Origin of the sequence: Bacteroides sp. 2_2_4 (assembly GCF_000157055.1) — a bacterium.
In the GTDB taxonomy this organism is placed as follows: Bacteria; Bacteroidota; Bacteroidia; order Bacteroidales; family Bacteroidaceae; genus Bacteroides; species Bacteroides ovatus.
On sequence record NZ_EQ973355.1, the window covers coordinates 620,070 to 677,740 of the forward strand.

35 protein-coding genes (1 of these 35 only partly in view) are annotated in these 57,671 nt (G+C 42.9%); 10 read left to right on the forward strand and 25 right to left on the reverse strand.

Annotated elements, in window-relative coordinates:
• The 6 genes from BSCG_RS24650 to BSCG_RS24625 form a co-directional block, all read right to left on the reverse strand.
• On the reverse strand, positions 1–826 hold an 826-nt coding region (locus BSCG_RS24650; RefSeq protein WP_008774795.1), incomplete at its 3' end, for a FecR family protein.
• A 10-nt stretch (positions 827–836) separates the two neighbouring features.
• Positions 837–1,427, reverse strand: coding sequence for an RNA polymerase sigma factor (locus BSCG_RS24645; RefSeq protein ID WP_008025991.1), 591 nt, complete (start codon positions 1,425–1,427; stop codon positions 837–839).
• Between the two features lie 77 nt (positions 1,428–1,504).
• Positions 1,505–3,079 (reverse strand): peptide chain release factor 3, encoded by a 1,575-nt coding sequence (locus BSCG_RS24640; protein ID WP_008025990.1) that lies wholly within the window; start codon positions 3,077–3,079, stop codon positions 1,505–1,507.
• 76 nt (positions 3,080–3,155) lie between these two features.
• Entirely contained in the window at positions 3,156–4,016 is an 861-nt protein-coding gene (gene rfbD, locus BSCG_RS24635) for a dTDP-4-dehydrorhamnose reductase (RefSeq protein ID WP_004300950.1), read from the reverse strand.
• A complete protein-coding gene (locus BSCG_RS24630) occupies positions 4,017–4,562 on the reverse strand; it encodes a DUF4924 family protein (RefSeq protein WP_008774797.1) in 546 nt (181 codons plus the stop codon). It abuts the gene before it with no gap.
• 10 nt (positions 4,563–4,572) lie between these two features.
• Positions 4,573–5,226, reverse strand: coding sequence for a LysE family translocator (locus BSCG_RS24625; protein WP_008774798.1), 654 nt, complete (start codon positions 5,224–5,226; stop codon positions 4,573–4,575).
• A gap of 258 nt (positions 5,227–5,484) precedes the next feature.
• Between BSCG_RS24625 and purL the strand changes: the two genes are divergently transcribed.
• The 4 genes from purL to BSCG_RS24605 all read left to right on the forward strand — a co-directional run bounded on the left by purL (position 5,485) and on the right by BSCG_RS24605 (position 14,684).
• Positions 5,485–9,189 carry a phosphoribosylformylglycinamidine synthase gene (gene purL / locus BSCG_RS24620; RefSeq protein ID WP_008774799.1) on the forward strand — a complete coding sequence of 1,235 codons (3,705 nt, stop codon included), beginning with the start codon at positions 5,485–5,487 and terminating at the stop codon, positions 9,187–9,189.
• 268 nt (positions 9,190–9,457) lie between these two features.
• The gene (locus BSCG_RS24615; protein WP_008774800.1) at positions 9,458–13,471 is read left to right on the forward strand and encodes a response regulator; all 4,014 of its coding nucleotides are present in this window, start codon (positions 9,458–9,460) and stop codon (positions 13,469–13,471) included.
• Positions 13,468–14,010, forward strand: coding sequence for a chromate transporter (locus BSCG_RS24610; protein WP_004300957.1), 543 nt, complete (start codon positions 13,468–13,470; stop codon positions 14,008–14,010). The genes BSCG_RS24615 and BSCG_RS24610 overlap by 4 nt, the downstream gene beginning before the upstream one ends.
• Positions 14,011–14,135: 125 nt before the next feature.
• The gene (locus tag BSCG_RS24605; RefSeq protein ID WP_004300958.1) at positions 14,136–14,684 is read left to right on the forward strand and encodes a chromate transporter; all 549 of its coding nucleotides are present in this window, start codon (positions 14,136–14,138) and stop codon (positions 14,682–14,684) included.
• 110 nt (positions 14,685–14,794) lie between these two features.
• Here BSCG_RS24605 and BSCG_RS24600 read toward each other — a convergent pair whose 3' ends face one another.
• A complete protein-coding gene (locus BSCG_RS24600) occupies positions 14,795–16,381 on the reverse strand; it encodes a glycoside hydrolase family 10 protein (RefSeq protein WP_004314180.1) in 1,587 nt (528 codons plus the stop codon).
• 16 nt (positions 16,382–16,397) lie between these two features.
• Here BSCG_RS24600 and uvrA point away from each other — a divergent pair, with 16 nt between their 5' ends.
• On the forward strand, positions 16,398–19,169 hold the full coding sequence (uvrA, locus tag BSCG_RS24595) for an excinuclease ABC subunit UvrA (protein ID WP_008774801.1): 2,772 nt from the start codon (positions 16,398–16,400) through the stop codon (positions 19,167–19,169).
• Positions 19,170–19,356: 187 nt separating this feature from the next.
• On the opposite strand, the gene BSCG_RS24590 is transcribed toward uvrA, so the two are convergent.
• From BSCG_RS24590 to BSCG_RS24580, 3 genes are read right to left on the reverse strand one after another with little or no spacing between them, the layout of a single operon-like run.
• The gene (locus BSCG_RS24590; RefSeq protein WP_004327036.1) at positions 19,357–19,842 is read right to left on the reverse strand and encodes an outer membrane beta-barrel protein; all 486 of its coding nucleotides are present in this window, start codon (positions 19,840–19,842) and stop codon (positions 19,357–19,359) included.
• Positions 19,843–19,846: 4 nt separating this feature from the next.
• Positions 19,847–20,077, reverse strand: coding sequence for a hypothetical protein (locus BSCG_RS24585; protein WP_004327038.1), 231 nt, complete (start codon positions 20,075–20,077; stop codon positions 19,847–19,849).
• Positions 20,074–21,504, reverse strand: a complete 1,431-nt coding sequence (locus tag BSCG_RS24580; RefSeq protein ID WP_008774802.1) for a carbon starvation protein A — start codon at positions 21,502–21,504, stop codon at positions 20,074–20,076. The genes BSCG_RS24585 and BSCG_RS24580 overlap by 4 nt, the downstream gene beginning before the upstream one ends.
• A gap of 108 nt (positions 21,505–21,612) precedes the next feature.
• Here BSCG_RS24580 and BSCG_RS24575 point away from each other — a divergent pair, with 108 nt between their 5' ends.
• Positions 21,613–23,064 (forward strand): glycoside hydrolase family 10 protein, encoded by a 1,452-nt coding sequence (locus BSCG_RS24575; protein ID WP_008774803.1) that lies wholly within the window; start codon positions 21,613–21,615, stop codon positions 23,062–23,064.
• A gap of 232 nt (positions 23,065–23,296) precedes the next feature.
• Here BSCG_RS24575 and BSCG_RS24570 read toward each other — a convergent pair whose 3' ends face one another.
• The gene (locus BSCG_RS24570; RefSeq protein WP_008774804.1) at positions 23,297–24,496 is read right to left on the reverse strand and encodes a hypothetical protein; all 1,200 of its coding nucleotides are present in this window, start codon (positions 24,494–24,496) and stop codon (positions 23,297–23,299) included.
• 162 nt (positions 24,497–24,658) lie between these two features.
• On the opposite strand from BSCG_RS24570, the gene BSCG_RS24565 reads away from it, so the two are divergent.
• A complete protein-coding gene (locus tag BSCG_RS24565) occupies positions 24,659–25,837 on the forward strand; it encodes an ATP-binding protein (RefSeq protein WP_004307073.1) in 1,179 nt (392 codons plus the stop codon).
• Positions 25,838–25,869: 32 nt separating this feature from the next.
• A complete protein-coding gene (gene nifJ / locus BSCG_RS24560; RefSeq protein WP_004311728.1) occupies positions 25,870–29,418 on the forward strand; it encodes a pyruvate:ferredoxin (flavodoxin) oxidoreductase in 3,549 nt (1,182 codons plus the stop codon).
• A gap of 153 nt (positions 29,419–29,571) precedes the next feature.
• Here nifJ and BSCG_RS24555 read toward each other — a convergent pair whose 3' ends face one another.
• The 4 genes from BSCG_RS24555 to BSCG_RS24540 all read right to left on the reverse strand — a co-directional run bounded on the left by BSCG_RS24555 (position 29,572) and on the right by BSCG_RS24540 (position 33,144).
• Positions 29,572–30,438, reverse strand: a complete 867-nt coding sequence (locus tag BSCG_RS24555; RefSeq protein WP_004311729.1) for a glycine betaine ABC transporter substrate-binding protein — start codon at positions 30,436–30,438, stop codon at positions 29,572–29,574.
• Positions 30,439–30,458: 20 nt separating this feature from the next.
• Entirely contained in the window at positions 30,459–31,283 is an 825-nt protein-coding gene (locus BSCG_RS24550; protein WP_004311730.1) for an ABC transporter permease, read from the reverse strand.
• Complete coding sequence (locus tag BSCG_RS24545) at positions 31,280–32,506, reverse strand: glycine betaine/L-proline ABC transporter ATP-binding protein (RefSeq protein ID WP_004311731.1); 1,227 nt, start codon at positions 32,504–32,506, stop codon at positions 31,280–31,282. The genes BSCG_RS24550 and BSCG_RS24545 overlap by 4 nt, the downstream gene beginning before the upstream one ends.
• 299 nt (positions 32,507–32,805) lie before the next feature.
• Complete coding sequence (locus BSCG_RS24540) at positions 32,806–33,144, reverse strand: MGMT family protein (RefSeq protein ID WP_008774805.1); 339 nt, start codon at positions 33,142–33,144, stop codon at positions 32,806–32,808.
• An 83-nt stretch (positions 33,145–33,227) separates the two neighbouring features.
• On the opposite strand from BSCG_RS24540, the gene BSCG_RS24535 reads away from it, so the two are divergent.
• The gene (locus BSCG_RS24535; RefSeq protein WP_004311733.1) at positions 33,228–34,523 is read left to right on the forward strand and encodes an LruC domain-containing protein; all 1,296 of its coding nucleotides are present in this window, start codon (positions 33,228–33,230) and stop codon (positions 34,521–34,523) included.
• 141 nt (positions 34,524–34,664) lie between these two features.
• Here the strand turns inward: BSCG_RS24535 and BSCG_RS24530 are convergent, their stop codons facing one another.
• The 9 genes from BSCG_RS24530 to BSCG_RS24490 all read right to left on the reverse strand — a co-directional run bounded on the left by BSCG_RS24530 (position 34,665) and on the right by BSCG_RS24490 (position 55,944).
• Positions 34,665–37,535, reverse strand: a complete 2,871-nt coding sequence (locus BSCG_RS24530) for a substrate-binding domain-containing protein (protein ID WP_316121720.1) — start codon at positions 37,533–37,535, stop codon at positions 34,665–34,667.
• A gap of 4 nt (positions 37,536–37,539) precedes the next feature.
• Positions 37,540–43,125 carry a carboxypeptidase-like regulatory domain-containing protein gene (locus tag BSCG_RS24525; protein ID WP_008774807.1) on the reverse strand — a complete coding sequence of 1,862 codons (5,586 nt, stop codon included), beginning with the start codon at positions 43,123–43,125 and terminating at the stop codon, positions 37,540–37,542.
• 385 nt (positions 43,126–43,510) lie between these two features.
• Positions 43,511–44,398 (reverse strand): carbohydrate kinase family protein, encoded by an 888-nt coding sequence (locus BSCG_RS24520; protein WP_004307082.1) that lies wholly within the window; start codon positions 44,396–44,398, stop codon positions 43,511–43,513.
• Positions 44,399–44,433: 35 nt separating this feature from the next.
• A complete protein-coding gene (locus tag BSCG_RS24515; RefSeq protein WP_008774808.1) occupies positions 44,434–45,603 on the reverse strand; it encodes an MFS transporter in 1,170 nt (389 codons plus the stop codon).
• Between the two features lie 383 nt (positions 45,604–45,986).
• Positions 45,987–47,813 (reverse strand): DUF4980 domain-containing protein, encoded by a 1,827-nt coding sequence (locus BSCG_RS24510; protein WP_008774809.1) that lies wholly within the window; start codon positions 47,811–47,813, stop codon positions 45,987–45,989.
• 125 nt (positions 47,814–47,938) lie between these two features.
• Positions 47,939–49,888, reverse strand: coding sequence for a DUF4960 domain-containing protein (locus tag BSCG_RS24505; protein WP_008774810.1), 1,950 nt, complete (start codon positions 49,886–49,888; stop codon positions 47,939–47,941).
• Positions 49,889–49,925: 37 nt separating this feature from the next.
• A complete protein-coding gene (locus BSCG_RS24500; RefSeq protein WP_032849301.1) occupies positions 49,926–51,056 on the reverse strand; it encodes a glycosyl hydrolase family 28-related protein in 1,131 nt (376 codons plus the stop codon).
• Positions 51,057–51,078: 22 nt separating this feature from the next.
• Complete coding sequence (locus BSCG_RS24495; protein WP_008774812.1) at positions 51,079–52,836, reverse strand: RagB/SusD family nutrient uptake outer membrane protein; 1,758 nt, start codon at positions 52,834–52,836, stop codon at positions 51,079–51,081.
• A gap of 24 nt (positions 52,837–52,860) precedes the next feature.
• A complete protein-coding gene (locus tag BSCG_RS24490) occupies positions 52,861–55,944 on the reverse strand; it encodes a SusC/RagA family TonB-linked outer membrane protein (RefSeq protein WP_008774813.1) in 3,084 nt (1,027 codons plus the stop codon).
• A 306-nt stretch (positions 55,945–56,250) separates the two neighbouring features.
• Here BSCG_RS24490 and BSCG_RS24485 point away from each other — a divergent pair, with 306 nt between their 5' ends.
• The gene (locus BSCG_RS24485; RefSeq protein ID WP_008774814.1) at positions 56,251–57,123 is read left to right on the forward strand and encodes an aldose 1-epimerase family protein; all 873 of its coding nucleotides are present in this window, start codon (positions 56,251–56,253) and stop codon (positions 57,121–57,123) included.
• 189 nt (positions 57,124–57,312) lie between these two features.
• Here BSCG_RS24485 and BSCG_RS24480 read toward each other — a convergent pair whose 3' ends face one another.
• On the reverse strand, positions 57,313–57,671 hold the 3' end of the coding sequence (locus BSCG_RS24480) for a DUF4980 domain-containing protein (RefSeq protein ID WP_008774815.1). It continues 1,522 nt past the right edge of the window; 359 of the gene's 1,881 nt are visible here — the last part of the coding sequence; the start codon falls outside the window, past its right edge; its stop codon occupies positions 57,313–57,315.

A 57,671-nucleotide genomic window follows, 5' to 3' on the forward strand; every position in this document is an offset into this window, starting at 1 on the left:
TTTCTTTCCCTCGAATTTGATAACTGATCCCACACGATCCAAAGACTTTTTCCAGTGTGGCGTTCAGGTCTTTCGTTAAGACCGTCCCGTTGTAGGTCAGCCCCTCGCATTTCTCATGTCCGACGACTGTTACTTCAAATATATGCTCAATATCTGCCACTACATTTATTAGCGGATCGTCTTCATACCCCAACACCTCGGGGAACTCCGATTCTTCTGCCTTTTTCTCTACCGGCACAATCTTGTTCTCATCGCAATGAACGCTTTCCCCGGCAAGCAATGTACGCTTACCTACAGCAGTCTCGACTTGCACACTTCCTTCCTCACAGTTGACGGTCATCTTCTTTCCTTGCTGATCGATGAGGAATTTCGTTCCCAGTACGGTTACGTCGCCGGCTTCTGTACGGACCGTGAATGTCTTGCCTTTGGTTACGTTAAAAGAGGCTTTACCCAATAGTTGCAATTTGCGCTCCCAAAGCCATGTGATATGATTGTAAGTCAGGCGGGAATTTTCCATCACCTGCACAGTACTGCCATCCGGCAATTCATAGTTCATAGCAGTGTTATCAGTCACCACCTTTTCTTCTGCCAGGAAGTAACCGCCTATCCCCAAAAGAAGGACAACTGCCGCTGCCACTCCCCATGAGAAAGAGAAACTTCTCCCCGCACCTTGCTTTCTTCTCCGGCTTAAGGCGATCTTATGGCTCTCCTCACGTTGCAACTTCAGCTTATCACCTATTTCTTTTTTACGAGAAAAGATTTCGCCAACCAGAGGAAGTTTTCCTTCTTCTAAGTATTTATCTAAAGATTCTGTCCACTTTTCCATATCTCACACCTCAATTAAAAATCCACAAATTAGCTGCTACCAACAACAAGAAAGATTTGCTCATACGCTCCCGCAAACTGGAGATAGCCATATGAGTAGTATTGTAAACCGTACGTGAAGTGAGTCCCATCACCTGGGCTATTTCTTCCGGACTCATCTTCTTATAATACTTAAGATACAATACCTCCCGCTGTTGCTTTGTCAAATTGTTCAGCTCTTTCTGCAAAACTTCTAGCTGTTCTTTTTCTAACTCTGAACGGATAATAGCAGTTTCAATATCAATCTCCAGATCAAACTGATATTCATTTGTGCCTACTTCATCCAGTGATTTTAATGAGCCACTATTCTCCTTTTTCAGTTCGTTCACTATCATGTGTCTCAACGAAACACATAAGTAAGCGGGTATGGATTGAGGAGCCGTGCAAGTTTCTCTTTTCTCAAAGATGTAAACAAACAACGACTGTATCGCCTCGGTTACCAGAGTCTCATCACCGGCTATCTTCATGCCATATCCATACAGTAAATCTGCATATTGCTCATAAAGCTGCCGGAATGCCTCTTCATCCCCTTGCTGAATTTTATCCCAGGATAGTGTCTTCATTTCTATTCACTCATTTATATGAGATATGTTTTTCCTTTTTTTACCTGATTTTTTAGTTAAAATCAACGGAATATGTTTTAAAACTCACTTGTAAAGTGGAATTTGATGTGTTTAAAGTCCATCTGCGCCATCTGAAGTACATAACCGGAGTCTGCCAGGAACACATCGCGCCCTTCTCTATCCTTCGCCATATACTGGTATTTACGTTTCTTGAAAGCTTCCAGTTCTGCGGGATCATCGCTTTCTACCCAACAAGCCTTATAAAGGCTTACTGGTTCCCAACGACAGGACGCATTGTATTCATTCAACAAACGATACTGAATGACCTCAAATTGCAACTGCCCCACCGTACCGATAATCTTACGACCATTGAACTGATTGACAAACAGCTGTGCCACACCTTCATCCATCAACTGGTCAATGCCTTTTGCCAACTGTTTCTGTTTCATCGGGTCGGCATTCTCAATATACTTGAACATCTCCGGTGAGAAACTCGGCAATCCACGGAAATGGAGCATTTCACCTTCTGTCAGCGTATCGCCAATCTTAAAAGTACCATTATCCGGTAAACCAATAATATCTCCTGCATAAGCTTCATCAATCGTTGTTTTACGCTGTGCCATAAACTGGGTAGGCGACGAAAAACGCATGGTCTTTCCATGACGAACGTGCACATAGGGAGCATTGCGGACAAACTTGCCGGAGCAAATCTTACAGAATGCCACACAAGAACGGTGATTGGGATCAATATTGGCTGTGATCTTAAAGATGAATCCGGTGAATTTCGGTTCGTCGGGATTCACTTCACGCTCTTCTGCCTGTACGGGACGAGGACTGGGAGCTATCTCCACGAAACAGTTCAGCAGCTCTTGCACACCGAAGTTGTTCAACGCTGATCCGAAGAATACAGGTGCACAGTCTCCTGCGAGATAGGATTCCGAATCAAATTCGGGATAAACACCTTCGATCAGTTCCAGATCACCACGCAGCTTGTCTGCCAATGGCTTGCCAATCTGCTGATCCAGTTCTTCCGTATGAATATCGACTGCCACTTTTTCCGTTACCATCTGTTTGGATGGCTGGTACAAGTCCAGTTTCTGTTCGTAGATGTTGTATACTCCTTTGAAACGTGCTCCCTGCTCTATCGGCCAGGACAAGGGACGAACCTGAATCATCAGTTCTTCTTCGAGTTCATCGAGCAAGTCGAACGGATCTTTTCCTTCACGGTCCATTTTGTTGACGAAGATTATTACCGGAGTCTTTCTCATGCGGCATACCTCCATCAGTTTACGCGTCTGCGTTTCCACCCCCTTCGCACCGTCTACAACGATGATAACACTGTCTACAGCAGTCAGTGTGCGGTATGTATCTTCAGCAAAGTCCTGGTGACCCGGAGTATCGAGAATGTTGATTTTATAATCCCGATAGTCGAACTCCATCACGGAAGTCGTTACCGAAATACCACGTTGTTTCTCGATTTCCATCCAGTCGGACGTAGCCGTCTTTTTTATCTTATTACTCTTTACAGCACCTGCTACCTGTATCTGACCTCCGAAAAGCAATAACTTTTCCGTCAAAGATGTCTTACCAGCATCCGGATGTGCAATAATGGCGAACGTCCGCCGTCTCAAAATTTCTGTATTATCTGCCATAGTTATTAAATTGAGAATTGAAAATTGGAAATTAAAAAATGATACTCAAAGTGGTTTCTTTTTTATTTCTCAACTCTCAATTTTTAATTTCCAATTTCTCCAGGCATCGTTGGAGACTTTCCTCCCAATGGGGGATTTCGATGCCAAATGTTGTTTTTATTTTTGTTTTATCAAGTACAGAGTATGCCGGACGGTTGGCCTTTGCAGGATATTCGGCTGTATGCAGAGGTTTCACTTTGCAGGAGGTTATTCCTGCCAAGCGATGAATAGCCACTGTGAAATCATACCAGGAACAAACGCCTTCATTGCTGAAATGGTAGATGCCGCGGACTATACCTTTATTTATAATGGTATAGATGGCACGTGCCAGGTCATTAGCATAAGTCGGGGTTCCGATCTGGTCGAAAACAACTCCCAGACTGTCACGCTCTTTTCCAAGACGGATCATTGTCTTCACAAAATTATTGCCGAAAGTGGAATAAAGCCATGCAGTACGGATTACGACTGCTTTCTCGCAATAATTCATCACGTCATATTCTCCTTCCAGTTTGGTGGTGCCGTATACGGAGTCCGGACAAGGGTCGCAATCCTCCGTATACGGAGTGTGTGCAGTACCGTCAAAGACATAATCGGTAGATACCTGTATCATGGCGGCTCCGTTGAATTGTGCCGCACTTGCCAATTGTTTCGGTGCTTCGCAATTCAATTGATAGGCTAGTTCCGAATTATCTTCCGCTTTATCTACGGCCGTATATGCGGCACAGTTCACGACAAGCTCAATCCGCTTCTCTGCGATATAAGCCCAAACGGCTTGCTTGTCACAGATGTTAAGCTCCTCTACATCCGTGAAATAATACGTATGTTGCGGGTTCTCTTTTGCAAGCACCTGCATCTCATTGCCAAGCTGACCGTTGGCACCCGTTACCAAAATTCTCATTTATTCATCCAGTTTTAATTCACCTTTACGGTCTTTATCATAATAGTTTGCCAACATAGAAAGGAAACTAGTGATAGCTTCCACTGCCTTAGCAGTACCTTCACTGATAGGCTTTTTTTGAAGACGAAGCAGGAGCACTCCATACAACGCCTCAAAACAGGTCTCCAATTCGGGCTCGTCTTTCTTGCCGTTTTTATTCCGTAATTCTACTATAAACGGCAATGCCTTGAAATAGGCGGCACTGTAAAAAGGAAATTTAGGAGAAGAAGCCAATGCGTTATGCAATTCTGTCAGATTGATAATCACATTCTTATTAATCTGCAAATGACCTTTTTCCCGTACTCCTTCCTCACTCATCATCGTAATCAGGTTGGTATACCATTCTCTCATGGCAGGCTGCTGATCTGCCGGATAACGGGCAATTATATTTACCTCCATCTCTTCCGGTTCACAATGATTGGCGCGGATCAAGTCTTCCTCTTGCCACATATATATAAGGTACTCGGCAATATTCTTCTCTTTCAGTTGTTGTGCTATCTGATTCATAAGTTATCTCTTAATAAAGTGATTCTCCCAACAAAGTAAAAATCAGTCCGGCAAGGGATACCAGCATTACAATACTTCCTACAACACGATTCAGTATCCAGATACCACGCAAGTTGAATTTAGTGCGCACTTTGTTCACAAAGTAAGTAATCCCCAACCACCAGGTCAATGCCCCTATAGCAATAGCAACATATCCTGTAATCTCTTCGAACACCAGAACCCCCGGCTGCACAAAGGCAAAACGGGCGAAAAGTCCGATAAACAGAAAGATTATCAAGGGATTGGAGAGAGTGACGAAAAATGCGGTAATAAAGTTATGGAAATAAGAACCTTTGCTGGAGGAAGCCGGACGAATGGACTGCACCGGGTTGCTACGAAAGGTATATATACCAAAAAGGAGTAGCATGATGCTCCCCAATAATTGCAGATAGAAAATATTCTTATTAATATAATCGAACACAAAGCTCATCCCGTAGCCGGTGAGCAAAGCGTATGCTATATCGCTCAAAGAGGCTCCCAGACCTGTTACAAATCCATACCAACGCCCCTTATTCAAAGTCCTCTGGATGCATAATACGCCCACCGGACCGAGGGGTGCGGACACAACAACGCCAATAATAAAGCCTTTCACTAATATATCGAATATTGTCTCTATCTGAATCATGTCGCAAATATCGCACTTTTTTGTGATATGGGGATAGTATATTAACGTTTTTTCCACACAAGAATCACTATATATAGCGATAATAAGTAAAACGTACATCGAAAATAAACATATTAAATAAGGTATAGGAATTTATTCTCTATTTTTTTCCTACCACCAACGAAATTGATTATCTTTGCGCCACAGAAAAAGAGAAGAGTTTCTCCTGCAGGAACTTCAATCGTAAAATCGTAAATCGTAAAATCGTAAATATACAACATGATTCTTTTTTTCAGAACCCCTTCCAAGAGCGTGATTGCCGTAGAGAGCAACCATCAGCTCACCCCTGACGAAAGTAATAAACTCTGCTGGCTTTTTGGCGAAGCCGTGATGGAAAGTGAAGAAAACCTGAAAGGCTGTTTCGTTGGCCCACGCCGCGAAATGATCACTCCCTGGAGTACAAACGCAGTAGAAATCACCCAAAACATGGGGCTCGAAGGCATAAGCCGCATCGAGGAGTACTTCCCTGTTAAGGACGAAAATGCCGATTACGACCCGATGCTCCAACGCATGTACAAAGGACTCGACCAAAACGTATTCACGACAAACCGTCAGCCGGAACCAATCATCTACATTGAAGATCTCGAAGTGTACAACGAAAAAGAAGGTTTGGCTCTTTCCAAAGAAGAAATGGACTACCTGAAGAAAGTAGAAAAGGACCTCGGACGGAAGCTGACCGACTCTGAAGTATTCGGTTTCGCACAAATCAACTCCGAACACTGCCGCCACAAAATTTTCGGCGGAACGTTTATCATCGACGGTGTAGAGCAGGAATCTTCTCTGTTCCAAATGATTAAAAAGACGACACAGGAAAATCCGAATAAAATAATCTCTGCTTATAAAGATAACGTAGCCTTCGCTGAAGGTCCGGTTGTGGAACAGTTTGCTCCGGCAGATCATTCAAAACCTGATTTCTTCCAGGTAAAGGACATCAAGAGTGTTATCTCACTGAAAGCGGAAACTCATAACTTCCCTACTACTGTTGAGCCATTCAATGGTGCTTCTACCGGTACCGGCGGTGAAATCCGCGACCGTATGGGTGGTGGTAAAGGTTCATGGCCGATTGCAGGTACTGCAGTCTACATGACTTCTTATCCACGCACAGAAGAAGGACGCGAATGGGAAGAGATTCTTCCGGTACGCAAATGGCTATACCAGACTCCGGAACAGATTCTAATCAAAGCATCCAATGGTGCTTCCGACTTCGGTAACAAGTTCGGCCAACCGCTGATCTGCGGTTCGGTACTGACTTTCGAACATACAGAAAACAAAGAAGTTTATGGTTACGACAAAGTAATCATGCTTGCCGGTGGTGTTGGTTACGGTACACAACGCGACTGCCTGAAAGGCACACCGGAAGCTGGAAACAAAGTAGTGGTTATCGGTGGTGACAACTACCGTATCGGACTGGGTGGCGGTTCCGTATCTTCTGTTGATACCGGTCGTTACAGCAGTGGCATCGAGTTGAATGCCGTGCAACGTGCCAACGCAGAAATGCAAAAACGTGCCAATAACGTAGTACGCGCTCTTTGTGAAGAAGAGGTGAATCCGGTGGTTTCTATCCATGACCACGGATCTGCCGGACACGTAAACTGTCTGTCCGAACTCGTGGAAGAATGTGGTGGTTTGATCAATATGAGCAAGTTGCCTATCGGTGACAAGACTTTGTCTGCCAAAGAAATCATCGCTAACGAAAGTCAGGAACGTATGGGTCTGCTGATTAAAGAAGAGGCTATTGAACATGTACGTAAGATTGCCGAACGCGAACGCGCTCCAATGTACGTAGTCGGTGAAACAACCGGTGATCATCGTTTCGCTTTCCAACAGGCTGACGGTGTACGTCCGTTCGACCTTGCCGTAGAACAGATGTTCGGTTCTTCTCCCAAAACCTATATGGTAGACAAGACCGTAGAACGTCATTATGAAATGCCGAAATACGAATTGTCTAAACTACATGAATATCTGACGAATGTATTGCAGCTTGAAGCTGTAGCCTGCAAAGACTGGTTGACAAACAAGGTAGACCGTTCGGTAACAGGCAAAGTGGCTCGTCAGCAATGTCAGGGTGAACTTCAGTTGCCGTTGAGCGACTGCGGTGTCGTAGCACTCGACTACCGTGGCGAGAAAGGTATCGCTACCTCTATCGGACATGCTCCGCAAGCAGCATTGGCTGATCCGGCTGCCGGCTCTATTCTTTCTGTATCCGAAGCGCTGACCAATCTTGTTTGGGCTCCAATGGCGGAAGGTATGGATAGCATTTCACTGTCTGCCAACTGGATGTGGCCTTGCCGCTCTCAAGAAGGTGAAGATGCCCGTCTTTACACAGCTGTAAAAGCTTTAAGCGATTTCTGTTGCGCGCTGCAGATCAATGTTCCTACCGGAAAAGACTCTCTATCTATGACACAGAAGTATCCGAACGGCGAGAAAGTGATTTCTCCGGGAACTGTGATTGTTTCTGCCGGTGGTGAAGTTTCCGACGTGAAGAAAGTGGTATCTCCGGTATTGGTTAACAATGAAAAGACTACGCTTTATCATATTGACTTCAGCTTCGATGAACTGAAACTGGGTGGTTCGGCTTTTGCACAATCTCTGGGTAAAGTTGGTGACGAAGTACCTTGCGTACAAGATGCCGAATATTTCCGTGATGCTTTCCTTGCCGTACAGGAACTTGTCAACAAAGGATTGATTCTTGCAGGACACGATATCTCTGCCGGTGGTTTGATCACTACATTGCTCGAAATGTGCTTCTCTAATGTAGAAGGCGGTATGGAAATCAGCCTCGACAAGATGAAAGAACAGGATATCGTTAAGATTCTGTTTGCTGAAAATCCGGGTATCGTTATCCAGATCAGCGACAAGCATAAGGATGAAGTGAAGAAGATTCTGGAAGATGCAGGCGTAGGCTATATAAAGCTGGGTAAACCGACTGACGAACGCCACATTTTGGTATCTAAAGACGGTGCTACTTACCAGTTTGGTATCGATTATATGCGTGACGTATGGTATTCTTCTTCTTACCTGCTCGACCGCAAACAATCTATGAACGGTTGCGCAAAAGCACGTTTTGAAAACTATAAGATGCAACCTGTTGAATTCGCTTTCATGCCGGAATTCAAAGGTAAGCTTTCTCAATACGGTATCACTCCGGATCGTCGTACCCCAAGCGGTATCCGTGCGGCTATCATCCGTGAGAAGGGTACAAACGGTGAGCGCGAAATGGCTTACTCACTCTATTTGGCAGGTTTCGACGTAAAAGACGTTACAATGACCGACCTCATCAGCGGACGCGAAACACTGGAAGACGTAAACATGATCGTTTACTGCGGTGGTTTCTCTAACTCCGATGTACTGGGTTCTGCTAAAGGATGGGCAGGCGCATTCCTGTTCAACCCGAAAGCTAAAGAAGCATTGGATAAATTTTATGCACGCGAAGATACATTGTCATTGGGTGTCTGCAACGGTTGCCAGCTGATGATGGAACTCAATCTTATCAACCCGGAACTGAAGAAGAAAGGAAAAATGCTACATAACAATTCACACAAATTCGAATCACGCTTCCTTGGTCTTACTATCCCGACTAACCGCAGTGTGATGTTCGGCTCTTTAAGTGGAAGCAAACTGGGTATCTGGGTAGCTCACGGAGAAGGAAAATTCTCTTTGCCATATGACGAAGATAAATATAATGTAGTAGCGAAGTATAGCTATGATGAATATCCGGGCAATCCGAACGGTTCCGATTATTCTATCGCAGCACTGGCCAGCGCAGACGGACGCCACTTGGCTATCATGCCTCACTTGGAACGTTCCATCTTCCCATGGCAGAACGGTTGCTATCCGGCCGACCGCAAGAACAGCGATCAGGTTACTCCATGGATAGAAGCGTTTGTCAATGCCCGCAAGTGGGTGGAAGCGAAAATGAAATAAATCATTTCCATATTTTACAGAGGCTGGTACTTTAAATAGTGCCAGCCTCTTATTTTACGGAACTTTCCATTCTACCGGAAGACTTCTGATAGATACCAAAATACCGAAAACAAACAGTATATACAAATAGTTATAAAATAGTCTATTTTCTTCATTTTTGGAGCGCTGTTATCTTTCATCAAAATTTTGTAATATCAAAAAATCTTCTTAATTTTGTCAAACTTTCCCCCTCATAAAAGATTCAATAACCCTTAAAAGTCCTATTTGTATGAAAAAATGGCTTTTTCTAATCTTATTGTTTCCTCTAATTTGTGTCGCGCAGACGTATCGATATCTCGGAGTGGAGGATGGGTTAAGTAACCGGCGGGTTTACTGCATTCAAAAAGATAAAACCGGATACATGTGGTTCCTCACGCACGAAGGTATTGATCGATACAATGGAAAAGAGTTTAAACGATATAAGTTAATGGATGGTGACGCAGAAGTGAACTCTCTGTTAAATCTAAACTGGCTTTATATTGATCAGGAAGGAGTCTTATGGGAAATCGGGAAAAAAGGAAAAGTATTCCGGTATGACCAGATTCACGACTGCTTCAGTCTTGTATATAAATTACCGATGGAAAGTTTCAGCGAACAGCCGGACCCGGTCACTTATGCCTGGCTCGACCAGAACAAACACATCTGGCTATGCAATAAAGATACTATCTTTCTCTATAATACGGACACCAAACAAGTCACCCATATAAAGAATGATATAAGTGAAGAAATCACTGATATTGAACAAATAGACGAATCGCATTTCTTCATCGGTACGGAAATGGGGATTCATTATGCCCAATTAGAAAACAACGCATTGAAACTTATCAATTGCGATAAGTTGGAGAGCGTGAAAGCCCAAGTAAGCGATTTACACTTCGACAAAAAGATTCGGAAACTATTCATCGGCACTTTCTTGCGGGGAATTATGGTTTATGATATGAATACCAAATCCGTCATACGACCGGATTATAACCTGAAAGATATCAGTATCACACGGTTCAAGCCGCTAAATGACAAAGAGTTATTAATAGCTACCGATGGCGGAGGAGTACACAAAATAAATATGGATACTTATCAAATAGTACCCGAAATTGTGGCTGATTATAACAGTAATTGTGGCATGAACGGTAACAGTATCAATGACATTTTTGTGGATGATGAAGAACGGATATGGCTGGCTAATTATCCCATCGGAATCACGATACAAAACAACCGTTATACGAGCTACAAATGGATTAAGCACTCCATCGGTAACAAACAGTCTTTAATCAACGATCAAGTAAATGCCATTATTGAAGACAGAGAGGGAGATTTATGGTTTGCAACGAACAATGGCATCAGTTTTTTTAATTCAAAGACCGGACAATGGCGATCGGTGCTTAGTGCTTTTGAAGAGTCGCAAGGTAATAAAAGCCATATCTTTCTTACTATATGCGAAGTGGCTCCCGGAATTATCTGGGCAGGCGGGTACTCTTCCGGTGCTTACCAGATAGATAAGAAAACGTTCAGTGTCAGCTATTTCATGCCGCCTTTGTACACTCATACAAACAAGCGACCGGATAAATATATACGTGATATTCGTACAGATATGCAGGGTTATATCTGGTCGGGAGGATTCTACAACCTCAAGCGTATTAATCTGAAGACGCAGGAAGTACGGTTTTATGATGGATTAAATTCCATTACCGCCATCGTTGAGAAAGATGAAAAAAGTATGTGGATCGGTAGTGCCACCGGCCTATGTCTTTTAGATAAAGAATCCGGAAAATTCGAGCGCATAAAACTTCCGGTAGAGTCGAGCTATATCTATTCCCTGTACCAAGCAAAAAACGGTTCATTGTATATAGGTACCAGCGGGTCGGGACTATTGATTTACGATATTAATAAAAAACTGTTCACTCATTACCACACGGAAAACTGTGCTTTGATATCCAATAATATCTATACCATATTATCGGATGCGGACAAAGATATAATCATGAGTACAGAAAGCGGATTGACAAGTTTTTATCCCAATGAGAAAAAATTCTATAACTGGACCAAAGATATGGGATTGATGACCACCCATTTCAATGCGCTATCAGGTACGTTACGGAAAAACAATAAATTCATTTTAGGCAGTTCTGACGGAGCAGTGGAATTTGACAAGGATATGAAATTGCCCAGAAGTTATTCTTCTAAAATGATTTTCAGCGATTTCAAGCTTTTTTATCAAACAATCTATCCGGGTGATGAGGATTCTCCGTTGAAAGCAAGCATCAATGATACAAAGGTACTAAAGTTAAAATACAATCAAAACAGATTCTCTTTGCAGGTTTCTTCCATCAACTATGACTATCCTTCCAATATTCTTTACTCTTGGAGGCTAGAAGGTTTCTATGATAAATGGAGCAAACCCGGAACCGAGAATACAATTCGTTACACCAATCTTGCGCCGGGCAAATATACACTAAGAGTACGTGCTATCTCCAATGAAGACAAACGTGTCATGCTTGAAGAAAGAAGCATGGATATTGTTATCGCCCAACCTTTCTGGCTGACAATTTGGGCTGTGTTGCTTTATGCAGCTTTCCTCTGTCTCATTGCCATCATTCTATTACGTATCCTGATTTTAAGAAAGCAGCGTAAAGTCTCCGATGAGAAAATACACTTCTTTATTAATACGGCACATGATATCCGTACCCCATTGACGCTTATCAAAGCACCTTTGGAAGAACTACGCGAGAAAGAGGAGTTGAGTAAAGAAGGTATTTCGAACATGAATACGGCATTGCGAAACGTAAATGCCCTATTACGTCTTACCACCAATCTTATCAACTTTGAAAGAGCGGACGTATACTCTTCCGAATTATATATTTCAGAGCATGAGCTAAACACGTTTATGAATGAAATATTCAATGCGTTCCAGCAGTACGCCAACATCAAACATATCAACTTCACTTATGAAAGTAATTTCAGATATATGAATGTATGGTTTGATAAAGAAAAGATGGAATCTATCTTTAAGAACATCATTTCGAACGCACTGAAATATACTCCGGAAAATGGGAATGTACAGGTTTTCGTTTCAGAAACATCTGACTCATGGAGCGTGGAAGTCAGAGACACAGGAATCGGCATCCCGGCCAACGAACAAAAGAAATTGTTCAAACTTCATTTCCGTGGCAGCAATGCTATTAATTCCAAAGTAACAGGAAGTGGTATCGGACTGATGCTTGTATGGAAGCTAGTCCGCCTGCATAAAGGAAAGATTAATCTGTCAAGCATCGAAAACCAGGGATCGGTTATCAAAATAACATTCCCTAAAGACAGCAAGCGCTTCCGGAAAGCGCATTTGGCAACTCCCAGCAAGCAGCGTCAGGAAATAAAGGTTGTCGACAACGTTCCACCCCCATCACCTGAAATTTACGAGAACGCACAGAAGAAAGAGAATATAAATCATCGCCGAATCTTGATTGTAGAGGATAATGATGAGTTGCGCAACTATCTGTCGCAGACGTTATCTGAAGAATATGTCGTACAGGTCTGCTCCAATGGAAAAGAAGCACTGACGATTATTCCCGAATACAAACCAGAACTGGTCATTTCAGACATTATGATGCCGGAAATGCGAGGGGATGAATTATGCCAGGCTATCAAGAATAATATCGAGACTTCTCACATTCCTGTCATCCTGCTGACAGCTTTGAATAATGAAAAGGATATTCTTTCGGGACTCCAGATTGGTGCGGATGAATACGTTGTGAAACCGTTCAACATTGGCATATTGAAAGCAAACGTTGCCAATCTGCTGGCCAATCGTGCACTCCTGCGCAGTAAATACGCCAATCTGGATCTGGATGATGAAGAGCATGATGAAGACTGCATCAACTGTTCACAAGACATTGACTGGAAATTCATAGCAAACGTCAAAAAGAACGTGGAAGATAACATTGACAATCCTGCTCTCACGGTAGATGTATTATGCAGCCTGATGGGAATGAGTCGCACAAGTTTTTACAATAAATTAAGGGCATTAACCGATCAGGCACCGGGAGATTATATCCGGCTGATTCGTCTGAAACGTGCCGTACAATTACTAAAAGAAGACACACATAGCATAACAGAAATTGCAGAAATGACGGGATTCAGTGACGCCAAGTACTTCCGCGAAGTATTTAAGAAGCATTATAATGTAAGTCCCAGTCAATATGGCAAAGAGAAAAAAGCAGTTAGTAAGGAAGGAGGAGAAAAGAAAGAATGAACATTTATCTCGAAGCATTTGGAATCTTTTTTAAAATAGGCGCCTTTACTATTGGAGGAGGATATGCAATGGTGCCACTGATTGAAAATGAAATTGTCACCAAACGGAAATGGATTGCGCAGGAAGATTTTATCGATCTGCTGGCTATCTCCCAATCCGCACCGGGAATTTTGGCAGTCAATATTTCTATCTTTATAGGATATAAGCTGCGTGGAATCCGGGGAAGTATTATCACAGCATTGGGAACAATTTTGCCGTCTTTCATTATTATATTGGCTATCGCCCTGTTCTTTCATAGTTTCAAAGACAATCCGATAGTGGAACGTATTTTTAAAGGAATTCGCCCGGCAGTGGTGGCACTCATCGCGGCGCCGACCTTTACCATGGGACGATCCGCAAAAATCAACCGCTACAATCTGTGGATTCCTGTTGTCTCGGCAATATTAATCTGGCTGTTGGGCTTCTCCCCTATCTGGATTATTATTGCGGCCGGTGTAGGAGGTTTCCTGTGGGGGAAATTTAGAAAAGTTGAGAGTTGAGAATGGAGAATGGAGAGTTGAGAAGGCGCGGATTAACGCTGTTGTTTTACAGATTCATAATTCTAAAAGCCGGGAAATCCGTGTAATCCATGCCTAAAATTATTATATAATAAATTATTAATCACATGATTTACCTACAGTTATTCTATACATTTTTCAAGATCGGGCTTTTTGGCTTCGGTGGCGGTTATGCCATGCTTTCCATGATTCAAGGCGAAGTGGTAACCCGCTATGGATGGGTGAGTTCGCAGGAGTTCACGGATATTGTCGCAATCAGCCAAATGACTCCAGGACCTATTGGTATCAACGCAGCTACTTATGTAGGGTTTACTTCTACGGGTAGCGTATGGGGTTCCATCATTGCTACCTTTGCCGTAGTCCTTCCCTCTTTCATCTTGATGTTGACCATCAGTAAATTCTTCCTAAAATACCAGAAACATCCGATAGTAGAATCTATTTTTAATGGATTACGCCCGGCAGTAGTCGGATTACTCGCCTCCGCTGCGTTGGTATTAATGAACGCAGAAAACTTCGGTTCGCCTACGGAAGATACTTATTCATTCGTTATCAGTATCATTATCTTTCTGATTGCATTCATCGGAACAAGAAAATATAAAGCCAATCCGATATTAATGATTATCGCCTGTGGTATTGCAGGTTTGCTGCTCTATTAATAACGAGCGGCTGAACAGTAAACAAAAAAACAGTAAACAAAAAACGGTGAATAAACTGCGTTATCATTCAGCAGAGTGTTCACCGTTTTATCGTTGTTTATTCTATACCTTTACAGTTTTAACTTCTTACTTACGGATTTCGATTCATTATGTAAACGATCTAAAGCAGTCACTACATAACGGTATTTTGTCTTTCCTGTTTCATAAGGAAGTTTGTAGAACGGATTGCGGGTGATAGCTACAATATGTGAAGGATCGTCCAAATTCACCTTCTCTTTGCTGCCAAAGCGATAGACTACATATCTAACAGCCTTATCCATCTCCGTATCGGCTTTCGGAGCAGTCCAGAAAAGAATATAGCCGTCTTCCGTCCATACCTTTTTCATTTTACGCACCTTGTCCGGAGCTTTATCATCCATAAAATCAAAGACTGGGACCAAAGCCGGATACTTATGATATTCACTGATTAAAGCATCGCGATATCTACCCTGATTCTCAACAACAGCTGCCGCATACCATTGACAACTGCCTCCAATTGTTTGGTAAGCACGTTGCAAAGCCATCTTACGGGGAAGCTGATTGATAGAAGGATTCTGCGGATCGGCAAACTGAACAGTCTTTGGCACCGACTGGCCAATGAACAACGGCCGGTTTTCCGAATGAGTAGCCCACCATTTCACCAATGTCTCATAGTCAGCCGCTTTATGGCCGATTTCCCAGTAAATCTGCGGAATATTATAATCAATCCATCCTTCACGTGCCCAAAGCAGTACATCGGCATAAAGATCATCATAGTTTTGCAAGCCATTGGTATTACTTCCCAACGGGTCACTCTTCTGGTTACGATAGATACCAAACGGACTGACACCAAACTTCACCCAAGGCTTGATGCCACGAATCGTTTCGTGAAGCTTCTTTATCAACACATTCACATTACTACGACGCCAATCTGCCTTATTGGTGAAACCTCCACCATAACGGGCGAAACTTGCATCATCCGGAAAATCCAATCCATTAACCGGATAAGGATAGAAATAATCATCCATGTGAATAGCATCTACATCATAACGAGACACAATATCGGTCACAATTTTACAGATATGCTCCCGGCTTTCGGGAAGTGCCGGATCGAAATATAGCTGATCGCCATAAGTAACAAACCATTCCGGATGCTGGTGATAAATATGCTCCGGCGCCAACTTATTTTTTAATGAGGTCTTCACACGGTAAGGATTGATCCAGGCATGAAACTCCATATTCCGTTTCTGACATTCTTCAATCATAAACTGCATCGGATCCCACATAGGAGAAGGCATCTGACCTTGCGTTCCTGTCAGAAAACGACTCCACGGTTCATGCTGGGAAGCATATAATGCATCCGCTTCAGGGCGTACCTGAAAGATGATTGCGTTAATACCAGCTTCCTGAAGAGAGTTCAACTGACTAATCAATATTTGTTTCAGCCTCTCTGTGGGAATGCCACGAAACTGACCGTTAACAGCTTGTATCCACGCTCCACGGAATTCACGTTTAGGATATTTATTGCCTGATGGCACCTGTGCCCTCACTCCTACCACCAGAAGAAGAGCTAAAAGTAAAAGATAGTTTTTCAGCTTCATAATATTCTTAAATCGTAATAATGTGACGCAAAGATAATACAAACTCCCGATAAATTCGCTAACTTTGCCGACTACCATAAAAAAGGAGTATTTTATGTCAGAAAACAACTATATTTCGATCAAAGGCGCACGCGTCAACAACCTAAAAAACATCGATGTAGATATTCCCCGCAACAAGCTTGTTGTCATCACCGGATTATCGGGTTCGGGAAAATCATCTCTTGCTTTTGATACGCTCTACGCAGAAGGACAACGCCGCTACGTGGAAAGTTTAAGCAGCTATGCGCGCCAGTTCCTGGGGCGAATGAGCAAACCGGAATGTGACTTTATCAAAGGGATTCCTCCCGCCATTGCTATCGAACAAAAAGTGAACAGCCGCAATCCCCGTTCTACTGTGGGCACCTCGACTGAAATTTACGAATATCTACGCCTGTTATATTCACGGGTAGGGAAAACGTATAGCCCCATCAGCGGACAAGAAGTAAAGAAGCACTCTACAGAAGACATTGTCAACTGCATGCTCTCATACCCGGAAGGTACAAGATATACGGTACTGACACCCATCCGCCTGCGTGAAGACCGCACCTTGCAACAGCAACTGGAGATAGACCTGAAACAAGGGTTCAACCGTATCGAAGTGAACGGTGAGATGAAGCGTATTGATGAATATACGCCTGTGGCAGGTGATGAAGTATATCTACTGGTGGACCGTATGGCTGTTGCCAACAGCAAAGACGCCATCAGCCGACTGACTGATTCTGCCGAAACAGCCATGTATGAAGGCGACGGAACCTGTATGCTGCGTTTTTTTCTATCGGATGGAACTACGAAACTTCATACTTTCAGCACTAAATTCGAAGCGGACGGCATCATCTTTGAAGAACCGAACGACCAGATGTTTTCATTCAACTCGCCTATCGGCGCTTGTCCGGCGTGCGAAGGATTCGGCAAAGTAATCGGCATCGACGAGCACTTAGTCGTTCCGGATCGTTCATTATCGGTGTATGAAGGAGCTATCGTATGCTGGCGTGGCGAAAAGATGGGTGAATGGAAAGAAGAATTAATTCATAATGCGGAGAAATTCGACTTCCCCATTTTCACTCCTTATTATGAGTTGACAGACGCGCAACGCAGGTTACTTTGGGAGGGCAACCAATATTTCCACGGCATCAATGATTTTTTCAAGATGCTGGAAGAGAATCAATATAAGATACAATACCGGGTGATGCTGGCGCGTTACCGGGGAAAGACGCTTTGCCCGAAATGCCACGGCACCCGCCTGAAACCGGAAGCCGGATATGTACGAGTGGGTGGAAAAAACATTTCCGAACTGGTAGATTTGCCTATCACAGAGCTGAAGGAATTCTTCGATCATTTGGAACTGGACGAACACGACAACAACGTATCCCGACGTATCCTGGTTGAAATAAATAGCCGGATTCGTTTTCTAATTGATGTAGGTTTGGGCTATCTGACTTTGAACCGGCTTAGTAATTCCTTATCGGGTGGAGAGAGCCAGCGTATCAATCTGGCAACCTCGCTGGGAAGTAGCCTTGTAGGTAGTCTTTATATTCTCGATGAACCAAGTATCGGACTGCATAGCCGTGACACAGACCGTCTGCTCCATGTGTTGCGTCAACTGCAACAATTAGGAAATACGGTAGTGGTGGTAGAGCACGATGAAGAAATTATCCGTGCAGCCGATTACATTATCGACATAGGTCCCAATGCCGGACGCCTAGGTGGAGAAGTTGTCTACCAGGGAGATATGAAGGATTTAAAGAAGGGAAGCAACAGTTATACGGTACGTTATCTTTTAGGAGAAGATGAAATACCCGTTCCGAAGCATCGCCGGCCATGGAATAACTATATAGAATTGAAAGGCGCACGTGAGAATAATCTGAAAGGAGTAAACGTACGTATCCCTCTCAATGTAATGACAGTTGTTACGGGTGTTTCCGGTTCCGGGAAGAGTACATTGGTAAGAGATATTTTCTTCCGGGCATTGAAACGTGAATTAGACGAATGTAGTGACCGACCGGGAGAATTCACTTCAATCGGAGGAAGTTTGCGTGACCTGCGGAATGTAGAATTTGTAGACCAGAACCCGATTGGCAAATCATCGCGCTCAAATCCGGTGACTTACATCAAGGCTTACGACGAAATCCGCAAACTATGGTCCGAACAGCCTTTGGCGAAACAAATGGGATATACCCCCGGATTCTTCAGTTTCAATAGCGAAGGCGGACGTTGCGAAGAGTGTAAAGGAGAAGGAACCATTACTGTAGAAATGCAATTTATGGCAGACTTGGTGTTGGAGTGTGAATCTTGTCACGGAAAACGTTTCAAATCCGACACGCTGGAAGTGAAATTCAACGATAAAAGCATCTACGATGTATTGGAGATGACCGTCAACCAAGCGATTGAGTTCTTCAACGAACATGGACAGAAGAAAATTGTGAAGAAGTTACTTCCTTTGCAGGACGTAGGACTGGGATATATCAAATTAGGACAGGCTTCTTCTACCCTTTCCGGTGGTGAAAACCAACGTGTCAAACTCGCATTTTATTTAAGTCAGGAGAAAGCTGACCCAACGATGTTTATCTTTGACGAACCGACTACAGGATTACACTTTCATGATATCCGCAAACTGCTGGATGCTTTCGACGCATTGATTCGCCGGGGACACAGCATCGTTATCATCGAGCATAACATGGACGTCATCAAATGTGCCGATTATGTAATCGATCTCGGACCGGAAGGTGGAGATAAGGGTGGAAATATCGTAGCAGTGGGCACTCCGGAAGAAGTTGCCGCCTGCGGAGCAAGTTATACAGGACAATTCTTAAAAGAAAAACTCCGCTAATAAATGATAATTTTAGGATTCACCACAGAGGCCACGGAGGATACAGAGTTCTTCTCTCTTTTTTCCGTAAGTAAAACAGAGCGATAAATACGTGAGACTCTGTGTTATTCTATAGTGAATAAAAATAGTAAACCTCTGTGTCCTCCGTGTCCTCTGTGGTGAAATATAAATTCCTATTTACAGCTAATTAAAAGTAGAACCCGAATCCTATCTTCACACCGAAACGTGAATTATCAGAATCATCAAAACGCCATTTATAATAAACTGCCGGTTCGATCGTTACAGTTTTGGAGAGAAAGTACGCATATCCAGCTTCAATGCCCAATCCCCAATCGTTGTTATGGCTACCACCCTTGTAACGGACCCGTTCCCAGTCAAAACCACCCCCAAGATAAATCCCCGTTGTATTGAAATAACAACGCATTCCTGTACCTAGTGTATATGTATCCTTCGGTTGCGACCAGTCTGCTCCAATATTTACCATCAATGCAAAACCATCTGCCAAAAATGTACCGGCTTGCGCACCAATACCAAACTTGGCATCATCATTTTTACTGTAAGAAAAATCCAGTCCTGTCACAGAAGGGTTGAGAATCATCGTTCCTTTCTCAAATTGTGCCTGCGCAGTAAAAGAGACTGCTAATAAGCAAAGAACCAAAGCTAATTTCTTCATAAACTTATTTTTTTAAGTGAATAGATTGTTCGTCTTTTTTGCGGCGTTCACGCATTTGTTCCTTTTTTCGAAGCACCAGCCAAAGAAGGAGGACGATGACATAAGAAACCACCACCGTAATTATTTTTTCTGTCAGGCTGACTTCCGTATTACGAGGCAACAAATAAGCCGCTGTTACGGATACATAAATAAGGAATGCAAGCGCAACTCCTGTCGATTTTCTTATTTTCTTCATTCTGATAATTTTCTTGTTTTTTGCTTGCTTATCCAGATATAGAACCAAACTGCCGCAACTACTACACACGCTATACCAACGCCATAGGAAGCTGCATGCGAAAGCCCCAATCCTTCAGGAGCAATACATATATAAGTAGAACATACACATGTCATAAACAGTGCCGGTATCAAAGTGATGATATAAGTTTTCTTAGATACCGCCAGAAAAACCGTTATAGCCCACAAGGTAAACACAGCCAGCGTCTGATTCGCCCAGGCAAAATAACGCCATATCATATTAAATCCGTTTGCGTCACGCAAGCTATACAAAAGCAGACCGATAGCAAGGACAAACATCGGAATGCAAATATATAAACGACGGCGCATACTTTTTTGTTCCATACCCAGGAAGTCTGCCACAATCAGACGTGCCGAACGAAAAGCCGTATCACCCGAAGTAATCGGAGCGGCAATCACTCCCAAAATAGCAAGTACGCCTCCGACAGCTCCCAGCCACTCCTTCGTTATAGAATCTACAATAACGGAAGCATTGCTTTCTTCCATTCCGTTTTCATGGAAAAAGTAAGTAGCGGCAGCAGCCCAAATAAGAGCAACAATGCCCTCGGTAATCATTGCACCGTAAAACACCGGACGTCCATGCCGTTCCGAGGTCATACAACGTGCCATCAACGGGCTTTGCGTAGCATGAAAACCCGAAATGGCACCACATGCAATACTCACAAACATAATCGGAAAAATAGGAAGCTCACTTGCTTCGGGATTTGTATTTTGCAAACCATCCCAAAGTTCAGGCAAAGCCGGATGGTTAACGTAGAGCATCACCAAAATGCCTACTGCCATAAACAACAAGGCAACCGCAAATATAGGATAAATTTTACCTATTATTTTATCAACAGGAAGTAGGGTCGCCAAAATATAATAGAGGAATACAACCACAATCCAAAACGTAGCATCCAAACTTTCCGGAGTGAGTTTTGCCAACAGTCCGGCAGGCCCCGCAACGAAAACCGACCCCACCAGAATCATTAAAATGACAGTGAATCCTCTCATCACCTGCTTGGTAGTCAGTCCCAAATAACGTCCTATTATTTCCGGCAGACTTTCACCTCCATTACGCAAAGAAAGCATTCCGGCAAAATAATCATGCACTGCACCCGCAAAAATACTTCCCAACACAATCCACAAGTATGAAGAGCTACCAAATTTCGCTCCCATGATTGCTCCGAAAATAGGACCTAATCCGGCAATATTAAGAAATTGAATCATGAAAATCTTCCAAGTGGGCAATGGAATATAGTCCACTCCATCAGCCTTTGTAAGAGCCGGTGTTTTACGGTCATCAGGACCAAAGACGCGTTCCATCAGGCATCCGTACGTAAAATAGCCTACTATCAGTGCCAGCAGGCATAGAGTAAATGTAATCATAGCGTGTCGTTTTTTAGCTTGGCAAATGTAACATAATCTCACGAAACAGCCCAACAATACCGACACTTTTACTAACTTTGCAGGGATTTAAAACAAAAAATAAAGAATATGCATCGATATATTTTCATTCTTTCACTTTTGTTTCCTTTCCTCTCAATGGTTGCGCAACCCAAACATGAAGTTCGTGCCGCATGGGTCACAGCGGTGTACGGACTGGATTGGCCTCGTACACGTGCGACAACTCCTCAAACAATCCGCAAACAGAAAGAAGAATTAATAGATATTCTTGATAAGTTGAAGGCTGCCAACTTCAACACTGTCCTATTTCAAACCCGTACACGTGGAGATGTATTATATCCTTCAGCAATCGAACCATTCAATTCAATCTTAACTGGAAAGACAGGAGGAAACCCCGGCTATGATCCACTGGCTTTCGCCGTTGAGGAATGTCATAAACGGGGAATGGAATGTCACGCCTGGATGGTAACTATTCCGCTGGGGAATAAGAAACATGTTGCTTCGCTCGGAAGTCAGTCCGTCACCAAGCGGATGAAAGATATCTGCGTCCCTTACAAAAGTGAATATTTCCTCAACCCAGGGCATCCGGCTACGAAAGAGTATTTGATGAAACTGGTACGGGAAGTCGTAAGCGGTTATGATGTGGACGGAGTACATTTTGACTATCTGCGTTATCCGGAGAATGCTCCCCTTTTCCCCGATAAATATGATTTCCGCCGATATAATAAAGGACGTACGCTGGATCAGTGGCGCCGGGATAATATCTCCGAGATTGTACGTTATATATATAAAGGTGTAAAAGCGATGAAGCCTTGGGTAAAGGTAAGTACCTGTCCGGTAGGAAAATACCGGGATACATCACGTTATCCTTCCCGTGGATGGAATGCTTTCTTTACCGTTTATCAGGACCCACAAGGCTGGATGGGAGAAGGGATTATGGACCAGATTTATCCGATGATGTATTTCCAAGGAAACAATTTCTATCCTTTTGCTCTCGACTGGCAGGAACAAAGTAGCGGACGACAGGTGGTTCCGGGACTTGGCATTTATTTTCTTCATCCTGATGAGGGTAAATGGACACGTGACGAAATTGATCGTCAGATGAACTTCATCCGCAGTCAGAAAATGGCAGGTGAAGGACATTACCGGGTGAAATATCTTATGGAAAATACACAAGGTATCTACGATGAATTGGCTGAGAATTTCTATGCATATCCAGCTTTACAGCCTCCTATGCCTTGGCTGGACAATGTTCCGCCTACGGCTCCGTCCGAACTAAAGATTACTGATATCAACAATGGATATACGGAATTAAAGTGGCAGGCTGCTACCGACAATGATTCGCGTAATAATCCGATGTATGTCATTTATGCATCAAATGAATTTCCAGTAGATACTAATCGCCCGGAGAACATTGTTGCACAAGGCGTTCGGGAGACAAGTTATATCTATGCTCCTATCCTACCCTGGAATGCTAAGAAACATTTCGCAGTTACGGCTATTGACCGTTGCGGAAACGAAAGTGCGGCGGTACAGAAGTAAAATAAACATGCCTATACTGGTATGAACTTCCCAGCAAAATAATCTAGTTCTACTTCATTCCAGTTTTCCAGAATGGAATGATTAACAATAACAAGTAAGGCGAACGATAGTCACATGGCATGTGATTACTTGTTTCATGCAATGAAACTTTTTGTTTCTCGGTGTGGAACCAATGGTTTCACTGCATGAAACTATCAGTTTCACACCGAGAAACCATAACTTCGATATAATATCACAAAAACACGCTTTTTGAGATAAACACCCACGCCCGATAACTACTCTTTTTATGAGCCGGCACCAATGACAAATAGCCTGATTTTATTCTTCTTTGTTCTATTTCCAAAGGATAAGCCTCCTCCATTTCTTTGTGTGCTCTCCAGGCTGTTCCTTCCGTAGGGTAATAGCTTATTTGAAAAGCTCCTGTTGAAGTAGGATAGATATAATGGTCATAAATATGACGCGCTACTACTCCCATATTCATCCTCAAGTTGATTTCCACGCAAGGATGAATCCGATAAACAGGAGATTCTGGAAAGCGACAGATCATCATATCCACTCCCAAATAACCATTATAAATGGTTCCGAAACGGAGGGATAATTCTTGTTCAAGGCGGTCGCGCAATTTATAAATTTCTTCGACAGGGATATATTCCAAAAGATTCCGTTCGATGGCTGCATCTGAAATCAGCAGATTACCTTCGTACGCCCCACTTCCACCCGTACGGAATTGAGAGTATCCGGCAAAGCCAAATCGACCATTACTCGAAGAACGAAATTCCATAGCAAAATCTTCCACCTTATTATATAGAGGTTCGCCAATAACACCTCCTTGCTGTTTGCCAATGCGTGAGCACCAACCGGAAATAGAAGGAGTATATACACCTTTGCACCAGTTCAGCCCTTTCCCGCTACCGGATAAAGGAGCTTTCAGTAAACAAGTATCATGTGATTCTACAAATGACTTCCATTCTTCGGGAAACGTCAGGTAAAAAGACTCTCCACAAAAACAGGCTCCCAGTTGTAGCTGTGGTAATAATCCCACAGCGCAGGAACGATGGGAACAGAAACGCAGTTTATCCAATTGCTCAATAGAAGGAAGCTCGCTTTCTTCCACTCCCAAATCCAACAGTCGTTTTCTTATTGCTATATCCCAGCCCCAAGGACGAATATCCAAATTCCGCTCCGAAGCAAGTTCAGGTTCTGTCATCAAATCAACCGAAAGTCCTAATAATTCCTGTATCTTCTTCACATAGTCGAGATTATAAGCGGAAGGAGCCAATACAACACTTCCCTCTTCTGCATACCACATCGGCAACAAAGCCAATTCGGATGCCATCTGCCGGGCGGAAGCCGGTGCCATATAGTTTGTTTCACCGCTGGCTAACGCCAAATCATGTTCCGGATTGAATATATAAAGAGCCTTTTTTGTCATTTTAAACGAATTCAAAACTTTATTCTGCAAATATATACAGGAAATAGTCAGGAATGGCTACAATAAACAGAAAGTTCTAATTAAACTCACAATTTTGCCATCTCTACTTTGCAAATCCTAAAAAAAGCAGTATATTTGCCACCCGAAAAACAAAGAACTGAAATGGAATCATTCTATCGCACACACGCCTACCTCGTTGAGCACACCAATGCCCCCGTTCGCCGCGATCTTATGGACGAGATCGACTGGAGCGACCGCCTGATTGGTATCAAAGGGACACGTGGCGTAGGAAAAACCACTTTCCTTCTCCAATACGCCAAAGAGAAATTCGGGAACGACCGTTCCTGTCTGTTCATCAACATGAACAACTTCTATTTCTCGGGCCACAGCATTGTAGACTTCGCCAACGAATTTCAGAAACGTGGCGGAAAAGTATTGTTGATCGACCAAGTGTTCAAACACCCGGAATGGAGCAGAGAGTTGCGCATGTGTTACGACCGTTTTCCTAATTTGAAAATTGTCTTTACCGGCTCATCTGTAATGCGACTGAAAGAGGAAAATCTTGAATTGCGTGATATTGCAAAAAGCTATAACCTGCGCGGATTTTCTTTCCGCGAATACCTGAACTTACAAACAGGCATGAAATTCAGGGCCTACAGTCTCGAAGAAATTCTTAGCACTCACGAACAGATTGCCAAAGGAGTACTCTCTAAAGTTCGTCCGCTGGATTACTTCCAGGATTACCTGCATCATGGGTTCTATCCATTCTTCCTCGAGAAGCGTAACTTTTCGGAGAATTTGCTGAAAACGATGAACATGATGGTGGAAGTAGATATCCTGCTCATCAAACAAATTGAACTGAAATATCTTTCAAAGATAAAAAAATTACTATATTTGCTCGCTGTCGACGGACCGAAGGCTCCCAATGTGAGTCAACTGGCAAGCGACATACAGACATCTCGCGCCACGGTGATGAACTATATCAAGTATCTGGCAGATGCGCGACTCATTAATCTGGTTTATCCGAAAGGGGAAGAATTCCCTAAAAAACCTTCGAAGATAATGATGCACAACTCCAACCTGATGTATTCCATCTATCCGGTGAAAGTGGAAGAGCAAGATGTGCTCGACACATTCTTTGCAAATTCTTTATGGAAAGACCATAAGGTACATAAAGGAGATAAAAACGTCTCTTTTATGGTAGACGAAGTAATGCCGTTCAAAATTTGCCAGGAAGGCGCAAAGATCAAGAACAATCCGAATGTAACGTACGCGTTGCATAAGGCTGAAATAGGTCGGGGCAACCAGATACCTCTCTGGATGTTCGGCTTTTTATATTAAAAGATTTATTTACTTAAATATTTAATTTAGTTATGACTAAACAGAAGAAATTCATCACTTGTGATGGTAACCAGGCTGCAGCGCATATCTCGTATATGTTCTCTGAAGTAGCAGCTATCTACCCCATCACTCCTTCTTCGACTATGGCTGAGTACGTAGACGAATGGGCTGCCGCAGGACGTAAGAACATCTTCGGCGAAACAGTATTAGTACAGGAAATGCAATCTGAAGGTGGTGCTGCCGGTGCAGTTCACGGTTCTCTTCAGGCTGGTGCGTTGACTACTACTTACACTGCTTCCCAGGGTCTTCTCCTGATGATCCCTAACATGTACAAAATTGCCGGTGAGTTCTTGCCTTGCGTATTCCATGTATCTGCTCGTACATTGGCTTCTCACGCATTGTGTATCTTCGGTGACCACCAAGACGTAATGTCAGCTCGTCAGACTGGCTTTGCTATGTTGGCTGAAGGCTCTGTACAGGAAGTTATGGATTTGGCTGGTGTTGCTCACTTGGCTACCATCAAATCTCGCGTTCCGTTCATGAACTTCTTCGATGGTTTCCGTACATCTCACGAAATCCAAAAGATTGAAATGTTGGAAAATGATGATCTTGCTCCGCTGATCGACCAGAAAGCTTTGGCTGAATTCCGTGCCCGCGCACTGAACCCGATGAAACCGGTAGCTCGTGGTATGGCTGAAAATCCTGACCATTTCTTCCAACATCGTGAATCATGCAACAACTACTATGAAGCAGTTCCTGCTATCGTAGAAGAATACATGAATGAAATTTCTAAGATCACAGGTCGTAAATACGGTTTGTTCGATTACTATGGTGCAGAAGATGCAGAACGCGTAATTATCGCTATGGGTTCTGTAACAGAAGCTGCCCGCGAAGCTATCGACTACCTGGTAGCAAACGGCGAAAAAGTGGGTATGGTTGCCGTACACCTGTATCGTCCGTTCTCTGCTAAACACTTCTTGGCTGCTGTACCTAAGACTGCTAAAACTATCGCAGTTCTTGACCGTACTAAAGAACCGGGTGCTAACGGCGAACCTCTTTACCTTGACGTTAAAGACTGCTTCTACGGTGCAGAAAATGCTCCGGTTATCGTTGGCGGTCGCTACGGTTTGGGTTCAAAAGATACTACTCCTGCTCAAATCCTTTCAGTATTCGAAAACTTGGCTATGCCAATGCCGAAGAACCACTTCACTATCGGTATCGTAGACGACGTTACTTTCACTTCTCTTCCTCAAAAAGAAGAAATCGCTTTAGGCGGCGAAGGTATGTTCGAAGCTAAATTCTACGGTTTGGGTGCTGACGGTACAGTAGGTGCTAACAAGAACTCTGTAAAGATTATCGGTGATAACACTGACAAACACTGCCAGGCTTACTTCTCTTATGACTCTAAGAAGTCAGGTGGCTTCACTTGTTCTCACTTGCGTTTCGGTGATAATCCGATCCGTTCTACTTATTTGGTAAACACTCCGAACTTCGTTGCTTGTCACGTTCAGGCTTACCTGCACATGTACGATGTAACTCGTGGTTTGCGTAAGAACGGTTCTTTCTTGCTGAACACAATCTGGGAAGGTGAAGAACTGGCTAAGAACCTGCCTAACAAGGTTAAGAAATATTTTGCACAGAACAACATTTCTGTATACTATATCAACGCAACACAGATTGCACTGGAAATTGGTTTGGGTAACCGTACCAACACAATCCTTCAATCTGCATTCTTCCGTATCACAGGCGTTATTCCTGTAGAACAAGCTGTTGAGCAGATGAAGAAATTCATCGTTAAGTCTTACGGCAAGAAGGGTGAAGACGTTGTTAACAAGAACTATGCTGCCGTTGACCGTGGTGGTGAATACAAGACTTTGGCTGTTGATCCTGCTTGGGCTAACCTTCCGGATGACGCAAAAGCTGAAAACAACGATCCTGCATTCATCAACGAAGTAGTTCGTCCGATCAATGCACAAGACGGTGACTTGTTGCCGGTATCTGCATTCAAGGGTATCGAAGACGGTACTTGGTATCAAGGTACTGCTAAATACGAAAAACGTGGTGTAGCTGCATTCGTTCCTGAATGGAATCCGGAAAACTGTATCCAGTGTAACAAGTGTGCATACGTTTGTCCTCACGCTTCTATCCGTCCGTTCGTACTCGACGCTGAAGAGCAGAAGGGTGCTAAGTTCGAACAACTGAAAGCTGTAGGTAAAGCATTCGACGGTATGACATTCCGTATCCAGGTGGACGTTCTCGACTGTCTGGGTTGCGGTAACTGTGCTGACATCTGTCCGGGTAATCCGAAGAAGGGTGGCAAAGCATTGACAATGAAACACCTCGAAAGCCAATTGGCTCAAGCTGAAAACTGGACTTACTGTGCTGAAAACGTGAAGACTAAACAACATCTTGTTGATATCAAGGCTAACGTGAAGAACTCACAGTTCGCTACTCCGTTGTTTGAGTTCTCCGGCGCTTGCTCTGGTTGTGGTGAAACTCCATACGTGAAATTGATTTCTCAATTGTTCGGTGACCGTGAAATGGTTGCTAACGCTACCGGATGTTCTTCTATCTACTCTGGTTCTGTTCCTTCTACTCCGTATACTACAAACGAAAACGGACACGGTCCTGCTTGGGCTAACTCACTGTTCGAAGACTTCTGTGAATTCGGTTTGGGTATGGAACTGGCTAACGAAAAGATGCGTGCTCGTCTCGTGAAAGTGATGAACGAGGCTATTGCTGCTGATTGCACTCCTGCTGAAGTAAAAGAACTGTTCGCTGAATGGATCAACAATATGCTGGATGCGGACAAGACTAAGGAATTGGCTGCTAAGATCATTCCGGTTGTTGAAGCTAACAAGGATAAATGTAACCACTGCAAACAAATCGCTGAACTGCAACAATATCTTGTAAAACGCAGCCAGTGGATCATTGGTGGTGACGGTGCTTCTTACGATATCGGTTACGGTGGTCTTGACCATGTAATCGCTTCCGGTAAGGACGTTAACATCCTCGTTCTGGATACTGAAGTTTACTCTAACACAGGTGGTCAGTCTTCTAAAGCTACTCCGGTAGGTGCTATCGCTAAGTTCGCTGCTGCTGGTAAGCGCGTACGTAAGAAAGACCTCGGTCTGATGGCTACTACTTACGGTTATGTATATGTTGCACAGATCGCTATGGGTGCTGACCAAGCTCAAACTCTGAAAGCTATCCGTGAAGCTGAAGCATATCCGGGACCATCTTTGATTATCGCTTACGCTCCATGTATCAACCACGGTCTGAAAGCAGGTATGGGTAAGAGCCAGGAAGAAGAAGAAAAAGCTGTTAAGTGCGGTTACTGGCACTTGTGGCGTTACAACCCGGCTTTGGAAGAAGAAGGCAAGAACCCATTCCAATTGGATAGCAAAGAACCGAACTGGGAAGATTTCCAAGGTTTCTTGAAGGGTGAAGTTCGTTACGCTTCTGTAATGAAACAATATCCTGCTGAAGCTGAAGAACTGTTTAAAGCTGCTGAAGAAAACGCTAAATGGCGTTACAACAGCTACAAACGTTTGGCTAGAGAAAACTGGGGTGCTGAATAATAGTAATACCCTATAAATATAAAACGGTAATCTTGTAGAAGATTACCGTTTTTTTTATTGTATGAACTCTGTCTAACATAAACAATACTCCCTTTTTCCCACTAGAGTTCATGTCTATTTTATATTTAAAATTAAGAATAACAATGCTCCAATCTATTTATTCTCAGACTTCGGAATCCAACTATCCACCAACTGCCGATGTTCATCCCTCCATTTGCGGGCTATTTCTTCTTCATCCATCCGGGCATCCTTCATAGCTGTCATAAAAGAGCTAAGTTCTTCTGTCGTTAGTTTAATGTTGCCAAAGAATTCGGCAGCAAACGGATCTTTCTCACTGAATCCTTTCCATGCAATAGCATGTATTTCTTCCAAGTCTCCATATACTTTCTTCGGATCATCCAAGAATTTCAAGTCAAACTGGTCGAACATCCAATGCGGTGTCCACCCCGTAATGACAATCCATTCTCCTTTGTCCATCGCTTTTTTCAAAGAAGCCAGCATGGTGGAACTACTTGAAGTCATGAGGGTATACCCATCAAGTCCGTAAGCAGCAATGGCCTTATCGGTCGTCTTCATTATCCCTGCTCCCGCATCAATTCCTACTATTTCAGAAGAGAAACGGTCTTTATTAGCTTCCAGCTCACTAATAGACTGGATCGTAACATATTGAGGAACAACCAGTCCTACACGGGCTTCTCCATATACCTCCCCCAAAAATTCGATGCTGTCTCCATACTGATCCATATAATCTTTCATCGTTATTGGTAACCATGCATCCAGAAAGACATCAGATTTCTTTCCTGACATAGATACAAAAATAGGGGCAAGATCAGCATTTTGCAATTCAACCTCATATCCATGCTCTTCCAATACCACCTTGGCCAAATGACTCATGGCAATACCTTCCAGCCAATTGGCATAGGCTATTTTTACTTTCTTTTTCTCTAAGCCTGAATTAGTACAGGAAGCTAGCAAAAGCATAGCTGACAATACTATTCCTACTATTTTATATATTCTCATACGTATTTTATCCTTTCCGTTTAGTTCTTATTTTTTCGTCCTGCCATTCCTTGTGTGATACGGTCTAAGATAATAGCTAAAATAACAACTGCTATACCACCTTCAAACCCAAGTCCGATTTTCATTTGGGTAATACCTTTCAATACAATTTCTCCCAGACCACCGGCAGCAATCATGGCAGCAATGACAACCATAGAAAGCGACATCATTATTGTCTGGTTGACACCAGTCAGGATAGTGGGCAACGCCAAAGGAAGCTGCACTTTATACAATAACTGCCAACGGGTAGCTCCGAACGAACGGGAAGCTTCCACTACATTTTTAGGAACTTGCCGTATTCCCAATCCGGTAAGGCGGACCACAGGAGGCATAGCAAAGATAATGGTGGCAAACACTCCTGGCACTGCTCCCAATCCGAAAAATAAAACGGCAGGAATCAGATAAACAAAAGCAGGCATCGTCTGCATCAAGTCGAGAACAGGACGAAGTATTTTCTCTGCACGCGGACTGTTTGCCGTCCACACTCCTAAAGGTACACCAACAATCAGGGCCAGACAGGTAGATGAAAAAACAAGAGCCAGGGTTTGCATAGTAGCCTCCCAAAATCCCATTCCATAAATCAGTAATAATCCCAATGCGGTGAAAATTGCCGTACCACGTCCTGCCTTCATCCATGCGAGTGCAGCAAGCACTAGAATGGTTATATAAAAAGGTATTCCAAAAAGTACGTGTTGGAATCCTATAATAAAACTACCGATGCCTGCATTTATGGCATCAAAGAAAGTGGAAAAATGTACCATCATCCAATTGATGACCGTCTCTATATATTGTCCTATATTTATCATAAATCTATTGCGTTTTGAATTATTTCGTTTATTTCTTCTTTATCTTTCCCCGTCACTTCGATGATTAAGGAGGAAAGCGGGATTGTTCCTAAAAACTCATGCGTCTCATCAATCACCCATACCGGCGAATTGCTCTTTGTCATTAAAGGAAGTATATCCTCCAACACTGTATCCTCCAATACAGAATGTACTTCGGTACGCACAATCGTTTCAATGGATTTTTCCTGTCTGCTACGTAACTTAAGCAGGTCGTTCAGACGTACTTCTCCGACCAGTTTATCATCGGCGTCTATGACAGGTAATACGGTGATATTCTTCGCACGCATCTTACGAATCAATACTTCAGGTCCCTCTTTCTTCAGACGGGCCACCAGTGGTTTGTCAATCATTAAAGAAGAAGCGGTAATAATTTTACTCCTGTCCACGTTTTCAACAAAACGGGCTACATAATCGTTAGCCGGTTCGGTCAGTATTTCTTCTGAAGTACCTACCTGCACCACCTCTCCGTCTTTCATAATAGCAATACGGTCGCCCAGTTTAATCGCTTCACTCAAGTCATGGGTAATAAAGACAATTGTTTTTTTCATCTTCGACTGCAAAGCCAGCAGTTCATCCTGCATTTGCACACGAATCAGAGGATCGAGCGCAGAGAAAGCCTCATCCATTAGAAGTACTTCGGGATTATTAGCCAGAGCGCGGGCCAGTCCGACACGCTGTTGCATTCCACCGGAAAGCTCGCCCACCATCTGATTTTCATATCCTTTCAATCCGACAAGCTTCATGCTTTCCATCGCTTTCTTCTCACGTTCCTCTTTCTTCACTCCCTGAAGTTCGAGGCCGAACGCGATATTGCTCAATACGGAACGGTGAGGTAACAGACCGAAATTCTGGAAAACCATCGCCAGCTCTTTCCGACGAACCTGCAATAATTCTTTTTCGGAAATTTTAGATATATCTACTCCGTTTACAAGCACTTGCCCGGTAGTAGGACGTATCAGACGATTGATACAACGCAGTAATGTCGATTTTCCACTTCCCGAGAGTCCCATTATCACGAAAAACTCTCCTTCATTAATTGAAAGATTGGCATCTTTCACTCCTACCGTACAACCGGTATCTTTCAGAATTTCCTCTTTACTCTTATCTTTTTTCAACATCTTGAGGGCTTTCTGCTTCTCGTTACCAAAGATAAGGTACAAATCCTTTATTTCTATTTTACTCATATAATATATTGGTTTAGATTATAATATTTGTTTTGTTTTCAACTGCCGCATTCCTTATTCTCACTTACGATAAACAAGTTGAATGTTCGCATGGTTCAGTCATGTCACATGATAACATGACGGTCCGACGTTTTTTAAATGGTTTAAAAAAAACAGACAGAGTAGTTTAAAAGGAATAGAATTTGATAAGATTATCCTCTTAATGAACAGTAGAAAACAGTATTTTCATAAATAAATAACAGTCTGTTCTTGCATATTGTTGGCACAAAGGTAAGGAAAATAGATTAAATATGCAAATTTCATTCAGGTACGGAGTAATTCCAAAGATGCTTTTTCAAGTCTACGCATCCATTTTGTTTGAAAGAGATCCCTTCTTCCAACAAGAGTTGTTTCTGCTCTGTCCAACCCGGAACAAGCCGTCCCGACGCATTGACAACCCGATGACAAGGCGCAGATAAATCATCCGGAATCTGTTTCAAAGCACGCCCCACCATACGGAAACATTGAGACATTCCCAATAATGCGGCAATTCCCCCATAGGTAGAAACTTTACCTACCGGAATTTCTCGGACAACCTGATACACCTCTTGACAAAAGGATGCGGAAAGGCTCGCCTTATCTACTTTATAATCTTTCATCACTCAAACATTACTTTATTTCAGTTCCAAAACTAGATAAAAAGAAAAGAATTTGCAAATAATAAAAGCATTTCAAATAAAATATGCAACTTTATTTGCTTTATTTACAAATAATCCCGACCTTTGTACCCATTAAAAGCAACCCTATTATTAACAAAACAAGCACTGCTGTTATGAAAAAGAAAACTATCCTGTTCGCTTCTTGTTTATTGGGAGCACTGGCTTTCAGCTCCTGTGAGAAGAACCTTTATGATGAAAGTAAACAACCCGAGAAAGAAAAGAAGATGACTGACTTGGAAGTACCTGCCGATTTCGACTGGAAAGGTTCTCAAAATGCCAAAGTGAAAATTGCCAGTCAATCAACTGCTACTATTTCTGTATTTCTAGAAGAAAATTGCAATGAAGAGGCTTTGATGCTTCGAATGGATGTCGATGCCAACACATCAAAATTGGAACTCCCAATTGAAATTCCTGCATATATAAAAAATGTGTATGTAAAATATGGTAATGGCTCTGAAATACAAACTGTTCCTGTTGAAAGTAATGGTACTATTTCCATAGTAGTACCTGCTAACGCTACGGCATTATCCAGAGTTACCACAAGAGCTAATAAAGAAGTTGAAACGAACAACATCTTCAATTATCCGGGATATGGCAACGGAACTATTATGTTCGAAGATATGTATCCAGCTTTAGGCGATTATGATTTTAATGATTTTGTTGCATGGTATAATTTCCAAATTGACGGTTTTTATTGGAGTCACAATCAATGTTATGCAGAATACTTAATGATAGGATTCCAAATCAGAGCTATAGGAGGTATATATGACTACAATCCTTATATCCGCTTGGCAGAAGTACAATATAATGAACTTGATTTAGAAGAAACTCAAATGTATCTTGAGCGTAACAATCCTGAAGAGGCTGAAAATATCAAAATCCTAAAAGGCCCAAAAGGGGAATTGATTATTTCACTAAAGAAACCGGCCATTCCTAACGGATACAAGTATTATAATACGGAGGTAAATGAAAAAACAAAGCCTAAAAAAATGATGGCCATTTACTTGGTGTTCAACTCACCTGTTAACGTTAAAAGCCTACAAGACAGTAAAATGGACTTTTATATTGCAAAAACTAATAAAGGACAAGAAATCCACTTAAAAGGTTATAGCCCGGTTTATTATAACAGCAACGAAAGTTATGTAAATGAAGACAACTTTATATGGGGATTAAAAGTACCTGCATCTTTACATCATGCCAGAGAAGAAGTAAACTTCTTGGAAGCATATCCAGACTTTGAACAATGGGTAACATCGGGAGGTCAAGAGAACCAAAGATGGTGGAATAAGCCAAAAACGAATAAGTTGATTATGAATTAATAAATATACAGTAAATCATATACTGAATTAAATAAGAGGTAAGGTATGTCAATAGATTTCCTTACCTCTTATTTTTATCATATGAATTCCATAGAAGTATAAACAGATAAATGCTCACCACCAAATTTTGCAGATTCTATCCTATCCTTTCCTCTTCAACAAATCTGTCGGACTCTCTCCAAACTGTTCTCTATAACATTTAGTAAAATAAGAAGGAGAACTAAAACCAACTTCATAACCTATCTCTGCCACTGTCATATCCGACGAAGCAAGCAGGGAAGCAGCTTTCTTCAAACGAGCTATACGAAGCAGTTCATTCGGGGAATAATTAGTTAGGGATTTGATTTTGCGATAGAGTTGCACACGGCTTAATCCCATATCTTTACCCAAGTCTTCCACATTCAAATTTGAATCTCCCATCTTTGCCTCAATCAAAGCTTTGAATTTTTCCACAAAGTCTTTATCCATATCACAGACATCCTCTTTCGCCAACGTTTGTCCGTCACCAAAAAACTGTTTCAGGCGGCGGTGTGAATCTATCAGATTACGAACGCGTGCCAATAGTAATTGCGAACTGAAAGGCTTGGAGATATAAGAATCTGCACCACCATCATACCCTTGAATTCGTTGTTCATCCAAAGAACAAGCTGTCAATAGGATAACAGGAATATGACAGGTTTGTAATTCGCTTTTCAAGCGACGACAACATTCAATTCCATCCATTCCGGGCATCATTACATCGGAGATAATCAAGTCCGGGACATATTTCATAGCTTTACGAATACCTTCCGAGCCGTCTGCAGCTTCTATAACAGTATAATCAGTATGAAGCAATCCATGCACATATAAGCGAATATCAGCGTTATCATCAATAATCAGAACGCAAGGTTTGGAAGAGTCGTAACTTTTTTCCAATTCCTCTTCTTCGTAAGTTAAAGCATCATTCAAGCTCGAAGAACCGGAATAACCGGAAGTTGCAGGAGTTGCCGGAACCCCAGCAACGGCAGAGGTTGTAGCATCGGTGGAGGTTACAGAAGTAGCAGACACAGAGAATGCCGGAGAGTTTTCAGAAACAACAGTCTCGCAAGTCTGCACAGGCAAATCAACGGTAAAGATAGTTCCTTGCTTTTCATCACTTTCCACCGTGATGGTACCTTTATGCAATTCCACAAAAGCCTTTACCAATGCCAGTCCAATACCCGAACCGGCATGGTGCATATCTATCTTATAGAAACGGTCGAAAATATTCCGGATATGCTCCGCAGAAATCATTGAACCGGTATTGGCAACGGTAAAGCGAATCCAGCAATGATCGTCTTTAGTCAGGGAAGACAAGCGTACAGTTACTTTTCCGTTTTCCGGAGTAAATTTGAAAGCGTTGGAAAGGAGGTTGAAATAGATGCGTTCCAACTTTTCTACATCTGCCAATGTGCGGTAATCCGTATCCGGCATATAATCGAATGAGAAATGAATATGCTTCTTCCGGGCTACTGCCATGAAAGATTCGTTCCATCCTTCAAAAGAAGAAAGAATGTCTAACGAAATAGGAGTATATTCCATTTTTCCATTCTCGTATTTACGAAAATCCAGAATCTGATTGACAAGACGCAAAAGGATATTCACGTTTCGCTGAACTAACAATAACATTCGGCGCTGATCTTCACTCAAAGACGAATCAGCCAGTAAATGCTCTACCGGGTCGGCAACTAATGTCAGTGGAGTACGAAAATCGTGAGATATATTTGTGAAGAAAACCAGCTTGGCATGAGTCGCTTCTTCCAGTTGATGAGAAAGCTGGATAAGCTGATCCCGCTGTTCTTCGAGTTTGTCACGCTGTTCTTCAAGAATATCCCGTTGCTCTTCGAGTTTATCGCGCTGTTGCTCTACTTGTTTCTTCTGTTCGGACAACTCTTTATTCAGGCGATTCTTGGAACGGAGGGATTTATAGACTACCAACAACAATCCCGCTACTAATAAAAGAATAACCAAGCCGCCATACATCACGACCTGCTGCGTAGCTACACGCGACAGATACCCACCGATACGTCCGTTCAATGTTTCAATCTTCTGATCCAGTTCCGAGATATGGGTAGTCTGAAGTTGCATAACGTGCGCGTTCGTGCGGTCTACAACGGCAGTATTCATGACCGTTTCGCGAGGATAAGACTTCTTCTCAAGAATATTCATGGCCAGTTGCATCACTTTGTCCCCATTAGTCGGATAAATAAAAGTTGCATCCAGCACATTGTCAAGCACCAATTCAAGCCCGTTTCCTTTGCCGGGCAGGGCATCAATGCCAACAAAAATCATTTCCTTTTCACGTCCGGCTTTCTTCGCAGCTTGATAGGCTCCCGGAGCGATACGGTCGTTATGTGCATATACCGCATCAATCTTCGGATGACGGCGAAGCATACTATCCATTTCCACTTCTGCCGGTTCACGTTCCCAGGCAGCATCCGCTTTATCAATCAGTTTGATATCCGGATAATTGCTGATAGCAGCCATAAATCCCTGATGGCGTTCCATGGCAGGGGTGGAACCACCCAGTCCGGTAAGCTCCACTACATTCCCTTTCCCTTTCAGACTTGATGCGATATAATTTCCTACCGCACGACCTATTTCATAATTATCGGCACCGATATAGGCAGTATATTTATCAGAAAGTATCTTCCGGTCTACAAGAATGACAGGTATTCCTTTCTGATAGGCCTCCTCCACAATTGGAGTCATGGGAGCCGCTTCATTGGCGGAAATTATCAGTAAATCAACTCCTTTATCTATAAAATAATGAACATCTTCCGCCTGCTTACGGTTATCATCCGCCGCCGAGCGGATTTCAACCGACACTCCATCATAAAACATCGCTTCGCGAAGAATCTCATCATTCATCTTGTGCCGCCAAGAGTCATCACTACATTGGGCCACCCCAATACGGAAACGAGGCGCATCCTGACGACAGGCCGCCAAGCCCAAAAGACAAAACAAGACTGTTATCCACTTCATATATTTCATCGCTTCAATCATTCCCTTTCTTTCGTATATCTTTTGTATTTCTTTCTGTAATCCAAATTTCTCTCCCCGCATTATTTGCATTCACCACCGGGAAATACATCAGTTCCACTTTCACAGGGTTCAGCGTGTATTTTCCAGTAAAGCGTGAAAGCAAAGGAACCGTAAACTGATAAGTACCTACCGGTAATTTTTCGCTAAAGATAACAGTTTTCTCTTTAAAATACTCACGATATACTTCAGAACGGGAGAAATTAACAGGTTTTGAGGCATAACTACAACCTGCCGGAACAGGAACTTCGAGCATCACATATTGCGCACCCTCCTGTTTCACCTGCAAGGTAACTGTCAATGTAACAGGTACACCCGCCACCAAAGAGTCTTTTTCCAAAGTCGCCTCCACCTTGAAAGCATCACTCTGACGAGCATTCATCACACGCTTCATTGAATAGACACTATACAATAAAGGCTCTTTTCCCGTTTTTGAAATAAGCAGACTGTCGCCTGCTATCAGCCGGGCATGATAAGGAAATTCCGTAATTCGTTGATGATCCTTACCGCTCACAGACACCGACGTTCCTGACATCCCTCCGGAACCTGCCAGCAAATCGGTCAGAACAGTTGCCACAGCCGAAGAAGCCTGATACGTATTCCATCCGCGCTCCTTAGTCCGCAAAATATACAATTGCATATTTTCTTTCAACTTACACAGGGAAGGGTCATTTTTAATAATCCGGTAGGCTATCAATGTATTTATCATCTGATTTCCCTCCCAATAATAAGTACGCCGTCCGTCGTCACAGTAAACACCTTCCAGCATATCCTTTTTCAGATAAGGACGTACGCTATCACCCACATTCACCGAATCCACCTGTTGCTTGATTTCCCAGAGAAGCAGCTTCTCTTTCAAGTATGAAAGAGGACGATAATACTTGTTTCTATTTGCCAACGAGTCTTCTTTCTGTTCCAATTGCCGGACGAAAGGTTCCAATAATCTGACTGCCGAAGAATAATCCGCCTCTACTTTCCACTCATGCAGAGCATGAAGTATTTCTATATCTTCCAGTTTCATTCCTCGATAAGGACGCGTATGAGCATACTCCACTTTCAAACCATTCAGATTCAACTCCACAGGATAACCTGCATCTTGCGCCATCTTCAAAGCCCGCAGAATATGCGCAGACATCCAGAAAGAAGTATTTTCAGAGTTCCCCCACCACGACCATAACTGATGTTTGTTCTGATGATTCGTCAGTCGATGGATGATAGGTCGAATTGCTTTATCTACTTTCACCTTTTCACCCTTACTCTGCATATACTGTTGGTAAGCCAACAAACCGATTAACTTGGATGCCAGCTGCTCATTGCACAAATATTTGTATCCTGTCAAGTAATTCACTGATTCTTTATAGATGTCCAACTGATTGTCAGTGATACTCACCATCACTTCTTCATCCTCGCCGGATTGCACTTTGACCGTCTTTGCATCGGACAGAATACCCAATGTGCCCTCCGCCAATTCAGTTCCCTGTGGCAGTATCGGAATCGTATATTCCTCTTCATCCTGATAGCCATCGTCGCGAGTGAAAAGATAGCTGATGGTCACGCTATCGGCATGAACTGCCTGCATCGGCACTGTTTCATGAAATCCCTCCATGAAACTCACTTCCTGCCGTTTCAACGTATCCGTTCCGACGCAGAACTGTGTCTTTCCGGCTATGTGCTGCCCATCCAGATAATTGCGGATAGTCCCGACCACCGTACTCTGATCCCCCTCCACCAAGAAGCGGGGAGTTTTCAACTCCGCCATCAACGGTTTGTAAGAGCGGATGGAACGTCGGAAAGTACCCGTCTGCAAACGACGGTTCATGCCATAAACGACAGTTTCCCATTTCGTCACATTATCGGGGAAAGTTGTTTCAAACTGTACCGTTCCGGTTTTATCCGTAAACAAACGAGGCTGCCAGAAAGCCACATCCGAAAAATTCCTACGTAAGCCATTCAATTGCATCAGTTCATTATACAACTGTTCGTTATCCGCTTCTTCTTTTGCTTTCTGATCTTGCTCTTCCAGTTTCTCCAAAGGTGCGGTTGCAGCAGCAGAAGAAGAAGAACCTACCATTAATCCGGCAACAGACCCCGTCAACGAAGTTCTTGAACGCATGCCGTATCCTACAACGACCACTTCCTCCAGCGCCTGACTATCTTCTTCCAAAGTAACCAACAGATTGGCTCCGGGAGTTGCTCTCATCTCCTGCTGTTTAAAGCCGACATAACTAAACAAAAGCTGATCCCCTCCCCTGTCACAATCCATTTCGAAATATCCGTCCATGTCGGTGATCGTTCCCTCCGTCGTTCCTTTCACCACCACGCTGCACCCGATTAAAGGCTCTCCGGTAGCATCCGTCACATAACCGGAGACTTTACCGCCGTAATTGCGTACATACTGCCTGATCCTCATTTCCCTGTGACCAGGAAAGTTTGTACCGATCCTGCCAATTCCTCTTCCCAGCAAGAGCCACCCTGCTGACAACGAATCGCGTTCGTGTAGAGGCAGAGATTCCATATCTACATCCAGATAGGTATATGATTGTATCGTCAGAGCATCATGTTTCAGATACTTTCCATTGTTATAAAGCAAAATCGCATCATACGTTCCGGCAGGAAACTTGGAATATATTCTATTCATTTGCACCAAAGTATCCGGATAAACCAGTTCTCCGGTAGTGCAGTCTTTAAAGAGCAAGTTAGCCACTCCGGTAGAATCTTTTTCTTCCGGAAGCCGGAAATTCAACGTCTTATCCGGCAGGGAGAAATAAATCCGGGTGGGATGCCAACTCTTTCCCTTGCGAAGTTCGGCCACCAGACTACGGAATCTTTCCGGTGATAAATGGTAATCATTCAAAGTCGGAATCTTTGCCACAGACGAAAAATTCAGATAAGCCGGGCACAGTTCCTCATCCTTATATTTATAAACCACATTGCCCTCGAATTCATAAGAGAAACCTCCCTCATGCCGATACAACACACCATTCATATATTTCCAAGGTCCCGGCTCCACAGGACCTGCCAATATCTTTTTCTTGTAGCGCGACAGCTCCATGAGTGAAACCGGAAACAGCTTTCCATTATGTTCGAGCGAAGTATATACCGCCCCATCCATCACCGGAAGACGGCAAAGATACCGTTCATAACGCTTCTTCTCTTCCGAAGTAAACTTATACTCATCATATTTCCCTTTCCTCTGCCGCAACCAGACTACTTCCACTCCTTGCGGCAACTGATTCATATCGAAACTTAAAATCGTTTTCTTGCCCCGGTCGAAAGCCAGAGAATCAATGATGAAAGCCCTGTCGTGCATTCGCAACATTATCTTCTGCTTTCCCGACGGATGCAATACAGGAAAAGAATACTGCTTAGGCTGTTCCGTCCACGAAAAATAGCAGGGAACATCGTTCTGCTCAATCACATAGATATTCACCGCCCGCCCGTTCAGCATCACATAAGGAGCAAACTGGGTGGTTCCATCCGGTGTATCAACCGTCTGACGGAACAGATTTCCCGAAGGATAAGCAAACTGATAATAAGGCAACTTATCCAAATGAAGCAACTGGTTCCAATGCTGATAATCCAATGTGCCGGTATGTAGATACTCTTTTTGCTTCATTGAGTAGGAAGCTCGTTGCTCGCGCGGACGGGGTGCACTCCCGTAATAGGGTAAATCGGGTACGTGATAATCCAGCTGCGTGTTGACCGCAAAAGCTGTCAGATCGACGTTGGATACCGGACGCCCTTGTATATTGGTCACGTTCAATTTTGTTTTCACTTTCTGACCGGGATACACTCGTTCCGGCAAATCAGATTCAATCACCAGCCGTTCGGAAGGTGAAGTGTACGAGCGTTTCAACATACATTCCTTATCCCCCATGAAATAAAATACTTCTACGTAATAGACGGAAGAGGGATCGATCTCTCCGGATTTGTGTTCCATCTCTTTTCCCGAACCTTTCTGCAACAGGCGGTTGCCTTGATACACATACCAGGAAAGTTCCAGCTGCAAAGGATTGGAAAGGGAGACACAGAACGAATCTTTTTCTATGCCGCCATTCAGTTCCAGTTTGGAGTCAAGTGCGGCGGAAGCAATCGTCGTTTCATATCCTGTTTCCGGTATTTTGAAACGATAGTCCGTCACCGCCTGATTGAACGGTTCGCGATAGGGCAAACGCACTTTCTTCACTTCTTTCTTTTCACCATAGGTCAGTTCGGCCGCCACAGGACGCTCCACTCCCAGGTCGAAGAATGAAAAGCAAATAGTATCCGCCTGCGTAGTGCACTGCATATCATAGCACGAATAGTAGAAAGTCGCTTTGCTCTGCTGCTCCAAACGGTTATTGTCTGCCGTAAGCAAAACTACATTCACCGTATAGAAGCAATCGGAAGCTCCGAATATCCGAGCAGGAATATCTACCGAAGCTTTCCCGGAAGCATCCAGTTCCGCCTGCACGGACATCAGTGTATCGGGCAAAGAAAGTATCTGCGCATACGACTTCAGTACCTGCTGTCTGCCGACAGTCACTTCTACATTCACCTCCCGCAAAGGAAGTCCGTTGGCATCCGTTGCACTGATATCCATGCGGTTACTCTGCGATGCATATTGCACATTCGAAGCCAGCTTCACCAACAACTTGTTTCCGTTCAGTTCGTAGTCTTCATATTTGAAATTGGTGGAGGCTACGATGCGTCCCCGCTTATCACGAAGCTGTACAGTATATCTCTGATCGAGCTTCAGGTTCAATGAATCCGCCAACAGGAATTCTCCGGCGAAGCCTCCCGGATGGTAAGGGACGACGGACATTATCTTCTTATAGTCACGCCAGGAAGAACCGACACGCATCCACAATGAAAGTTCCTGTTTCAGAGGACGTTTATGTTCGGAGAGAGCATAAGACTTGAAACGGACAGTTTCGCCCGGTCTGTATTTATTCTTGTCAGTAATCAGGTAACTATAAAACTCCGGTGCATCTTGCCGCCCATAATCATTTTTATACCAGGGTGGTACAAGGTGTTTCCTCAAATCGAATACCGCACGAAACTTATCCACTTCAACCGTCAGGATATGCTGTTCTTTCTGCGACCAGTTATCGTCAGTATACGTCTGACTGTCTTCATCGTAATAAACAGCCTTGCTGCCTACCCGCACTTTGGCATCTTTCCTGATAGTTTCCCCGGCATCAACCACCTGCAAGGTGAGTACACCATACTCCTTGAAAAGGAAAACATGAAAAGGAATCACCGGAGCATAACGGTAATGAACTTCGTTCCGCTCTACATCAGCCAGCAGAAAATGCCCTTTGACCGGAGGATTGCTCCAAGTATCCGTGAAACGGGCAAAAGGAGTCTGCTGTATTTTATCCCATTGTTTCTGTCGGAGTTTGCCTTTGAGAAGTTTCAAAGCCTCTTTGTTAGTCAGTTCGAAAACGATCGTTTCGGGAGAGGTATCATCCCAGATCATCGGTTGTCCGAATGCTCCATTGGCAAAAAGCAGGACTCCCAATAACAACAGGCTCTTTAGCTGGCATAGCATTGTGTTCATAGTATTCGATAGATTGATTGAGAACAAAAATAGAAAATAAAACTGTGAGTATGCTATAAATCACTCGATTATTCGCAATCTTATCCCTTGAAAAAAGTAAAAATGGTCCCCCATATTTACGCGGGAACCATTAACAAACGTATAAAGGGTAATACGAACACTTAATTGATGTTATAAAACATCTCTTTTTATTTGGATTATTTGCTAAGTTGACAGAAGTCCGTATCTTTGCAATGTGTTTTTCATAGTATTAGATTTAAGGTTAACAAAGGTTGGAGCAAGGCGTTGCTCCTTTTTTTATGCCTGTACGTTTCGTACGTACAAAAAACAAGAGGTACACCCCACGAAATGAAATATACCTCTATGCTTACTATCAATAAAAGAATTACATCAGTCTATCTTTCAAAACCTGCGGAAGTTCGGGCATCGCACCTCTCTGTGTGCAGACATAAGCAGAAACCTCAACAGCCAGTTTATGCGCTTCGGGCACCGGTTTTCCATTGAGAATGGAGGCACAGAAAGCAGCTGTAAAAGAATCGCCTGCGCCCACTGTGTCGGCAACCGGTACTTTGGGCGTCTCCTGGAAAGAGACAACGCCCGGTGTGAACACATAGCTGCCATTGATGCCGCAAGTGAGAATCAACATCTTCAGGTTGTATTTTGCCAACAGAATCCAGCATTTATCCTGCAAATCAATGCCGGGATAACCAAACATACGGCTGATAGTCACCAGCTCTTCGTCGTTTATCTTCAGGACGTTGCAACGGTGGAACGATTCGCGCAGTACCTCTTTAGAGTAGAAATCCTGGCGGAGATTGATATCAAATATCTTGAGCTGTCCGTCTATATCGGGCATCGTATCCAGAAAGCGATTGATAGTGGCACGGCTCACTTCATTACGTTGAGCCAGCGAACCGAAGCAAACAGCACGTGTGCTCAAGGCCAGACGTTTCAGCTCATCCGTAAAGGGAATGTTGTCCCACGCCACGCCCTCTTTGATTTCGTAACAAGGCACGCCCTCGTCATCGAGCGTCACCTGCACCGTACCGGTAGGATAATCGACCTGTTCAATCTGCATCTTCAACTTCTTCTCATTGAATACTTTCAGAATTTCTTCTCCCAGTTCATCCCTGCCTACGGCACTCACTACACGACTGTCAAAACCAAACTGTGATACATGATAGGCAAAGTTTGCCGGAGCACCACCGATTTTCTTTCCTTCGGGCAACACATCCCAAAGTGCTTCGCCCATTCCTACAATTATATTATTCATGATATACGGGTTTTATTGTTTCCAAAGTTATAAAATTATTTTCTGATACGGAACGTATAATACAAGAGATAAAGCACGCCCACCGTCATTACGGCAATAGCACCATTCTGTCCCATGGAAGTATCCGAAGCTACTCCCATTGCCAACGGAAACACCGTCCCGCCGAAAAGTCCCATAATCATCAAGCCGGAAACTTCGTTTTTCTTACCCGGCAAATAAAGCAATGCCTGCGAGAAGATAACGGAAAACACATTGGAGTTACCGAAACCAATTAAGGCGATGCAGGCATAGATAATTGCCTTTTCATGGAAGATAAACAAACCGATCATGGCAATCAACATCATCACCACACTAATGCCGAAGAAAGATTTCGGAGACATCTTACGCAAGATGAAAGAACCCAGAAAACAGCCCGCCGTACGGAAAATAAAATAAAGACTGGTTGCAAAAGCAGCATCATCCAATCCCATACCAATGCGCTCCATCAGAATCTTCGGGGCGGTAGTGTTCGTACCTACGTCGATGCCGACATGGCACATGATACCAATGAAACAAAGCAGAATAAGCGGTTTGCCAAGCAGGGCGATGCATTGTCCGAAAGTAGACGGTTTGCCATCTTCTTTCTCCTCTTCAATCTGTGTGACATTGAGCAGAAGAATAGCGATGACGGCCACAATCATATAGATAGGGAACAGGATGCGCCAGTCTAAATCGAAAGTCGGAATGGCCTGTGTCGCTCCCCACATGGCGATATAAGGTGCCAGGAAAGAAGCAATGGCTTTCACAAACTGGCCGAAAGTCAGGCTACTTGCCAGGCGGTCGCCACGCACGATATTGGAAAGTAACGGATTCAGAGAAGTCTGCATCAACGCATTTCCGATGCCCAGGAGGGAGAAGGAAATCAGCATCAGCATATAGCTGTCGCCAAAAACGGGTAGTAACAAAGAAGCGAAAGTCACAATCAAACTAAGCAATACGGTTTTCTTCTGACCAATGCGGCTCATCAGCATGCCGGTGGGTACGGAGAAAATCAGGAACCAGAAGAATACCAGTGACGGAAAGATATTCGCCTGTGAGTCCGACAGCCCAAGGTCTGCCTTTACGTAATTGGAGGCAATGCCTACCAGGTCAACGAATCCCATGGCGAAGAAGCAAAGCATCACCGGGATTAGTTTGGAGAGGGAAGAGTTTTTACTGTTTTCCATTATTTTATCTTTTATATGATGAATTCTGTTTCCATAGGGCGGAGCACATACCCCTACGGCAATGTATGCATCAGTCCTTTATATAGTTGGTGTATCTCCCGTTCCTTGTTACTTTAAAGCTACGGTCTTGTTGGGTTACCACGGCCGTGGTAGCTTCTTCCCACGGCTGTGAAGAGTTCTCACCACGGCCATGGGAGGATCTCGTCACGGCCGTGACGAACTAACAGAACCGTAGCTTTGAGGAAAGTATCTCCGTACTTTAGTAGAACTCTTCCACTAGGACAGACGTACTCTTCCATAAGGAAAGACGTATTAGTCTATAGGGAAAGAAGTTTTTACTCTAAAGAAACAGGGAAAGAGCGCATGGAGTTAGGAGAATGAGCTTATTTCTTCAACTTGTAGATCACAAACGAATCTACTTTATACGCTCCTCCTTTACTGTAAAAGTCGATATGAGTGTAAGGTTCCGACGGGAATACTTGATTAGTCATCACAAAACGTCCGCCATCAACAAAGGCTTCCACACTGGATTTGTCAACAAACAGACGGAGTTTCAATTCGTCTTTTCCACTTTCAATGGCCGTCCAGGTCAACATTGGGAAGTTCTCATTGAAACCTACATCTCCGCTCTTGCGGCGGTCCATCGAGAATTTCTTTTCTTTCATGTCATATTGCATATCCACTTCTTCGCCTTTGTCATTATAAAGACGGAAGCCAATTACATCCGCATATTGATTTTCGATAGTCAGTTCTATTTCGTATGCACCCTCATTGCCGGCAATCATGTCTTTGATGGTACGTGTTCCGTTCACTTTAAACGAGCGTTTCTTGGAGATGTCACGCAGTTTCAGCAGTTCGGGAGAGGGAGCAGACTGAAGATAAGTCTCGCCATCTACGGTGAATAGGCTCAAATCACGAGGAACAGAGTTCGGGCTACGGTATTGAGAGGTAGGAACATCGTTTGCATATTGCCAGTTGCTCATCCATGCGATAGCGATGCGACGGTTGTCGGGAGCATCACTCCAAGTTACAGCGGCGTAATGGTCTTTTCCCCAGTCCATCCATTTGGTTTGGGAGGGTGATTCATTTACAAATTCTTTTCCGTTGAACGTTCCGACAAAGTATTGAGTGGCACTTCCTCCGAAAGGACCTCCGGGATTCAAATTACAAAGCAATACCCATTTCTTTTCGTTCGTGCCGTCTACTGGAAGTTCAAATAAATCAGGACATTCCCAAACACCGCCATGTGCACCTTGTCCTTCACCGAAACTACTTTCAAAGGCCCAGTCTTTCAGATTGGAAGAAGAGAAAATTTGCATTTCCTGTCCTACTGCCAACAACATAATCCAACGTTGAGTCTCTTTATGCCAGAATACTTTCGGATCGCGAAAATCACGGGCATCAGACGTCAATACCGGATTATTTTCATATTTTGTAAAAGAACGTCCATTATCTGTGCTATACGCAATACTTTGTACTTGTCGATCACTATTCTGCGTATAAATTGCAACAATAGCACCCGCACCGAATCCGGCAGTATTATCAGTATCTACTACGGCCGAACCGCTGAAAATTGTACCAAGCGCATCAGGGGTAATAGCATCGGGACGATGTTCCCAATTTATCAGGTCTTTACTGATTGCATGTCCCCAATGCATATTGCCCCATTTGGAGCCATAAGGGTTGTGCTGGTAGAAAAGGTGATATTCACCATCTTTATATACCATCCCATTGGGATCGTTCATCCATCCATAAAGAGGTGAGAAGTGATAAGTAGGACGGAACTTTTCACGATTGCCCGTATCGAACGTGTCGGACAATTTCATTTCTTTGCAGCAAACAGCGGAAAGTTTACCCCGTATCGGATCATTCGAACCTAATTTAAATTTCAATAATATGTTTTTACCTGCATAGTCCGAAAGATCCAGTGGAACAAAATAGTCCACTCTGTTCACTGCCAGGCGAACATCCGCAACGTTCACCTCTTTATTATTAACGATCATGCTGACACGTACATCAGGGATCACCTCCTCTACGGGTAAAAGCAAATAACGTTGATTTGTATTTATATGTACCAGGCAATGTCCTTCACCCAAATCTTTTATTAATAAAGAAGAAGTATCGGCTGAAGCATCCGAAAATGAGAAAATCATCATAACCAGAATTGTCAAAAAGGTCTGTACTTGTTTAAACGAGAATAATACATTCATGTCAGATGGTATTAGAGTTAATTATTAATATTCATTGTCTTCTATTTGTTACCATGCAAAGATAGGCGTAACGGATAGTTACACCTATCACTTTTGTTTCAGAAGATAGAAAAAATGTTACCTATCTATTTCTTAGCGCTTAGATAATGCAATATATTTTTCGTCATGAGCACAATATTATCTTGATAAACGTTAAGATTACTATTCTGATTCCATTCATAAGCAGCGAGCCCAAGGGCTATACATGTACCTTGATATTCCGCTGTCGAAGCAAATTCCACCATTCCGGCACAACAATAATCCGTCACGTGTCCCCACGTTGCTAAAACGGTAGCATTGTTTTCTTCTTCAAATGCCTTTACTATATTCCCTGCATTGGGATAAAGACCGGGGAAACCATAAGAATTCAAGTCCCACATACAATTATGGTCTTCACGTCGTCCGGGACCGATCAGCGGGAACGTTTCATGAGAGAATTGGTCGGAAGTAACCATACCGGCAAACACTGGATGACTCCGATGATCATACTCCATTCCGATGTTGGCATTAATCGTCCAAACGTCCGCGCCATCTCCTCCTTCACCATCTGCAAATATCCCTGGAGCCCGTTCGGTACGCCCCAATGGCACAACCAACTGAGTCGCATGATTACTCAAGAACAGATTCCCTCCATTCTTATAATACGTAGTCAAGGCAGCGATCGCATCAGTAGACAAAGGTAACTTATCCCATCCGGCTCCAATGCCTACACGGTCTATATGCACCCAAATAACATCGTAAACAGAAAGATCTTCACTAGTCAACATGGCAGGAGTGACAACTTTACCATTCACAAACTGTTTCTTGAACCATGCATAAGAGGCTTTTTCATCATCATCTTCTATCTCTTCGGGACTATTATACGTTATCACATAAGCTGCATTTGTCAAATCAAGCCCGGACGGTTTCACCTTAATATTTTCTTCCGTTACTCCGCAATCTATCACTTCGGATAATTCGCTGATATAAAATACTTGATTACTGTTTTTATCTTCTATCGTACAATCTGCAAAACGATTATTTTCTCCTTCCGCAGCATTCACTGTAGTGGGATTTTCTATACCTTCACTCCAAGATACATTTATGGTGTTTGACGTGAAATGATTGTATTCACCTTTCACATGAATTACCCCATAGTCGGCTTCTTTGCCATTGAGTTGATTATCGCTCTGATTTACCGTGAACAAGTTATCACTTAACAAGTTGTTTTGCCCGCTTAATTCAAAGAAAGTCATTTTGTTTCCGGTAAATTCATTATCCGAAATATTCACTCGGCTACAGCCAGTAAAGTTGGCACACCAATCGTCATTCGCCGTTAGTTTGTTGTGAGAGAAAATCAGATTACTTTCTCCCGAAATACGTGCAGCCACACCGCCTTGCGATGAACCGAAAGCAGAATTGGTCACCATATTTTGTATGCCACCATTCATTTCAATGCCATTCACAACATCGGTTGCATCTATCCGGGCTAATGTAATGGCATCACATCCTTGGAGTTTAACGCCCTGATACATATTTTCCATCTTAATATTGAAGAAATGCAGGCGGTCATTGTCATGCTCTACATAGATTCCGGTTCCTTGGTGGTCGGCTTTCCCCACAAGGGTAAGTCCGCTTACCTCCACCCCGCTAATACGATTTTTATGTCCGCCTATATCGGCAACAGGAGCGACATGTAATGCATATTCAGCATTTCCAAGTATCAAACGACTGCCTTTAGCGTCAGTAACAGGAACAACCGTTTCATCATTCACACCTTTCAGTGTTACGAAATTGCGTGTAAGCTGAATGGGGCTATCCAGGCGAAAAGTCCCTTCGGGAATAAGTATCGTTCCTCCCTCGGGTGGGAGATCGGCTATAATAGCATTTATAAGATCTGCACAATCGGTAGATCCGTCAGTCGGAAGCCCGAATTGCGTTATATCTATTATCTTCTGACCTTTACATTCATCGCAAAGCGCATAAGTATCGTCATTACTGCAAGATGTGCCCAACATCAGGAACAATCCGCTTATCAAGAATTTATTTATTTTCATGGTGTTACTATATTAATAATGGTATAGGATGAGGAAATTATTCTATTATGCTCACCTTATCAGATGATACACAATTAGAGACTTCAGTTTCTGCGTTCACCAAGAATACCCGATAGCTCTCCAAATTATCTATAAAGCAGTTCTTGAACACGTTGCCTGTTCCTTGAGTGGCATTTACAGCTACAGCATCAGCATAAGCCCATTCACATGATAAACTGTTGGACACAAACGTATTGTTGTTACCTTTTACATTGATTATACCAAAATCATCGCCATGGTCGAGCATTTGATTCTGAACTGCTCCTGTAAGCCAAAAGATGTTCTTATTTACCCGATTGTTATCGCCACTCAACACAAGAATACCATTATAGTAGCTTTTGAAATTATTACCTTCAATAACACTATTATTGCAATCATCAAGCACTAAATTTTCACGTCCATCAGGGTAGACCTGATTATTAAGGAATGACAGTTTGTTCACTCCCTGCGCTTTACAGGTTATGCCAGTGGGCTGTGCACCTAATTGGCAATTCTTTATAATCATATTCTCACCACCAATCAGTTCGATACTATTAGGAAGTTCACATACCCAACAGTTGACTATCTGCATATTCTTTGCCTGTTCTATCTTGATGCCGGTATGCAGATTTATGCCAATAATATTAGAAAGTATTCCATTATCGCTCGTGCCTGTAAAATGTATGCCGATGTTCTTGGCTTCCGTCCCCCCCGACACCATCAGATTCATAATCTTTAACCCCTTCACGTCTGTTTCTACTTTTATAGCTGCTTCGGCATTGCGGGCCACTAGTTTGCTTCCACCACCAGGTCCCAGCAGATCGTTGATTCCATTCACGTCAATATTGCTGCGCATACCGGGATTTAATCCCTTAATCGTCACATTGTGCTTATTAATCACAATGGGAGCATCAAGTACAAAATCACCTTCGGGAATAACCACCACTCCCCCTTCGGAAGGTAAGGAGGCAATTGCACTATTAATGGCTTTCGAACAATCTGTCTTTCCATCACCAATAGCTCCGAATGTGGTAACATCACCTTCGATTTCAGTATGAGTGCCATAACATAACAGGTTATCATCACCGTCGCAAGCTGTGAACAAGCACAGACAGAAAGTGCTAATTAAATATCTCTTTAGTTTCATCATATCTATATTTAAGGAATTCATATTAGTTAAACTTACCATATCCAGGGTTCTGCACATAATTACCTTCAGAGAAATTATATTGCGCATTGGGGATAGGCAAATATTCATCTCTGCCACGGACGAAGCGAGCACCACGATAATAAACGCGTTTGTTTTGCTCCACACCAATGTAACTGTTCATAGTTTCCGCAGCAACACCCCAACGTACCAGATCGAAGAAACGATCTCCTTCCATAGCAAACTCCATGCGACGTTCCCAACGTAGTGCTTTGCGGGCTAATTCTTGATTCCAGCCTTCAGAAGGGTATTCACCGATCAGATAATTAGCCGCATTCTGTTCTGAATCCTCAAAGTCTTTTACATAAGGGCTATTCTTGGCACGCAGACGAATACGGTTAATGATTTTGCGGGCTTCTTCCAGTCCGGCAGCTTCACCTATTTCTATCAGCGCTTCAGCCTTCCACAACAACACGTCGGCATAACGGATAATCTGCCAATTGAGATGGGAAGCCCCCCAAGGCCAACCTTGGAACATCTCGTCACTCTCCGGAGAAATATAGAAGCGTTTGGTACAGTTGAAACCATATTCGCCACTGTTACGCACCCAATTTGCTTTACAAGGCTCGGAAGTATATGTTTTCCAAGTAATACCCGGACGACCGGTTACGAAATCCAAACGAGGATCTACAGTTGCGTCAACATTAGTGAGTTCACTTCCTTCGTATATTCCATAGTCATCGGTGTTGAAGGTATCAAACAAAGGCAATCCATATGTATCTGTCTTATAGGCATTGATTAAGTTTTGGCTGGGCAAGAAAAATCCGTCACCACCATAAGGGCCTTTAGGGGCGTTGAGCAAATTACTCCAGTTTATGTTTCCGGCACCATCGGTTTCATCATTCATCGAATATTGCACGGCAAATACTGACTCTACCCCATTTTCATATTCCAATTGATCGAGTTTCTGAAAATCATTCAAAAGATCGTACGTCTTTCCTTGTGCGCCCACCTTGTCACAAAGAGTCACCACTTCAGCCAGCAACTGCTTGTCAATAGCAACTACTTGGTTATTGTCATCTTGTTGATAGGCCTGATAGAGTATGGCTTTAGCGGCATAGGCATAGGCTATATTCTTTGTGATACGACCTACTTGAGGTTGAGTATCAGGCAAATCGTCGGCAGCATCGAGAAATTCCTGTGCTATTTTACCCAAAAGTTCTTCACGGGTATATTGGTTGTTGGGGATGTACTTATAATCATCATTTTCCACATTTTCATCAAAATAAGGCACTTGCTTGAAAAGACGAACCAGTTCGAAGAAGAAGTGTGCACGAATCACCTTCATTTCGGCTTTGCGACTTTTAAGTATCGACAAAGAGTTCTCGTCAAGCGTGTTCATTACTCTCAATGCGCTGTTACAGCGTTGTAAACAGCAATAGAGTTGAAACCATTTTTCATCGGCATTACTCCATGTAGCATCTATTTTAAAGGTTTCAAGCAGCGTGCAAAAGTCACCGTCATTTACACCGCCACCGCCTTTGTAAGCATTGTCCGAACGTACTTCGCCATACGTCCAATTCGTCATTGGTACCCAATGCATCTCACGATTGGGACCTTTCAATCCGGCGTAAGCTGAAGTAACCAAGAGTTCTACACCGTCGGCCGATGCCAAAAAATCGTCATTGAGTGTACCTTGCGGTTTAATATCAAGAAAACGGCTCTCATTGCAACTTGCCAATAGTGCCATAACACCTGCTGCAAAGATATATTTCAATTTCATAATGTTCTGTATTTAGGATAAAAATTAAAAACCAAGTGATAGACCGAATGTATAAGTGCGGGGCTGAGGATATGGATAGCCCAGTCCTTCAGGGTCGGCACCCGTATAATTAGTCAGTGTGAAAACATTCTGTGCTTGCAGATACACACGCAAATTGGAAAGACGTGCTTTCTTAATCCACTTATCCGGGAAAGTGTAACCCAACGTTAAAGTCTTCAGCTTCACGTAAGAACCATCTTCGATAAAGAAAGTAGAACTGCGTGTTTCTACATTATTATCCACCACAGTCAGTGCAGGAATATCACAATTATAAACTCCGGTTTGCTCATAATCATTCCAAGCATGCATTGCATCCATCAGACGTACAGAATGATTACCTGTCCAGCCTTGGAATAGGTCGGTATAAAACTTAGAGTTATTCCATGCATCGCGAATCATACCATTGAAGAATGCAGAAAAATCAAATCCTTTGTAAGATGCACCGATATTTAAACCACCGATAAATTTAGGTTGATCGCTACCTTGCCAATCCATATCGGCAGTATTGATGACGTTGTCACCGTTAAGGTCTTTGTAGCGAATACGTCCCACACCAGGAGCTCCAATCTGTACATCATATTTGCTTAGATATTCATATACCTCTTGCTTTGTTTTGAATACACCATCGGCTTTATATGACATCCATGAACCATAAGGTTGTCCCACAATGGTTTTGTCCACACCGTTGCCACCTCCCCAAGTATATTTGATAACATCCGGAAGTTCGGTAATTTCATTCTTATAATAAGAGATGTTGAACGAAATATCATACTTGAAATCCTTTATTTCATCTCGCCAAGTAAAGGTTGCTTCCACACCGCTATTATCCATACTGGCAGCATTATACCATTTATATCCACCTTCGCCAATCACACCTATATAAGGTTTTTGAATTAACATACCAGTGGTCTTCTTTTGAAAATAGTCCAGAGTCAAGCCCAAACGGTTATCGAAGAAAGCGGCATCAATACCAAAGTTCAGTTGCTTGGTCTCTTCCCACTTCAAGTCGTTGTTACCCGAACGATCTTTCTGTACACCGGGCACGACTGTTGCACCATCACCATTGAAGTTGTATGAACCATTGGACATGTTAGTGTAATAAAGGTTGTAAGTAGCATTGTTGTCAATCTGGTCATTACCATTAATTCCCCATGATGCACGTAATTTAAGGTCTGAAAGCCAGTTTTGCGTACGTTCCATAAATTTTTCGCGTGACATTCTCCAACCAGCTGATACAGAAGGGAAGACGGCTGAATTATTCCCTTTACCAAAACGTGAAGAAGCATCACGACGCACCGTTCCTGATATGAGGTACTTATCATCGAACGCATAGTTTACCTTACCAAAGTAAGAAACCATAGCATAAGTAGAAGCATTGTTACCCACGCTTTTTCCTTCGGTCACGGTGTCCAGATAGCGATAGTCAAGGTCTTCTATCACCAATCCGCGACCATACCCCTGCAAATGCTCACCATTTTCTTTCTTAGCTTCGGTTCCTATCACAGCACTGATATTATTCTTCCCGAAATCTATGCTATAATTAGCCGTGTTCGACCATACCCATTGTACACTATTATCCTGTCGTACGGTCAGTTCATTTACATCTACCTTCCGATCGGCTTCGCTCCATTTTGGGACAAAGGTTGAGTTGAAACCGGTAGTATAATTCAAGCCAAATTGGCTCTTCAATACCAAATTTTTAATAGGCTCTACTTCCAAATAAACATTACCAAAGATACGCCAGCTTTTATGACGATTATTGGCTTCGTTGTCCGTCAAACGAATGGGATTCGGTTTATCTCCCAATATATCCACATAACCACCGGCGTACCCTCCGTTTTCATCATACACAGGAATGGCCGGATGCTGCGCAATAACCAATTCTTCTATACCGGCAGGATTAAGATGTTCCAACCAATGGTTCACCGAGATGCTTTCTCCCACACGTACTTTACCATCCACAAAGCGGAAATTAGAAGCTAAACGCGAATTAAAGCGTTCGTAGTCTGTATTACGGCAAAGACCATCTTGATTCATATAGTTTAAGGTAAGAGCCACATTACCATCCTTAAATCCTTTAGAGAGGGAAAGATTATAATTCTGCATCAAAGCTGTACCAAATATCTCCTTTGCCCAATCAGTATTGCCCGACTTTATCCTCACTCCATTCTGGTCGAAATAATATTCTTGCAGTTGGGCTTTCTCTCCATTTCCATAGACAACACTGTTTGGATAGGTTCCAAAAGTATTTTTATAGGCTTGCCAATAAACATCACCCCATTGGTAAGCGTCAAGCATATCAATACCACCGGCAAAAGTCTGGGCAGTGAGCGACATATCAAAACTTACCTTTACATCACCTTCCTTAGCACGTTTTGTGGTAATGATAATGACCCCGTTGGCAGCCTGAGCACCATAAATCGCAGCAGATGCTGCATCTTTCAACACCTGAATGGATTCGACATCATTGGAAGAGATGATAGAAGCTACATTGTCATGTGTCTGAACACCATCTATCACATAAAGAGGGGAAGAATTGTTAATGGTAGTAATACCACGTAATTTAGTATCCGTGTTTCCACCGCCGGGTTTACCATCAGTTGTCACGTTCATACCGGCTACACGCCCCTGCAAACCTGACATCACATTACCGGTAGGTATATCCGCTACCTCTTTCATCTTCACTACGGCTACCGAACCTGTCAGACTGGCTTTCTTTTCAGCCATATAACCTGTCACAACCACCTCATCAATCATCTTAGCATCTTCTTCCATCACTATCTTCAAGGAAGGTTTAGCGGCAATAATCACTTCCTTATATCCTATATAAGAAATAGCCAATGATGCATTTGCCGGTACACTAAGAGTAAAGTTTCCATCTAAATCGGTAATAGTTCCAGTTGATTTAGAATCATTTTGCACTACGGAAGCACCAATAATCGGTTGCCCATCAGTCTTTGAAGTAACGTTTCCCTTCACCGTTATGTTTTGTCCCCAAAGGACTGACATGAAAGTAAACAGGAAACAAACGCTGCAAAGAAGTTTTTTGTTCTTCATAATACTAAGCATTAGTTTGATGTTATTAAATTAAAAGTACGAATTTTATCTTTATCGATGATGCAAATTACGGTTGATTTATATCAATCGACTGAAAGAAATGTTTCAAAGGCTGTAACATTTGTTGCATAGAACGCTATTTTATAGGGTTTTATACATTATTTTTCTCATCACAAGAATTATGAAGAAGATATTCTCTAGTCAGTGCGGAAAATATTACCTTTGCGTAGTAATAGAAGCTTTTAAAAAGTAGTTATTATTAAAACGATTAATAAAAAAAGTCAGTTACCGATTGTAACCAACTGAAAATTGAACGATATGAAAACAATCTCCAACGAACAACTTACCATTCAAGTATCTCCTCATGGAGCTGAACTTTGCAGTATCTTTGCCAATGGAAAAGAATATCTGTGGCAAGCGGATCCTGCTTTTTGGAAACGTCACTCTCCTGTCCTATTCCCTATTGTCGGAAGTGTATGGGAAAATGAATATCGCAATGAAGAGATTCCTTATACGCTTACCCAACATGGATTTGCCCGCGACATGGAATTTACGCTTGTTTCTGAAAAAAAAGATGAAATACATTACCGCCTTATCAGTAATGGAGAGACTTTGCAGAAATATCCGTTTCCATTCTGTCTGGAAATAGGTTATCGCATTCAAGGAAAGCAAATTGAGGTGATATGGAAAGTAAAGAATACCGGCGACAAAGAAATGTATTTTCAGATTGGGGCACATCCTGCTTTCTACTGGCCGGAGTTTGATGAGAACAGTTTAGAAAGAGGGTTCTTCGGATTCGACAGGAAAGATGGCTTGAAGTATATTCTTATTTCTGAAAAGGGATGCGCTGATCCTTCTGTTGAGTATTCCTTAGAGTTGGCAGACGGATTGTTACCATTGGATACTCATACTTTTGATAAAGATGCTTTGATCTTGGAAAACGGCCAGGTTCGCAAAGTCACCTTATTTAATAAGGAGAAACGGGCTTATTTAAGTTTACACTTCAATGCTCCGGTAGTCGGCCTTTGGTCGCCACCTGCAAAGAATGCTCCTTTTGTTTGCATCGAGCCTTGGTATGGACGTTGCGACCGCGCACATTATACAGGGGAATATAAAGATAAAGACTGGATACAGCACCTGCAACCGGATGAGATATTCCAAGGGGGATATACAATTGAAATCGAAGAATAATCGACAATAGCCAACAAGACCCGGCAAATAAAAAGTAGCTGCCGGATTTCACATCTGACAGCTACCAACACCTAATTCTAATCTACAAAACCTAACTTATAAATCTAACCTATGAACCTTTAAGCAACTAATACCCATTGCTCTTACTGAATCTATGAAAATATCTATTGTGTAAACCTCTACCTTATATTATAAACCTAATCGATACGCATTGAATGAATCAACATTGAACGTTCCTCCTTTACTATAAAAACACATACGGTTGTATGGTTCCGATGGAAAAACCAGATTCGTCATTGCTATTTTTCCTCCATTCAGGAATATTTCTACAGAACACTTATCAATAAAGATATCCAAAGCGTATTTATTTTCTTTTTTTATCGGCGCCCAGGTAGCTAATGCGAAATCATCGATATAATTGATCGAAGTCGTCTTTCTACGGTCATGAGCTTCTATTTCATGAGGGACGCTATTCTTTCCGAAATCTACGATACCACTTTTCGTCCGGTCCATTACCAGTCTTTTTTCAGGAAGATTGAAATAGATAT

Coding starts and splice junctions, on each gene's coding strand:
- BSCG_RS24535 (WP_004311733.1), top strand. CDS start 33,228: ATGCAACTTTATTTGCTTTATTTACAAATAATCCCGACCTTTGTACCC.
- BSCG_RS24525 (WP_008774807.1), bottom strand. CDS start 43,125: ATGAACACAATGCTATGCCAGCTAAAGAGCCTGTTGTTATTGGGAGTC.
- BSCG_RS24610 (WP_004300957.1), top strand. CDS start 13,468: ATGAACATTTATCTCGAAGCATTTGGAATCTTTTTTAAAATAGGCGCC.
- BSCG_RS24600 (WP_004314180.1), bottom strand. CDS start 16,381: ATGGTAGTCGGCAAAGTTAGCGAATTTATCGGGAGTTTGTATTATCTT.
- BSCG_RS24550 (WP_004311730.1), bottom strand. CDS start 31,283: ATGATAAATATAGGACAATATATAGAGACGGTCATCAATTGGATGATG.
- BSCG_RS24545 (WP_004311731.1), bottom strand. CDS start 32,506: ATGAGTAAAATAGAAATAAAGGATTTGTACCTTATCTTTGGTAACGAG.
- BSCG_RS24485 (WP_008774814.1), top strand. CDS start 56,251: ATGAAAACAATCTCCAACGAACAACTTACCATTCAAGTATCTCCTCAT.
- BSCG_RS24645 (WP_008025991.1), bottom strand. CDS start 1,427: ATGAAGACACTATCCTGGGATAAAATTCAGCAAGGGGATGAAGAGGCA.
- BSCG_RS24495 (WP_008774812.1), bottom strand. CDS start 52,836: ATGAAATTGAAATATATCTTTGCAGCAGGTGTTATGGCACTATTGGCA.
- BSCG_RS24630 (WP_008774797.1), bottom strand. CDS start 4,562: ATGAATCAGATAGCACAACAACTGAAAGAGAAGAATATTGCCGAGTAC.
- BSCG_RS24505 (WP_008774810.1), bottom strand. CDS start 49,888: ATGAAAATAAATAAATTCTTGATAAGCGGATTGTTCCTGATGTTGGGC.
- BSCG_RS24575 (WP_008774803.1), top strand. CDS start 21,613: ATGCATCGATATATTTTCATTCTTTCACTTTTGTTTCCTTTCCTCTCA.
- BSCG_RS24515 (WP_008774808.1), bottom strand. CDS start 45,603: ATGGAAAACAGTAAAAACTCTTCCCTCTCCAAACTAATCCCGGTGATG.
- BSCG_RS24625 (WP_008774798.1), bottom strand. CDS start 5,226: ATGATTCAGATAGAGACAATATTCGATATATTAGTGAAAGGCTTTATT.
- BSCG_RS24565 (WP_004307073.1), top strand. CDS start 24,659: ATGGAATCATTCTATCGCACACACGCCTACCTCGTTGAGCACACCAAT.
- BSCG_RS24520 (WP_004307082.1), bottom strand. CDS start 44,398: ATGAATAATATAATTGTAGGAATGGGCGAAGCACTTTGGGATGTGTTG.
- nifJ (WP_004311728.1), top strand. CDS start 25,870: ATGACTAAACAGAAGAAATTCATCACTTGTGATGGTAACCAGGCTGCA.
- BSCG_RS24605 (WP_004300958.1), top strand. CDS start 14,136: ATGATTTACCTACAGTTATTCTATACATTTTTCAAGATCGGGCTTTTT.
- BSCG_RS24510 (WP_008774809.1), bottom strand. CDS start 47,813: ATGAATGTATTATTCTCGTTTAAACAAGTACAGACCTTTTTGACAATT.
- rfbD (WP_004300950.1), bottom strand. CDS start 4,016: ATGAGAATTTTGGTAACGGGTGCCAACGGTCAGCTTGGCAATGAGATG.
- purL (WP_008774799.1), top strand. CDS start 5,485: ATGATTCTTTTTTTCAGAACCCCTTCCAAGAGCGTGATTGCCGTAGAG.
- BSCG_RS24530 (WP_316121720.1), bottom strand. CDS start 37,535: ATGAAATATATGAAGTGGATAACAGTCTTGTTTTGTCTTTTGGGCTTG.
- BSCG_RS24590 (WP_004327036.1), bottom strand. CDS start 19,842: ATGAAGAAATTAGCTTTGGTTCTTTGCTTATTAGCAGTCTCTTTTACT.
- BSCG_RS24585 (WP_004327038.1), bottom strand. CDS start 20,077: ATGAAGAAAATAAGAAAATCGACAGGAGTTGCGCTTGCATTCCTTATT.
- BSCG_RS24570 (WP_008774804.1), bottom strand. CDS start 24,496: ATGACAAAAAAGGCTCTTTATATATTCAATCCGGAACATGATTTGGCG.
- uvrA (WP_008774801.1), top strand. CDS start 16,398: ATGTCAGAAAACAACTATATTTCGATCAAAGGCGCACGCGTCAACAAC.
- BSCG_RS24615 (WP_008774800.1), top strand. CDS start 9,458: ATGAAAAAATGGCTTTTTCTAATCTTATTGTTTCCTCTAATTTGTGTC.
- BSCG_RS24490 (WP_008774813.1), bottom strand. CDS start 55,944: ATGCTTAGTATTATGAAGAACAAAAAACTTCTTTGCAGCGTTTGTTTC.
- BSCG_RS24500 (WP_032849301.1), bottom strand. CDS start 51,056: ATGATGAAACTAAAGAGATATTTAATTAGCACTTTCTGTCTGTGCTTG.
- BSCG_RS24555 (WP_004311729.1), bottom strand. CDS start 30,438: ATGAGAATATATAAAATAGTAGGAATAGTATTGTCAGCTATGCTTTTG.
- BSCG_RS24580 (WP_008774802.1), bottom strand. CDS start 21,504: ATGATTACATTTACTCTATGCCTGCTGGCACTGATAGTAGGCTATTTT.
- BSCG_RS24640 (WP_008025990.1), bottom strand. CDS start 3,079: ATGGCAGATAATACAGAAATTTTGAGACGGCGGACGTTCGCCATTATT.
- BSCG_RS24540 (WP_008774805.1), bottom strand. CDS start 33,144: ATGAAAGATTATAAAGTAGATAAGGCGAGCCTTTCCGCATCCTTTTGT.